The sequence below is a fragment of the Achromobacter insuavis genome, assembly GCF_902859645.1.
Classification (GTDB): domain Bacteria; phylum Pseudomonadota; class Gammaproteobacteria; order Burkholderiales; family Burkholderiaceae_B; genus Achromobacter; species Achromobacter insuavis.
Genome location: NZ_CADIJR010000011.1, coordinates 1 through 57671, shown reverse-complemented (window position 1 = coordinate 57671; position 57671 = coordinate 1). Strand labels below are relative to the sequence as shown.

Genomic DNA, 57671 nt, shown 5'->3' with positions numbered 1-57671 from the left:
GCCAGATAGGCCGCTTGAAACTCGTCGACCTCAGCATTGCGCCGTGCCATCTCGGCATCGTATGCAGTTTTTTTTTGGAGATACTGGTCACGCAGCATGGCAACCTGTGCCCGCTTATCCTCTTCCCATAACTCGAACGATTCCAACCGCTGTTGGTTCTGTATCCTGGCCTTCTCCTTGGCCAGTTGGTGCCTTTTTCCGGCCCCAGGGATCAGCCGCTTCAAACCCGAAGGAGCTGGAACCGTGATCAACGGAGGCGGCTCCGCAGGCCGGAGTTCTGCGGCGATCTCAAAAGGTGCGAATGGCTCGAAATGCCGCAGGCTATCGAAGTCAATGACGTCATCACGCCTGAGTGTGTGCGGAAGGATATCTTCCAACGCCTCGACCTGTTCGCTCAATTCGGCATTGAGGTCGTCTGTTTCGGCTTGCCGATCAAGAAGGTACTGCGCCTTCAGCGCCTTTTCGGCTTCGCGGTCTTCCCGGGCCTGCTGCGCGGCCAGTCTTCGCTCATCGCGATGACGCTGCGCCGTATCCCTGCGTTCCTCGCGCTCGACTTGTCTGGCATACGCAAGCTGCATCCGGGCAGCGCGATTACGCTCTCGCTCGGACGCAGCGGCCGCACGCGCCGCTGCTCTGATAAATGCTCCGAAACCGCTACGGCGTGCCATGCTGCCCCCAAGATCTTCTAAGCCAAGGATTGAATGGATCAGGTCCACCTCACCTCGGACGGATATATCGGCCCGAGGTTAATGTATGCAAATATTACCTGAACTAAAAATACCCCTGATCCTAGGAACAGCACGAAGCCATAGCGACGCCCGACTTCTCTGCTTTACTTTCGTTTCAGCCGAATGTGCATATCCGTGATGACGGATGGATCCCCGACTTCTTTTATCTCGATATAAGGTTGGGCACGCACGAGCCCGCCCAGCTTGGCAAAACCATAATTGCGGGAATCAAAAGACGCGTTATTTTTGACGATATACGACCCGACCGCTCCCAAAGGTGCCCATCCGTTGTCACGGGCAGTGTTTTCAATGGCCCTGGCCAGCAACACCTTCAACTCCCCGCTCTCAGCAGCTTCGGCATCGGCTTTCGGCAGGTCATGCAACACCTCGAAGAAGATGAACTTGTCGCAGGCCGCGATGAAGGCCTACGGCGTCTTTCGTTCGCCCAACCCATAAACCACCTTACCCGCCTCTCGCAGCCGGGTCGCGAGCCGCGTGAAGTCGCTGTCGGAGGACACCAATACGAACCCGTCCACGTTACCCGCGTACAGCAAGTCCATGGCGTCAATGATGAATGCGGAATCGGTGGAGTTCTTCCCGAAGGTATAAGCGAATTGCTGAATGGGCTGGACTGCGTGCCGGTGTAGCTGAGCTTTCCAGCCGGCCAGATTTGAAGTGGTCCAGTCTCCATATGCGCGCTTCACCGTCGCAGTCCCGTATTTAGAGACTTCCCCAAGCAGATCTTGAATCACCTTCGCCGAGGCATTGTCCGCATCGATGAGCACCGCCAATCTGCTCACATCACCATTGGCCATGGTCTTCTCCTCCTGTTATGGATGTCGGATTCGATCAAATGCTGCCTGCCAAAAACGCTCGCTATTGATTGCTTTACTCAGGATCGACCCGATTCTAGTGGATTGCCAATCCAGTTAGCCTTCGTGAAGGATATAGACTAGATCGCGGATGCCGGCTAATTCATCCAATCATTATCCCGCCCTCCTCACCACTGATACCCCACCTTCAAACTGACCACCCTCCCCGCCCCCGCGAAGCAGCCGTTATCCAGGTCATAGCATCCCCCGCTATACCGCTTGTCCGTCAAGTTCGACACATTCAACTGCACCTTTGTCCCTTTCAAGCTGGGCACCTGCCGCCCCAGGTCGTAATGCAGTTGCGCATCCACCAAGGTGTATCCCGGCACGCGGAAATCCTGCAGCGTCTTGTATCCGCCCCAGCTTCCGCCGTTATGCCGCACCCCGAGCGCCGCGCCCAGGCCGGAGGGCGCATCCCACGCCAGCCAGACGCCGCCAAAGCGCGTCGGCACGCGCGACGGCGTCCTGCCCACTTCGTTGGCATTGCCCTTGGTGTATTCGACGTTCTGCCAGGTATACGCCGCGATCACGCTCCACTGCGGTGACAGCCGCGCATGCGCTTCCAGTTCCAGCCCGCGCGAGCGGACTTCGCCCGACTGCACGGATAGGCGCGGGTTGGCGGGGTCGGCGCTCAGCACGTTGGTCTGGGTCAGGTGGTAGATCGCCGCGGAGAACAGGGCGTCCCAGTTCTCCGGCTGGTACTTGAGGCCGGTCTCGAACAACTCACCCCGGGTCGGCTTGAACGGCTCGCCGCTGGCGGACAGGCTGTTCACGGGTTCGAAGGACTGCGCGTAGGTCGCATACGGCGCCAGGCCATTGCCGAAGCGATACAGCGTGCCGACGCGCACGGTGGTGGCCTGGTCCTTCTGCGTGAAGCCGCTGTGCCATAGCCTGTCGATGGCGTCGATGGTCGACCAGTCCTGGCGCACGCCGACGGTGGTGTGCCAGTTGCCCAGCGCGATCTGGTCCTGCACGTAAAGGCCGGTCAGCGTCGAGCGCATGCCCTTGTCCATGACCGTGGGCGGGACGGGCTGCGGCGCGCCGTAGACGGGGTTGTAGAGGTCCAGCTTGGTGCCGTTGTAGGTCGTGCGGTAGTCGCCGTCGCCGCGCATCTGTTCCCACACCAGGCCGGCCAGCAGTTCATGGCGCGCGGCGCCGGTGGCGAAGCGCCCTTTCAGCTGGTTGTCCAGGGTGACGCTGTTGTAGCGTTCGGTGGAACCCAGCACCTGGCGGTCGATGGTGCGCAGGTCCGGCTGCAAGGCGGCCAGGACCACGGCGTCATAGTCGCTGTCGACGCGGGTGTAGCGGCCGTTCAAACTCATCGACCAGTCGTCCGCCAGCCGCTGGTCGAACTGGTAGCCGACGGCGCGGATGGTGCGCGCGAATGTGTCGTAGCCCGGCTCGCCCACGTTGAAGCGGGGTGGCAGCTGGCCGTGGGGGTTGGGCAGTACGCTGCCGATGCCCGGCACCGACGAGATCATGCCCAGGCCGGGATCGTCCTGGTAGCGCGCGTACAGCGTGAAGCGGGTGGCGGCGCTGGGTTGCCAGGTGAGCGAGGGCGCGACCGCGCGGCGGCGCAGCCAGGTGTCGTCCAGCTGGCCGTCGCTGTTCATGGCGGTGCCGACGACCCGGAACAGCAGCGTGCCGCGTTCGTCGGCCTTGCCGCCCAGGTCGAACGAACCGCGACGGTAACGGCTGGTGCCGCCTTCCAGTTCGATGAGGCGCACGGCGTCTTCGCGCGGCAGCTTGCTGGTCAGGGCGATGACGCCGCCGGGCGTGGAGGTGCCGTACAGCACCGAGGCGGGACCGCGCAGCACTTCCATGCGTTCGAGCAGGAAAGGATCGACCTGCTGGCCGCCGAAGACGATGCCGCGGCTCAGGCGCATGCCGTCCAGGAAGGTGTCGACGGGGCCGTTGTCCGTGGTGAAACCGCGGATGCTCATGTCGTCATAGGCGGTGACGGCGCCCCAGGATTCGGTGGCGACGCCGGGCGCGTAGCGGAAGGCCTCGTTGACCGAGCGCACGTTGCGCGCGTCCATCTGCTCGCGGGTGACCACCGAGAGGGACTGCGGCGTCTCGATCAGGGGCGTGTCGGTGCACGTGGCGGAACTGGAGCGGCGCGCCACCACGCCGTCGTCCTGCGGGATGCCGACGACCTCGACGGACGGCAAGGTGGGCGCGTTCCCCGCCTTGGCCGCTTCGGCCGCCAGCACCGCGCCGGGCTGGGCCCAGGCCAACAGCAGCAAATGAAATCCGACAGTAAGAACCCGGGGCGATGCGCATCTGGCGCGGGATTGGAAGATCATGAGCGTGGTCCGTTTGTTTGATGGCATGCATCCCGAGACCCGGCGCGTGTCGCCGGCGCGATGTATGGACATTGCTTTGAAGCCGCTCCATTTAATATTGCGTCTCATTCCTTTAACTACCCGGATCGGGTCGCAGCCCCCGAAACGGTTCCCCGGCACCGCTTTATGAAGACCCACCCCGACATGCCGCGCCACGCCGCCCCTTCCGCCCTGCCCGACTTGCCCACGTCCTCGATGTTCGACACGGACTTCCTGGCGCACTTCCTGCCGGGACAACGGCACCGGTTGGTCTACGTGCAAGTGGCGGAAGGCATCGAGCTGTGCCACTGGCAAAGCGCGTTCGAGCAGCCGTTCACCGTACACACGCGTGACGACGGCGGCCGTGTATTGCTGTCGTATCAACTGCGCGGCGATACCGATTGCTGGCTGGAAGGCAGCGTCGCCGGACAGGGCGAGGCCGTCAGGGAAACGTCCGGCTGCGTGTACTACACGCCGGATCGTCGCGGACGCTTTGTCCAACAGGGGGTGTGCGAGAGTCTGACCGTTGCGCTGCGGCCGGACGTGCTGCGCACGTGGATCGAGGACGAAGAGGACGCGCCGCTGCGGCGCTCACTGGACTCCGGCAGCTGCTTTCGCACCGGCTACCGCGGCGAAAAGCTGCATCAAGCCGCGCTGGCCATCAGCCGCGAGTTGAAGCACCTGCGCACGCCCGCCTGCGACACGCCCGGCGCGCGGCTGATCCGCGAAGCGCAGGCCATGATGCTCACCGGCCTGTTTCTCGAAACCGGCCACGCGGACCTGCGCCGCGCCAATACCGCCACGCCGCAACGGCAACGCCTGATGGCGGCGCGCGACTATCTGCTGGCCGACCTCGCCCACCCGCCCACGCTGGCGCAGATGGCCGCGGAGACGGGCTTGAGCGCCATGCGCATCAAACGCGGGTTCCGCGAGCTGTTTGGGCACAGCGTCTATGGCCTGTTCCAGCAGACGCGGATGCGCGAGGCGCAGCAGCGGCTGCGGGCGGGCAAGGTGACGGTGATGGAGGTGGCGTTCGACCTGGGGTATTCGAATCCCAGCCACTTCGCGGCGGCGTTCCGGAAGGAGTTTGGCGTGGGGCCGGGGGAATTCAAACGCCGGGAAGGATTTGACGGCAGGCAACGCTGCCCGTGATCCGCGCCGCGCCACCCGGGTAAACGCCCGCTTGCACGACCGCCCGCAAACAAACCATAATACGAATCATTCTTACAAAATCCTTCTCGCTCCGCTGGCCGGGGCGGCGTTCTCCTTGCCCGATGTCAGCGCCCTCCCCGCCCCACGCCACCAAGCGGACCACCCCAGCCACGACGCTGCGCGAGTTCGTCGACGAGCTGCTCAGCCACTACCGGGACCTGTATCGGCACCTGACCTATCAGCTGCGCAATTCCGATGACGCCGCGGATATCGCGCAGTCCAGCTTCGAGCGCGCCTACGCCAGCAGCCTGAGCCGCCGTCCGGACGAGAGCCCGGGCGTGGAGTCGTCGCGCGGGCTGCTGTTTCGCATTGCCCACAATCTTTGCATCGATGAAGCGCGCCGCCGCAAGGTGGCGCAGGCCTGGTTGAGCGAGCATGCGCCGCTGCAGGCGGAGCTGACGGCGCCGTCATCCGAGCTGCTGGTGTCGCAGCGCCAGATCGTGGAGCGCGTGGCCGCGGTGCTGGCGTCGCTGCCGCCGCGCCGGATGCAGGCCTTCGTGCTGTTCCGCGCCTATGGCTACAGCCGCGCCGAAATCGCGCAGCAGCTGGGCATTACCGAGGCGGCGGTGGCCAAACACCTGGTGCGCGGAACCCTCGATTGCGCTCGCGCGTTGCGCCATCTGCACCTGGACCTGGGGCCGGCCGGCGCCTGCGCACCCGCGGCATCCGAACCAGTGACGGACGATGGCAACTGAGATGATGCGGGACGGCCCCGACGAAACGCTTGTCGAGCATGCGCTAGGCCTGATTGCCACGTCCGAGATCGCCACGGCGCGCGCCGCCCGCCTGGCGGCGTCCCGGCTGACGGCCTGGCGGCAGCGGGCGCCGGTGCATGAGCTGGCCTACCTGGAGGCCCAACGGCGCTGGCAATTGCTGGCCAGGGTGGCGCCGGACATGCGCGAGCATTTCCAGGAAGACAACCCGGCCGCAAAGGCCCCCGGGCTGTCACGCCGCACGCTGCTCGGGCTGGGCGCGGCGGGCGCCTGTACGGCTCTGCTGGGCACGGGCTGGGCCTGGCGCCGGCCGTTGTATCAGGCGTCCTACGAGACCGGCCCGGGCCAACTGTCGCAGGCCCAGGTGCCCGACCAGGCCGATGGCGGCGGGCTGGGGACGCGCATCGACCTGAGTCCGCAGACGCGGCTGTCGGTCAGCCTCTACCGCCACGAACGGGTGGTGCAATTGAGCCATGGTGAAGCCCTGTTCACGGTGATGCCGGACGCTGACCGGCCGTTCCGGGTGCGCACCCGGGGCGGCGACGTGGAAGTGGTGGGCACGGTGTTCACGGTCAGCGACCGGGGCGGACCGGTGTCGGTCGCGGTGGAAGAAGGCCATGTCCGCTTTCTACCGGCGCCGCGCGATGCGCGCTGGTACACGCTGTCGCGCGGCGGTCCGACCGTGGACCTGCGCGCGCCGGCGGCCGTCAGCTGGCGCAATGGCGAGGTCGACGCCGTGCGGCGCATCGACCCGGAAAGCGTGGCGGCGTGGCGCAACGGCTGGTTGTGGTTCGACAACCAGCGACTGGACGAGGCCTTGCCCGCGATCAACGCGTTCCGGAATCACCCCCTGAAAGCGGCCGACCCGGCGGTCAGCGCCTTGCGGTTGACGGGCCGGTTCCGTAGCGCGGACGCCGGCAACGCCGCCCAGTTGCTGGAGGCCATCCTGCCGCTGCAGGCGGCAACCCGTCCCAACGGCGATGTCGAATTGCGCCTGCGCTGATTTTTTTCGCGCGGGGTGTCTCCGTTTCCGCGCCTCGTCCGTCTTCTGTATCGATAGGCCGCCCAGCAGGGCGACGATTCTCTCGATAGACGGAGTTGAAATGCACCAATTTGGTATGGGTCCGGGCGCGCGTTGCCGACAGGCCGCCCCGAGGCAGAAGGCGTCGCGGACGCAGGCCGCAAGCATGCGGCATACCCCAGGCATGGCGCCCGCATTCCTGCGCGCCGCCCTGTCCCTGGCGCTGGCCAGCGCGGCCGGCTTGCCGCTGGCCGCCCTTCCCGCCCTGGCCCTGGCCCAGGCCGCGACCGATCAACGCTACCCGATCGATCTGCCCGCGCAGCCGCTGAACACGGCGCTGACCGCACTATCGCGCCAGACCAACACGCCGATTATGGCGGCAGGCTCCGCCACGGCGGCGCACCGCGCGCCTGCGGTCACGGGCCGGATGACAGTGCAGGACGCCCTGTCGCAATTGCTGGCCGGCACGGGCCTGTCCAGCGCGGCGCTGCCCGGCGGCGGCTATGCGGTCACCGCGCCCAGCCAGGGGCCCGCCGTCACCACGCTGGCCCCGGTGCAGGTGACGGGCCGCCCGCAATTGGCCGAGCCTTACGCCGGCGGCCAGGTGGCGCGCGGCGGCCGGGTCGGGATGCTGGGGGAACGCGACCTGATGGACACGCCATTCAACCTGTCCAGCTACACGTCCGAACTGATCCGGAACCAGCAAGCCAATTCCATCGCCGACGTGCTGGCCAATGACGCCTCGGTGCGCACGGTCAACGACGGCCAGGGCTCGGTGGCCGGCACCGGCGACGAATTCCAGATCCGCGGCTTTCCGGTGCGCAACCAGGACGTGTCGTTCAACGGGCTGTACGGCATGCTGCCGCTGCGCACCATCGCGATGGACGCGGTGGAACGGGTGGAAGTGCTGAAAGGCCCCACCGCGCTGCTCAACGGCATGAGCCCGCGCGGCAGCGTCGGCGGCGGCATCAACGTGGTGCCCAAGCGCGCCGGCGACGAACCCCTGACGCGCCTGACCGCGACCTACCAGTCCGATTCGCGTTTTGGCGGCATGATCGACATGGGCCGGCGCTTTGGCGAGAACAACGAATTCGGCATCCGCTTCAACGGCTCGTACCGCGATGGCGACACCGCGGTGCAGAACCAGTCCAATCAACTGGGCACGGCCGTGGTGGCGCTGGACTACCGCGGCGACCGGCTGCGCGTTTCGCTGGACGCGGGCCACCAGACCAATGACATCGACGCGCCGGGCGATTCCGGGGTGCTGATCTTCGGCGACAACCTGCCGGTGCCGCGCGCGCCCAAGGCGTCAAAGGGCTATTCGCCTGACTGGGGCTATTCCAGGTCGCGCGACAACTACGGCGTGCTGCGCGCCGAATACGATATCACCCCGCAACTGACGGTGTTCGGCGGCGTGGGCTACCGGCGCAGCGAGAACCGCTACCTGTACGCCGATCCCATCGTGGTCGGCCAGGGCGGCGAACTGCTGATGCGGCCGTATTACTGGCCCAGCTTCGAGCAGAACACATCGTCGGTGTGGGGCGCGCGCGGCAATTTCAATACCGGGCCGGTCAAGCACGAGGTGAGCCTGAGCTATTCCACGTTCGAGCAGCGCGCCGGCTATTACGACTACTACATCTTCGGCATGTCGCCGTCCAACCTTTACGACCCGGTGGAAATTCCCAAGCCGTCCATCGACGGCCTGTCGAGTTCGCCGCCGCGCACCTCGCTGCTGAAGCTGCCCACGATCGCGCTGGCCGACACGCTGTCGTTCGCCGACGACCGCGTGCAGCTCACCGCCGGCGTGCGCCACCAGACGGTGAAGGCCACCAACTACAGCTATGTGACGGGCAAGGAGACCTCGCACTACGACAAGTCGGCGGTGACGCCGGCGTTCGGCCTGGTGGTCAAGCCGTGGGACCATGTCTCGCTGTACGCCAACTACATCGAAGGCCTGACCACCGGCCCCATCGCCCCGGCCGGCACGTCCAACGCGGGCGAGATCTTCGCGCCGATCAAGACCAAGCAGGTCGAGGCCGGCGTGAAAGTGGACTTCGGCTCGGTGACGACCACCTTGGGCCTGTTCCAGATCAAGCAGCCCGCCGGGCTGACCACGTTCAGTGGCGGCGTGACGCGCTATGACGTCAGCGGCGAGCAACGCAATCGCGGGGTGGAGCTGAATGCGTTCGGCGAACTCGCGCCGGGCGTGCGGCTACTGGGCGGCGTGACGTATATCCAGCCGAAGATGACGCGCACCGCCAGCGCCGACACCGAAGGCAACAGCGCCGTAGGCGTGCCGCGCTGGATGGCCAACATCGGCATGGAATGGGATCCGTCGTTTGCGCCCGGGGTGACGCTGAGCGCCCGCGCGCTGTCGACCAGCTGGCAATACCAGAATCTGGAAAACACCCGCCGCATCCCCGGCTGGACGCGCTGGGACCTGGGCGTGCGCTATGCGACGCGCGCGTTCGACCATCCCGTGACGCTGCGCGCCACGGTCAACAACGTGTTCGGCAAGGACTACTGGTCGTCGGCGTCCGAGGGCTATCTGCGCCTGGGATCGCCGCGCTCGGTGATGCTGTCGGCGTCGGTGGACTTCTAGACGGCTGGCGGGGCGTCGATACCCGACGGATACCGGGCCGTGGCGATGGCTCGGTATCCGTGGCTTCACGGCGCGTCGGCACGGGACGGCAAAGCCCGGCCCGGCCGGCAAACGCCCTATGCGTGCTGGCTCAACGCCTTCGCAATCCGATGCCGCCCCACCGTCGTCTTAGGCACCTTGAACGGAAACCAGCTACGCACGTCCTCGTCCAGCCCGATCCCGTGCATGTAGTTGTAGATCGCCTTCTTCAACGCCCGTCCCAGCGCATCGTGATCCACCCCGGTCGGGTCGTCGAAGCCGATGTCGTTCTTGGCGAACGTCACGTCCGGCAGCGGCCGCAGCGTCACGCCGTATTCCTCGGGGTTCAGCCCCACCGGGGAATGCACCGTACAGGCGAAGCGGTGGAAGAACCCGCTCTGGATACAGCCGTTTTCGAACAGCTGGCGCACGTATTCCAGCGCGTCGACGGTGTCCTGCACGGTCTGCGTGGGAAAGCCGTACATCAGGTAGGCGTGCACCAGGATGCCGGCGTCGGTGAAGGCGCGGGTCACGCGCGCCACCTGGTCGACCGACACGCCCTTCTTCATCAGGTTCAGCAGGCGGTCCGAGGCGACTTCCAGGCCGCCCGAGACGGCGATGCAGCCGCTGTCGGCCAGCAGTTCGCACAGCTCGGGGGTGAAGGTCTTCTCGAAGCGGATGTTGCCCCACCACGAGATGCCGGCGTTGCGCGCGATCAGTTCCGTGGCCAGGGCCTTGAGGGACTTGGGCGGCGCGGCCTCGTCGACGAAATGAAAACCGGTCTGCCCGGTTTCCTGCACGATGGCCTCGATGCGGTCGGCCAGCACGGTGGCCGAGGCGCCTTCGTAGCGGCCGATGTAGTCCAGGCTCACATCACAGAAGCTGCACTTCTTCCAGTAACAGCCGTGCGCCACGGTCAGCTTGTTCCAGCGGCCGTCGCTCCACAGGCGGTGCATGGGGTTGAGCATGTCCAGCAGCGACAGGTAGCGATCCAGCGGCAGGCCGTCCCAGGTGGGCGTGCCGACTTCGGCGAAGGCGACGTCGGGCTCGACCAGGTTGACGTAGCGCACCGCGCCGCTGTCGGCGTCGCGCAGGAAGGTGCGCACCAGGCGCTGGCGCGAGCGCTTGCCTTCGACGTGTTCCATCAGCGCCAGCAAGGGGCGCTCGCCGGCGTCGAGGCTGACGAAGTCGAAATAGTCGAAGACGCGCGGATCTTTCAGTTCGCGCAGCTCGGTGTTGACGAAGCCGCCGCCCAGCACGGTGATGATCCTGGGGTCTTGCGCCTTGATGGCCTGGGCGATGCGGAAGGCGGCGTAGACGGCGCCGGGGAATGGCACCGACAGCAGCACCATGGTGGGCTGGTGGCGCGCCAACGCTTCCAGGGTCAGGTCGCGCAGGGTGTCGTCGACCAGGTTCAGCGGCGCGGCCAGCGCTTCGGCCAACGGGTCGAAGGTCGGCTGGCTGCCGGCCAGCGATTCGGCGTAGCGCACGAATTCAAAACGCGGGTCGATGGCGTCGCGCAGCACGTCGGCCAGGTCGTTCAGGTACAGCGTGGCCAGGTGCTTGGCGCGGTCCTGCAAGCCCAGGGCGCCGAAGGCCCAGCCCAACGGGTCGCCGCCCTCGTCGTCCATGTACACATCCAGCGAAGCGAAGCGCGGGCCTTCAGGCAGGAAGTTACGGCCAACGATGCGGTGGGCCAGCGTCGAGTCGCGCCCTTGCAGGAAGGCGATCACCGGGGCGATGGTGGCCAGGTAGCGCGGCTGCATGGCGACGAAGGCCTGGATCGCGGGAGTGTGCTTGTCCAGCGGCAACGCATCCACCCTGGCCGCCACGGCGCGCAGGCCGTCGGGCGACAGCAGGCGCAAGACCAGCGCCAACGCCAGGTCTTCCTGCGTGGCCGTGACGCCGCGGGAGCGCAGGAAGCCGGTCAGGTAGGCGGTGGACGGGTATGGCGTATTGAGCTGCGTCATCGGCGGGATGACGGACAGCACGCGTAGGGGCGTGGCAGACATGAGACACGGCGGGAAATGCCGTCAAAGCGAGGATCGAGGGGGGATTATAGTTACCGGCGGATCCGCGCCGGCGCAACGCGGGAACACAAGGGGCATCGCGTGCTGAATGGAGCCGGTGGTGATTCGGTATTGCGTGATGCCTGCCGATCAGCGCCCGGATACTGATCCGGTATATTCGTTTCACTATCAGCGGGCGCTGCCACCGCCTGCGATGGAACCGCCGAAACCAAGTCGATAGAGGATCCCCCGATAACAATGCCCAATCCGAAACCCGCCCTGTCTGCCCCCCGGCTGCGCCGTTCCGCCCTGGTTCTTCCCCTCGTCCTGCTGGCCGCCTGCGCCGCCCCGACCACGTATCGGCAAGACGTCAGGGGCATTCCGGTCAAGGGAGAACCGCTCACCACCGATCCCCCCTACGTGCTGGAAAAGCTGGTGCCCTTGCTGTCCATCACCAGCGGCTGCAAGGAGACGCCGAAATCCGTGGCTGTCGCGCTGGTCAGCAAGTCCGACGACATCCGCGCCAACGCCGCCGGCACCGCGCTGATCTCGGGATCGGCGCGGGAGGCATGGAATTTCGAGGCCTGCGCCCGGACGATTCCGATGTACGTCACGTATACGTTCACGCCGGATGGGCGGACGGCGTATAAATTCTCGGCGAAATGATTCGGCAGACGGCCCGCTGAACGGCGTCGGGCGGGAAACGGCCTCCCGACGCCACAATGCCGTGAAGGCTCCACGCGGCCACCGCGCCAAATGTCTCATCATTTGCGGCGATTCGTCTCACCGGGCCAGGTCATGCGCTCAGGGCGGAAGACCTCGGGGTAAATTCGGCCGGGAATTCCCTCTCAAGCCGGCCATTCCTGTTCCGTGTCCGAACCCGCACCGCCCTACGCGCCATCCATCAAGCTGCGCAGTTTCCTGCAGATGGCCCCTTACCTCGCCAGTCGAGGCGTGTCCCCGCTCGAGTTCTTCAAGCGTCTGGGCATCTCGCCGAACATTTTCCAGAACCCCGATATCTGGCTGCCCCGACAGGCCTGCTTCCACATCGCGAATGAAATGGCCCGCATTACGCAGGACCCGTTCGGCGGCGCCCATGTGGGGCAGTTGACCGAACTGCGTTCGCTCGGGGCATGGGGCCACCTGGTCTTGCGTTCGGCCAATATCGCGCAAGCGTGCGCCATGGCCGCCAACAATGCGGAAATGCTGCACCAGGGCGGCAGGGTCCGCATCGTCACGGAGGGCCGCAGCACCCGGCTGGTTCACAGCTTCACCGGCCGGCTCGACGCGGATCCGCGGCAGTTCATTCTCGGCAGCCTGGCCGTGCTGCGGAAGATTCCCCTCATGGCCGGCAACGCCTCGGCCATACGGGTGCATCTGAAAACGCCCCGGACACGGGGCGACGACGCCCTGGAGACGAGCCTGGGGCCGAACATCGTGACCGGCGCCGAGCATGACATGATCGAATTCGATCGCGATCTGCTCGACAGCCCCCTGCGCACATTGAAGGACGATGCCAGCAAGATCACCGCGGCGCTGGAATGCGCGATCAATACGGCGAGCCTGCTCGCCACGCATATGTCCGATCAGGACAAGGCCAGACTCGCCTGGATCGCCAGGACCATCGGCCTGTCGCCGCGCACGCTGCAACGACGCCTCAAATCCAGCGGCGTCGATTTCGACGCCTTGCACGACGAGACGCGCCGATGCGAGGCGCTGCGGCTCATGGGGCAACACCGCTATTCCGCCACGGAAATCGCCTACATGATCGGCTACAGCGATCCCTCGCATTTCACGCGCGCGTTCAAACGATGGACCGGGCAGAACCCCGCGCGCTTCCGGGCGGCGCTGCGCCATCGCGCCTGACCCGAAGCCTCGGTGGCGGGACGGGCCGGCGCGCATGCGCTTTTTTGGCACCAAATGGCAAGCCCGCCGCGGACCGTTCTTGTACAGTCCGCCTCGACCCTCCCGCAGCCCAGGCAAGCCACGCGCGAGCAGCGCGTAAGCGCTTTGGAATGCGGCATCAAGCCCCTATGATCGAAGGACCTCAATGTCACGCACCTCCGCCTCCCGCCTCGTTGTCCTGACGATGGCCATTGCCGGCGCCGCCCACGCGCAGTCCTCTCCCGATGCCGCCATCCCGGTGGGCGTCGACAATTTCGTGCGGGCCGAGACCGACCTGTACATGGCGAAAATCGTGGCCGATGGCAGCTTCGGGCGGTTCGTCCATAGCCGCGAGCCGGTTTCGATCGACGCGCAGAATGTCATCCGCATGAACCGGGACACGCTGTATTCAAGCGCCGTGTTCGACCTGGATGCCGGCCCGGTGACCATCACCCTGCCCAAGACCGGCAAGCGCTTCATGTCGATGCAGGTGGTCGACCAGAACCATTACGTGCCGGCTGTCTTCTACGGCGCCGGCCGCCATACCCTGAGCAAGGAGGCGATTGGCACCCGCTATGTCTTCGTGGCGATCCGCACGCTGGTCGATCCCGCCTCGCCCGAGGATATCCGCCAGGTGCATGCGCTGCAGGACGCCATCGCCGTCGACCAGGTCCGCACGGGCGAATTCGTGGTGCCGAAGTGGGACGCGGCCAGCCAGAAGACCGTTCGCGATGCGCTGCTGGTGCTGGGTTCGACGGTGCCCAACTACAACCGCGCGTTCGGCACTAAGGACAGCGTCGACCCCATCCAGCACTTGATCGGCACCGCCACGGGCTGGGGCGGAAACCCCGCCAAGGACGCCACCTATCTCGGCGGGGCCGTGCCCGACAATGATGGCAAGACCATCTATCGGCTCACGGTCGGCCAGGTGCCCGTCGACAGCTTCTGGTCGGTCAGCGTCTACAACGCGCAAGGCTACTTCGAAAAGAACCCGTATGGCGCCTACTCGTTGAACAACCTGACCGCCAAGAAAAGCGCCGATGGCTCGATCGCCATCCAGTTCGGCGGCTGCGACGGCAAGATCCCGAACTGCCTGCCCACGATGGCGGGCTGGAACTACACCGTCAGGCTGTATCAGCCGGGCCAGGCGATCCTGGACGGCCGCTGGCGCTTTCCGGAGCCGCAACGCGTCTCGCCCTAGGCTTCGACGCGCCCGATTTGGAGTAAAACGTCACCATGACCTGCCTGGAAGCGTTCATTTCCACCGATGGCATTGCCCCCTCGCTTCGTAATGATTACTGGCGCGAGGTGACGCGCCCGTTCTGCGACACGACCGTGGTCTCCAGCGACAAGGGGGCCACGCTCGAGGGCACCATGCGCATCCGCCACCTGGGTGGGTTGACGCTGGGCGCCACGACCTTCAATGCGCAGCGCTACAAGCGCGACCGGCCGACGATCGCCCGCAGCGGGCTGGACCATTATCTGGTGCATGTCGTGGTCGCGGGCTCCATACATGGGGATTTCGACGGCCGCGATGTGGTGGCGGGCCCGGGAGGCATCTGCTTCATCGACCTGGCGCGCGCCTACCACTGCCAGGTGGACGCCGGGCAACGCCTGGCGATGACGGTTCCCCGGGCCGGTATCAACCAGGCGCTGGGCGCGCGCGACCTTCACGGACTGGTGCTGCAGGCGGGCAATCCCATGACGCGCCTGCTCAAGGATTACCTTTGCGGCTTCCACGCGGTCTCGGGCCAGCTCTCCGCGAGCGAAGACGCCGCGGCGCTGGAGGCGCTGGGCACGCTGCTTTCCGCGGGCCTGGTCACCGCGGCGCCTGTCGAGCATTCGCCGACCTCGGTGCTGGGCCAGGCATTGCGCATGCGCGTGCTGGACTATATCGACCATCAATTGACGCAGCCCGATCTCGGCCCGGAGCGGCTGATGCAACGGTTCCGGGTGTCGCGCGCGCATCTCTACCGCGTCTTTGCCGACCTGGGCGGCGTTGCCCACGTCATCAAGCGCAAGCGGCTGGATGCGGCCTATGCCCGCCTGGTCGATCCGCGCCACGCCGCGCAACCGGCGAGCCAGATCGCGGCGCATTTCGGTTTTCGGGACATGGCGCGATTTCGCAAGTCATTCATTGCGCGCTTTGGTCTGGCGCCAGACGAGGCCAGCGACAGCGGCCGGCGGGGTTGTCCGCCCGCCACCGACGGCGACAACGCGCTGTCCAGCCATTTTTCCGCGCACAGCCGGCCGTGAGCCGCTCAAACGCCGCGCGGACTCAAAACCGGTAGGACAGCCCCAGGATAGGCCCCTGCTGGATGACGTTGTAGACAAAGCCATTCCGATTGAAGTTGACGCCCAGCGCGCGGTATCCCAGCACCGCCGCCAGGTCTGACTTGAACTGATAGGCCACCGCGGCCGTCGCGTCCCAGTCGAGCTTGGCCTGCCCCGCGCCCACCACGCCCCAGCCGGTCAGGTACCAGTGGTCGCTCAGGGCATACTGCCCCCGCAGGCCGGCGACCGCGTCGATCCAGGTGGCGCTGTCGCGTTCGCCACGGCCATCCAGCAGGCCGCCTTTCACGGAGAGCCTGGTGCTCGCGTACCAGAGCCGTCCGCCGCCGATGACGTCAAGGTGCCCCTGATCGCCCCCGAGCACTTCGTACCCCGCCCCGAAGAAGCCGGAGAAGGACTTGGACGTGACATCGACGCGCCTGCCGAGCACGCCGCGCCCGATGCTGCCGCCGGCGGAGAGCTGCGCGTACATGACATCCGCGACCAACGAGAAGCGCTGATAGCGCGCCTCCATCGCCCCCATGAAAGCCAGGTCCAGCTCGCTCATCACGTCGCTGAAGCTGGAGTCCAGGCGGGTCGCTGGCTGGCCGAACTGGCCCACCGTCCCGCGGATGCCTGACGCCCAGGCGTAGGGGCTGGCGTTGAATTGCCACTGCGCGGACGAGCGCGATGACTTGTCCATCAATGGGCTGATCGGCAGGGCGCCATCGGCGAACGCGGCCTGGCATAGGCCCAGCGCCAGACTCGGGGCAATCAGGGCGGCGAAAAAGGATTTCATGGTGTCTCGATGCGGCAGCGTGATAAGGGGAGAACGCGTCATCGCGGTTGCGACAGCGCCGCTTCCTCCGCCGCACAATCCAGGCCCGGCGCCGACCCGGCGACCTGCATCGCCCGCACCTCCTGGCGCGCGCCATTCAGGTCCGCCACGAACTCGGCGTTGTCACGCAGCAGCGCCACCGTGGCCGCGCCCATCGTGCGGCCGGCGTCCACGTCGCTTTGCCAATGCGCGTTGCAGATGACCCGGCTTTGCCCGAACTCCAGGCCGCGTCGCAGCAGGCGATTGGCGCGCTCGGGATTGACTTCGGCCAGCACCAGCGCCCAGGCCCAGCCCGCCGCCGTGTGCCCCGACGGGTATGAACCATCCTTGCGCAACAGCGGTTCCTGTTCCGGAAAGCACGTGCCTTCATCGTGGACCACGAACGGCCGCGCGCGGTTGTAGGTGTTCTTGACGCCGTAAGTGGACAGTCCGGCATCGGTAAGCACTTTCTGCATCAGCCGGTACAGGTGCGGGGTCTGCACTTCGGTGATGGCAAAGCCCATGGCGCACGAGAAACTGCGGGCCGGTTGCGGAAACTGCAGATCCGCATCCAGGCGGGCCAGCGTGGCGCGCGCGGAATTGCGCAGGGGCACGGTCGCCGCCCTGGCCTCTTCATCGCGCGCCAGCGCCGCGCTGGCCGCGGCGGGCGGCGGCCCGAGCAGTTCCAGGCTGTCGGGCAGCCGCTCTTTTGGCAGATAGCCCGGCGCCAGCTGAAAATGCGGGTCCGTGATCGCGGGATCCGGCTCGTTCCCCGCCCCGCTTGCGAGCGCGGCGCCGATGCCGAGGGAGAGAAAGAGAGCGCAGCCTGCCTTGCGACGTAGTTTTGCGAGCATGGATGATCTTGAGCATCAGTCGAATTGCGGAACGCTTCATCGCGGCCGGTCGCGCCGTGGCGACCGTCTGGAGCGTGAAAGCGTGGGCGAATTTACACGGATGATCGAGATAAGAAACGCAAATACCGCGCGCTGAGACAGAACGGCGCGATTAATGGGACATTGTGCGTCGTGGGGGCCGTCCGCGCGGGACGCAGGCCCCTTTTCTCCGGTCATTGCAGGCGTCACCGATGCGCCCGCCATGCCAGGCTCACTTGCCGCCGTCTCCAAACAGATCCGCCTGCCGCGCCTGCGCCGGCGCCAGCACATACCCGATCTCCTCCGCCACCTCGCGCAGAATTCCCTGCGCCAGGTTGAACGCGGTATTCGCCGCCGGCACGCCCGCGTAGATCGCGTTCTGCAGCAGCACTTCCTTCAGTTCATCCGGACTCAGCCGCGATTCGTCCTTCGCCGTCAGGGCGGCGCGCACGTGCAGCTCGAATTCCTCCCAGCGGCCCAGCGACAGGGTCACCGCCAGCACCATCATGCGCCGCGCCTTGTGCGGCAGGCCAGGACGGCTCCAGATGTCGTGCCAGGCGTAGCGGGTGATCAGGTTCTGGTAGTCGGCGGTGAAGGTGGTGGCGCGGTCCAGCGAGCGCTGCACCCATTCTTCTCCCAGCACGGCGCGGCGGTTGGCCAGGCCGCGCTCGAAATCGTCTTCCCGGCTCATTGCGGCATCTCCTTGGGGGCTTGCATCGGCGGGGCGGGCAACGGCGCTGCCCGCCCCTTCCGATCAGTTCACGGTGATGTTATTGGTTTTCACGACCTCGGCCCAGCGGACCTGCTCGGCGTCGACGAACTTGGCGAAGTCCGCCGCGCTGCTGCCGACCGGGGTCAGGCCGAGCTTGGCGAGCTTGTCGCGGGTTTCGGGGCGGGCCAGCGCCTTCTGCACCAGGTCCTGCAACTTGGCGACGACTTGCGGGTCGGCGCCCGCGGGCAGGAAGAAGCCGTTCCATTCGACGACATCGAAGGCCTTGACGCCGCCTTCGCTGACCGTGGGCACGTTGGGCAGGTCGGGCATGCGCGCGGCCGACGAGACGGCCAGCGCCTTGAGCTTGCCGGTGCTGACGTAGTTCAGGCTGGACGCGGCGTTGGCGAAGTAGACGTCGACCTGCCCGCCCATGACGTCGACGATGGCCGGCGCGCCGCCCTTGTACGGGACGTGCACGACGTCGATCTGGGCATCCTTCTTGAGCAGTTCGGCGGCCATCTGCGCCAGGCTGCCCGGGCCATACGAGGCATACGTGTAGCGGCCGGGATTGGCGCGCGCGGCCTTGATGAAGTCCGGCAGGCTGTTGAAGGCCGAGCCGGTGGCGGCGACCAGGATGTTGGGCACGCTGACGGCCTGCGAGACGGGAATGAAGTCCTTCTTGGCGTCGTAGGGCAGCTTGCGCAGCACGGGGTTGATGGAGAACGCGGAGGCGTCGTACAGCACGGTGTAGCCGTCGGGTTTGGCGCGGGCCACGTAGGCGGCGCCGATGGAGCCGCTGGCGCCGCCCTTGTTCTCGATGACGACGCTTTGGCCGGCGACTTCACCCATGCCTTGCGCGATGATGCGGGCGGCGTTGTCGGCGCCGCCGCCGGCCGAGTACGGCACCACCACGGTGATGGGCTGGTCGGGGTAGCCGGCGGCCTGGGCCGCGCCCAGGGTGCAGGCCAGGCCCAACGCGGCGGCCACGGGACGCAATGCGGCCAGGGCCGCGTGACGGGTTTTCTTCATGTGTGCTCCTCACGTCTCCCCTGCGGGGATGTTGAATCGATCAAGGATCGTGGCGCGATCCGCCCGAGGTCAGACGGTCGCGATGGGGTTGACCGGCGCGCCCACCAGGCCGGGCACGTACATCGGTGCGGCGGTCAGGAAGAAGGCGTGGCGGCCATGCTGGCGCAGCCAGTGCGCCAGCGGGGTCAGGTGCCAGAGTTCGCCGAGCGGCAGGCCCAGCTTGAACAGGCATTGTTCGTGCAGCGGCAAGAGCGGCCCGCTGCCCGATTCCAGGTGATGGTTGCGCAGTTCCACCGCGTGATTGTCGGCGGCGATGGCGGCGATGCGGCTGTCCTTGATCCAGGCGAGCAATTGCGCGTCGGCGCCGTCCAGCACGCAGCAGCTGGTCTTGAGCCGTTCCTGTTCGTCGTCGCCCAGGGTGAGCGCCAGGTCGGCCAGGCCGGTGTGCAGGCACAGGATGTCGCCGGGACGCGCCTGCACGCCGTCGGCCTGCATCACGTCCATCAGGTCCTGGTACGAGACCTTGCGATGCGCGTCGCCGAAGCGGGCGCGCAGGTCGACCATGACGCCGCGGCCCTGGATGCCGTGCCGCGCCATGGGCGCGATGGACAGGTCCTGCGTGCCGGTGAAGCCGTCGGCGCGCGGTTCGCTGACGGTAAACCCGTTGTAGCCGGTGGGCTGCGGCTGGCCGGTGCCGTGGGCGTCGTACATCGCGCCGACGTGGCCCAGGGCGTCCCATTGCGTGGAGTACTGCGGCGACAGCGTGACGCGGTCGTCGCTGACGACGTCGGTGGCGCCCGGCACGTCGCGTGCCAGGGGATAGCGGTAGACCGGCACGCCGTTCTTCTCGGCGGGCTGGATTACCGGGCCCTTGCGCCGCGGGTTGAGCACGGGCGCGCGCGGCACCGTCAATGGCAGGCTCAGGGAAAAAGACAGCCCTTCCCGGATTTCCGCGACGGCGGCCAGGCGCGCCTGGCGGTCCAGGTGGTTCAGGGTGCCGAGCTGGTCGTCGTCGCCGAAATCACCCCAGTTGGAGCCTTCGGGACGCTGCTGGTAGCGTGGACGCATTTTTTGTCTCCTCGTTCTGTCTCGGACGAGTCTTGTGATCGTTTTGCTGGCTATTGCACCACCGAGGATTGCCGCAGTCGGTCGATTTCGGACGCGGTGTATCCCAGGGTGGACAGAATTTTTTCGCTGTGTTCGCCCAGGCCGGGCGCGCCGCGCCGCGTCCCAGACTCGCCGCGTCCCGCTCCGGAGTCGCCGTGCCCTGCCCCGGGCTCGCCGACGGGCGTTTGCGCGGCGTCGCCGAAATGGGCCCATTGCGCCAGGCCGAGGTAATCGCCGGCCTGCGGGTTGTGGTACGGACGCATGAGTCCCATGGCCTCGACCTGGGGATGGTCGAACATGTCCTCGACCGGGCGCACTTCGGCGCAAGGCACGCTCTGCCCAAAGCGCTCGGCCCATTCGCGCGCCGATGCGCGCGACAGCGCCTGGCGCACCCGCGGCACCAGCACGGCGGCCTGCGCCGCGCGCTTCTTGACGGAGTCGTAGTCGGGGTGTTCGGCCAACTCAGGCAGGTCGAGGTGGCCGCACAGCGCGCGCCAGAAATGCGGCGTATTGGCCGACAGGTACAGGTGGCCGTCGCGGGTGGGATGGATGCCGGTGATGCCGCCCGAGCGCATGTCGCGCTCGATGTGACGCGATTCGCCGTCGGCCCACACCAGGCGGGCCGACTGCATCGCCAGCGCGCTGCCCAGCAACGAGACTTCGATCGCCTGGCCGCGTCCGGTCTTCTCGCGGCGGTAGAGGGCCGCCGCCACGCTGTTCGAGATCAGCGCGGCGCCGTAGTAATCGACCACCGAGCCGTACAGCACCTCGGGCGGACCGTCGGCCTTGGCCTGGGCCGCGCACATGCCGGTCATGGACTGCAGCACCTGGTCGTAGCCGGCGTGGCGCGCCATCGGGCCGACCGCGCCATAACCAGTCATGGCGCAATAGACCAGGCGCGGGTTGACCGCCGACAGCGTGGCGAAGTCGATGCGCAGGCGCTCGGGCACGCCGGGCCGGAAGTTGTGGACCAGCACGTCGGCCTCGCGCACCAGGCGCAGCAGGATCTCGTGGCCGGCGGCTTCCTTCAGGTTCAGGCACAGGCCGCGCTTGTTGCGGTTGATGCCCAGGAAGGCGCGGCTTTCGCTGGCCAGCGTCGACGGGTATTTGCGCAGGTTGTCGCCTTCGGGCGGCTCGACCTTGATGACGTCGGCGCCCATGTCGCCCAGCAGGGCGCAACCATAGGGGCCGGCGATATAGGCGCTCAGGTCCAGGACCTTGATGCCGGCCAGCGGCAGGTCGGCGGGGGATGCTTGTTGCATGGGGAATTCACTCATTGTCGGTGTCGGGACCGGCCTCACGCTACCCGGCCGGCGGCCAGCAGCACGTCCTGGGCGCGGCGCACGAACGGGGCGTCGATCATCTTGCCGTCGAGCAGGAAGGCGCCGACGCCGTCATGCTCGCGGCTGGCGGACACGATGCGCTCGGCCTGCGCGACCTCTTCGGCGTTGAAACCGAACACCTCGTTGGCGATGGCGATCTGGCTGGGATGCACGCACGACTTGCCCAGGAACCCGAGCGAGCGCGCCAGTTGCGCCTCGGCCCGAAAGCCGTCGGCGTCGCGCACGCGGGCATAGGCCGCGTCCATGGCGTACTTGCCGGCGCACCCCGCGGCCAGGCGCAGCGACAGCATCACCATGCGCAGCGTGTCGGGCTGGTAGCGCTCGATGCCGAGCGGCTCGAACAGGTCGGCCAGGCCCAACTGCAAGCCGGCAACGCGGGGATGGGCCGCGGCCAGTTGCGCGGCGTCGGCCAGCGCCCGCGGGGTTTCGACGGTGACCAGGAATTCACCGGCGAAGCCCGCTTCCATGGCCTCGTCGATCGCGGCGCGCAACGCGGCGGCGCTTTCGACCTTGGGCAGGTTCAGCACGTCGATGGGCAGGCCGCGCAGCGCAGCCAGGTCGGCGGGATAGTCGGGGGTGTCCGCGGCGTTGACGCGGACGATAATTTTCTTGGGATGTTGCGCATTGGCCGTGGCGAACGCGGACGCGCCCAGCCAGGCGGCCAAAGCGGCGCGGGCTTCCTGCTTGCGGGGCGGCGCGACCGCGTCCTCCAGGTCGAAGGACAGCGCATCGGCCGCGCTGACCAGGGCCTTGTCGAACAGTTCCGGACGCGAGGCCGGGACGAAAAGCTTGCTTCTCATTGATGTCTCCTGGGGGCATTGTGGCGCTGGAGACACCCGGCCGGGGACAGCCAAATTACGATAAGACGATAGAATATCTATCATCATGAACACCGACTTCCTGCACACGCTGGCCGCCGTGGCGCGCCATGGCTCCATGGCCGAGGCCGCCCGCCGCCTGGGGCTGACCCACGGCGCGGTAGCGCAGCAGATCCGCAAGCTGGAGCAGGAGCTGGGCGTGGCGCTGGTGGCGCGCGCCGGCCGCACCGTACACCTGACTGCCAAGGCCACCGAGCTGATCGGCCCGATGCGCGAGGTGCTGGAGCGGATCGAGAAGATCCGCTACCTGGCGCGCTCCGACGAGATGATGGGCGAGCTGCGGCTGGGCGCCGGCAACACGGCGCTGAATTCGATGGTGCCGGCCATCCTGGAACACCTGGTGCGGCGCCATCCTTTGATCAACGTCGAGATCCAGCCTGGCCATTCGGCGCGCTTCTACCCCGCCATCGAAAGCGGTGAACTGGACGCCGCCATCGCGCTGGAAGCGCCCTACCCGCTGTCCAAGAGCCTGGGCTGGCAGTTGCTGCGCGAAGAACCTTACGTGCTGGCGGCGGCGCCGCGCCATGCCGGGCGCCACCCGCACAGCCTGCTGACGGCGGAGCCGTTCATCCGCTACCAGCGCAGCGACTGGGGCGGCCAACACATCGACGATTACCTGCGGCGCGTCGGCATCACACCGCGCGAACGGTTCGAGCTGAACGCCATCGAATCGATCGCGGTGATGGTCAGCCGCGACCTGGGCGTGGCGATCCTGCCGCGTTCCACCAACGGCGCGATCGAACGGCTCGGCCTGCTCGCCCTGCCGCTACCCGAGCCCTGCGAGCCGCGCCGCTTCGGCCTGATCTGGTCGCGCGGATCGCCGCGGCTGGCGCTGGTTCGTGCATTCTGTAATATCGCCGTGGTCGAGTATGGCAACGCGCAACACTGATGCCCGTAGCATTCAATACCGATAGCGCATCATCAGAATCGCGCAACGCTCCGTGCGCCCATCGCCCGGGAGAAGCGCGGCGGAGTAGCCGCATTCAACCATTTTCAATCGACACGGCTCAATTCTCCAACGAAACGCTTATGCTCAGCGTGAGATGGGAAGAATGCTCTGCAAATAATGCAATTGGGAAGCCGCATCTTCAATCGCTCGTTCCAAGCCAAGATCTTTTCGACGACGCAACGCTACAAACGATTGCTCATCATGAACCCTCCGGTTTATCCCGTTCTCTAAGCGCGCTTCGGCCGCGATTTTCAATACCCCCTCACGCAGATCGACGCGCACATCATTCAATTGAATGAAAGTGATCACCTTGAATGATTCCCCTGTTCGCCAGACAGTAACGCCCGCGGGAAGGTAACGTGCATCCATCTCCACCAACGGTTGCCATTTTCGCAAAGAAACCGATATTCTCACGCGCTTGGTATTAACAATGAGATCGGCGTGTTCTGCTCGCATGGCATGAATGAACGGAGCGAACTGCATCTCGCGAATGCAATCATCCCATACTGAAGTACGCCGCCAGTAAAGTTGAAAGAGACGAAGCCGGGCCTTCCCGTGCAGAGTATCAGCATCCTTGATCAATTGCGAGAGCATGTACGCTCTAGCCCCCTTTCTAGAATCTGCAGCCCAATCCGCCATCAGCCCGATTACATCTGTGTGCGTGCTAGCGACTTCGGTTACCAGTCGACCATAAGCCGTCTCAGCCACAGCCTCGTCCGCCTCCTCCTCAATCACGCTGCGAAACTGCGACAGTGCAACGCGCACATGATCAGCTGTCGCTTCTCTGGCCTCTGCTTCATGCAAAAATTCCGCTAACCAATCATATCCGATGGGAATCCACTGATCATCCTTAGGGTTAGCTTCATTTGAGTCAAGAAAAATGTATACCCCGCGATATTTCGGGAATAATTTTTCCAAAGCTCTACGGTAGTCTTTCAACTGCCCCACGGATTGGTGTGCACCGAATTTATTTTCAATTGCTACGTAACGGTTGCGCCCTGGATCAACCACAAGGATATCTAGATATCGACCTGCGAGTTCTACCTCGGTAGTCACCATGGAAGCCGAAAACCCTTCGGTCTGTATGTTGGCCGGAGATAGGAACCGACGGGTCGGTAGATCTAGATTTGCTTGATCGCTCTGCACCCATGCTCGGACCAAAAGCGACTGGATAGCCAAGTCGCCAAGTCCGTGCCCCTCAGTCGGATCCAGTAACCACGCGATAAAGCGCGAGACATTTACTTCCTTTGGATAGCAAATCCGAAGCGGCTCCCAAGTAGCTGTGGATGCCGTTAAGCGCTGTACGTTGGAATCACTAAAAAATCGATCTACCAATTGGTCCATTTACTTGCTCTCGAATGCCATGCAAATGCGGGACTGTGGCTTTAGCCCGCCGCCAATAAGAATCAAAGTTATTCCGCGACTCTGGTGTCGTACAACGGTTGCGCACCTCCCGCCGTAGGCGAGACCCATACCCCAAAAGCCACGACCCGGCACTGAGAAGTAAATGAACGAAACCGACCGCTCCGAAAATAAAAACCGGCATTTGAACCCGTGAATATCACGAACACCAATGACATCGAAATTCGGTGCCTGATTTCTCATCAACATCGTCACTCTAAACGATTACTTCTGTCGACTGGACACTCGACACGCCACCGACGATGCCCCAGGCTCGCCATGCCAAATCAGCCAGAAGACATTGTCGTCTTTCTATTGCGTCTGCATTCCAACTATCAAAAGGGCTCAGCGCCGCGACGGTGCGGTCAATCCTCGTGTTCGATCCGATTTTTGGCCTTTCAGGCAGCACTCGCGTTAGCAACAGTTGCGATTGCAGGTACACATGGCGCTTTTTTGAATACGGTCGATTGCCCAAAGAAGCGTTGATAGATTTCTCTGCCAAAACGAGATTACCCAACCGCTGGGCCAATTCATCCAAATCCCCGCCCCCAAACTCGGACACTGCCTCACTACTGGGGTTCTCCGGAAGAATATGTTCTATTTCGAAGCCGCCATTAATATATCGATTGAGCCAACGGGTGCCCTCACTTTCCCCATACGCTTCTAGCTCAACGAATTGAGTCAATTTTGCTAGAATATAGCGCAAGCGGTATTTTTGGACAGATTTAGAAGTAAGGCGACGCATAGCGTCAAGAAACCTGGAGGACAACGCAATCCGTGCGCTAGTGAATCTCTCCGCGACAAATTTTTCGAACTGATCAGAAGTTTTCACCTGCCTAAGTTCAGCTGCCCAGCGTACAAAGTCTCGCTCAAAGTCACGTGTAGGCTCACGCGTGATCACATAGCAGAAAAAGAGGTTCTCAACTTCCGAACAAAGACGGTCAAACAGCTCCCCAGTGAGATGACGCCCCCCAAGTAATAGGATCAAATGCTGGCGGGCAGCCTTGCCCCCTAGGTACTGCATGTTTTCCAGAAAGCGATTAGCGTTACCATTTTGATCTTTGCCCGAGAAGAAATTACGGTAAGCAGATGCCGATGCCACCAATTCCTTCGCAAAAGCCAGGGGATTATTCGCATATCCGCAAAGTGCTTCGTGTTTGGTCAACCACCCATATATCTCATCCTCCCGCAAAACATCGACGTCATAATTGCTGAATATGAAATAACGTAGAAATCGCAATGGCTTCTCACCCATCGCAAATATTGTGTCCTGAAGCTCCTTCCAGGTGACCTTGAGTTTCTCGAAATTATCTCGACTGGCCTTCATGAACAAAAGGTTCTTCAGCAGATCCATCGAATCCAGGCCTACCCCTCGGTCGTTAATCGTTTCAAATACCTTTAACGCCTTGGCTACATCCTGGGTCTGGATACGTATGAGTTTTACCCGGTTAGTCAGATAACCGTAAAAAGCGCGCGTCGCCTCACTATTGAGCCCAAATTCCCGCTGCAAGAAGCTACGCGCGGTCAAATACGCATTGTGAATATTGGCCATCGACCGGGTCAGTTTTTCAACAGGATAATTATCGCTATCTTGTGCGGCCAACCGTTGCAGCATGCCGCCGCTGTCTTCGTACTGAAGATCCATCCGAAGCCGATAATGATCCTGGCCATTGACATCAGTGGACGTCGCGGCGATCTGCGCCCCTAGAGCTCCTGGAGGGGTCTGTCTCAGCTCTACCAAATGGTCACGAATTGCACACAAAGCGACGTAGATCGTCGTCATCCGCTGCTGCCCGTCAATCAGTTCCAGAACACCACTCGGCCCAGGACAGACTACGATGCTGCCGATGAAATATTCCGGCACCGCACCCTCAGCACGACTGCCCAACTCCCCAAAGATATCTCCAAGTAGCTGTTCTACTTGATCAGTCTCCCAGACATATTCTCGCTGGTAGTCGGGAACTACGTAAAAACTCTGCAGAACCCCGGCGATCGTCAGGTCCTGACTCTCGATGGTCGTCATGGCCAATTGGTTACCTCGATGTAATGAGCCTGGGAGGACAGGCTGTGCGTCACAATTCTGTTGGTAACATATTTTATCTATTTTTATATTCCTGTGGCAGCAAAGAAGAACCGCTACCCTCAAACCGCCCCTCGACTATGGCGCGGACCAATCAACGGGAAAAGTGATCCCGAACTGCCAATGGACTAGCCTACGGATTGAACTCCAGTCGCTGGCACATCGGAGTCTCGTCAGGCATGGGTGTCTATTCTGACGATGCCACCTAATGCCAATCACGAGCGCTCACCCACCCACGCTCAGCTTGGGTACGTAGGCCCTTCGTTGAAGGATGGGCAAGCGCGTCAGTTTCGGGCGATTATTCAGACTGACGCTATACCTCCGTCACCTCAATACTGATACCGCATCGTCAACGTCGCGCTGCGCCCCGCCGCCCACGCGCCCTGGCTGTAGAAGCCGATCTGCGAGTAGTACTTGCGGTCCATCAGGTTGTTGACGTTCAGCTGCGCCGACAGGCTCTTGTCGAACTTGTAGCGCGCCATCAGGTTGACCAGCGCATAGCTGCCCTGCCCCACGCGTTCTTCGCCATTGGGACCGTTGGCGATCGTGTAGACGTGGCTCTGCCAGTTGACGCCGCCGCCCACCGTCAGCCGGTTCCAATCGCCCGGCAACTGATAGGTCGTGAACAAGCGCACCAGGCTGCGCGGCTGGTCGGTCTGGATCGGGCTGCCCTCGCCGTCGCGCGCGGTCCAGTGCGACCAACCGGCCGCCACGTTCCAGCCCGGCGAGACCTCGCCCGACAGTTCCAGGTCGAAGCCGCGGCTGCGGGTGCCCTTGGTGGCGCGGTAGGCCTGGTTGATGGTGCCGGGAATCAGATAGCCGGTGTCTTCCTGCGCGAGGTTGTCCTGGTTGACCTGGAACACGGATGCCGACGCATTCAGGCGGCCATCGAGGAACTCACCCTTGACCCCCGCCTCGTAGGCCTTGCCTTCCAGCGGATCGAGCCAGCTGCCGTTGCGATCCTGAAAGCTCTGCGGGTTGAAGATGCCCGTGTAGCTGACATAGGCCGTGTAGTTCTCGTTGATGTCGTACAGCAGGCCCGCGTAGGGCACGAACGCGTCCTTGTCGAACGCCTGCCGGCTGCCGCCGCCAAAACCAACCGAGTCCGTCTTCCACGTGCTGTAGCGGCCGCCGACGATCAGCTTGAGCGGATCGGCCAGGCTGAAGCGCAGCGCGCCGTACCAGCCGGCCTGCTTGGTGGTGTAGCGGCTGGCCAGGGTGGCAGTGTCGCTCCACTGCGGTTCAGGGTAGGAGCCGTCCCATTCCAGGAAGTTGCCGATCGGCGCCGGCGAGACGGCGCCGCGGTTGAAGAATTCGGCGTACTGGCGGGTGAAGCTGGCGCCGACCACCGCTTCGTGCTGGCGGCCGAACAACGAGAAGGGGCCGGAGGCCTTGATATCCAGGCTGTTCTGCTTGCGGTCGCCGTAGTAGCGCTGGGCCGAGGCGCCCATGCCCAGGCCGGTGCCGCGGTCGGGCCAGCCATACAGGTAGAGCAGCTTGCCATCCATTTCGTGCTTGGAATGCGAGACGCTGGCCTGCACGCGCCAATCGTTGTCGAAGCGGTGCTCCAGGCTGGCGAAGGCGCCTTCGGTGGTGCTGGCCCACTTGGTCCAGTCGGCGCCGGTGTTGAGCGAGCGTTTCCAGTCGGTGCGGCCGCCGTCGGCGTACCACAACGGGAAGCCGCCCCAGCTGCTGCGCCGCGGCTGGTTGTCCTGGTAGTTGAAGCCGACGCTCAACGTCGTGCGAGCGGTCAGGTCGGCGTCGACGACGCCGTAGAAGACCTTCTTGCGGTTCTGGTAGCCGTCCAGGTACGAGTGGTTGTCCTGGTAGGCCGAGACGATGCGGCCGCGCACGCTGCCGCTGGCGTTCAGCGGCGAGGACAGGTCGGCGCTGGCGCGATAGGCGTCCGAGGTGCCGGCGCTGACGCTCAGGTCAGCCTTGAATTCGCGGCTGGTGGCGTGCTTGCGGACCAGGTTGACCGAGGCGGACGGGTTGCCGGCGCCGGTCAGCAGGCCGGTGGCGCCGCGCACCACTTCGACGCGGTCATAGATGATGGAGTCCAGCGACGACTCACCGCCGGCATAGCCGATATCAAAGCTGGTGGGCACGCCGTCGTACAGGTAGTTGCTGATGGCGAAGCCGCGCGAGCTGAAGGTGTAGCGCTCGCTGTCGTAGTTCTGCACCGAGATGCCGGGGGTGTTGCCGAGGATGTCGGTGATCGAGCGCATGTCCTGGTCTTCGATGCGCTGGCGCGTGACCACGGTGACCGACTGCGGGGTTTCGCGCAGCGACAGCGGCAGGCCGGTGCTGGCGGACGTGGCGCGCGGGGTATAGGAACCGGTGCCCTCGGTGGTGGTCGGGTCGCCATCGGCCTGGACCTGCACGGCGGGCAAGGTGGCGACACCACTCTCCTGCGCCAGGACGGCGCCGCTGGCTAACGCCATCAATACCAGGCTGGTGGCGCGCCGCAGGGTGGCGCGTGGACGACGGGAGAGGTGAAGGCCGACGGGCCGCGGGTCTTGCATGATGGCTTCCTTTCGCAGAGCGGGTGAAACAAGGCGAAAGGAAGTTTAATGCGAACTATTCTCATGTGCATTAGTGTTGCTAATAAGCATCGCATGAGTCGGAAGGCTTCCCGCAGGGTTGCGCTGAGGGAGAGCGCGTGGCACGCGTGTGATTGGTGCCGGCTCCCAGATGGAAGCCCCCCCCCGCGATAAACGGGGAAATTTATTGACTTACCGATCCACCGACTTCATATCGCATTTCTTCTGCCACACATCGCAAAGCCCGCCGAACCTCGCGCGCCCGGCCAGTTGCTCGCTCCTGCGCGCTCGACGATCTCATTCCTGGGTAAACGCTTGCGATGCATGAGGCAATCGGGCAGCAACCAGGCCCGATGTTCAGCATTTATCGTGCCATCTTGGGTACGGCTACGCATTCATTAGAGACGCAAACCCAAGCATCGAATTCTCCGGATGCCTTTTTCGACCATCGCGTGCCGTCAAAAACGTAAAACCCGTTCCAGAAAAAACGCGCTGCGTTAGGGTCCTTGCCCGCGCCGGGCACAGGGTTAACGAAACTTCCAGCCAATGGTTGTGGCACACCAGTCGCCGATGGGCTGGTCAACTGAATCTGTCGAAGGCCCTCAATTAGAGTAATCGTTCCGTCAACCCATACTTTGAGGACTGCACCTGCATTGGGGTCATAAGCACTATCAACGCCAGAGTACAGGTCCTGATAACCGTCTTTGTAATGAGTGAATGTCGCAGTTCTACCACCTAGCCTTGTGCCGGTCACTCCCTTTATCACATAGGCCAGACCTTCCACATTTCCGGAAAATGACGTTCCAACAATGGTATTGCCGAAAATATCCGTATACGTCAAGCCGTTGAGCCGATCCAGCATGCCCGCTACCCAAGCAGTGAGGCTCTTTATTTTTTCCCAAAGCGCCTCAACACCCGCCCGAGGCCAGTCGATAATCATCAGCTTGTGATAGAAAGCAAACGCCATGAACGTCGCATATCCGCTCTCCTGCTCGGGAAGAGATTTGAAGTCCACCTCTCGCAATGCTTCAAGCAAGGCTCTATCTGCCTCAGCGATCAAATATGCCTCGTTGGGTTGTCCCGCTGCCTTCGCATAAGCGATGTCGTGCGCCTTGCATATTGTGTCGATAACACTCGCCTGGCCTCCCGGAAGCATCAGTACAGGACTGTCCAGCATTTGCTGGATTGTTATATTTGGATTTCTCTGCCCAGCAGACCATCCAGGACCGCACCACTCGCCATAAACAGGCATCCAAGCTGACGCATCAAAAACAGTAAACCCATCAACACCAGTTGATTGTTGTTCTGCAGCCATTTAGCCACCTCATCGAAGTCATGAACAGAAGTGGTAGCGCATTATCAATCAACTCCAATATTGAATTGGCCGAACCGGGCAACGGAGAAGCACTTCAAAGAGAAACCACGCCGAGCTTGTATAGCTGAGCCTCGCAGTTTTAGAGATCTGCAGCAGACACTTGGATCAATGTCGCTTGCTCCACAGAGGGTACGCGCACGTTCTCCCAGGACTGGGTTTCAAGGCTGAATTTGGCAAACCCCACCCGCTTTTCACCTCGACTCATGGGAAGATCCCAGAATATTGCCGCCACAAAACGACCCGCCGGGTCCGCCGCGAGTTCTTTGGGGTAGCTGCGCGTACGTGCTCTCCAAATGGTTTGACGCTGATCGGGAGAAACACGCATCAGGCCCTGAGATGGATCTTGAATCGTGCCAGCCCACACAAAGACATTTCCCTGGTCATCAGCAGTCCTAAAACTGGCATTGATGACATTGGGATATTGAACAGGCACTGGATCTTCAAGCTGCCCCCGACTTAGCGTAAAAATTTCATTGCCATAATATTTCTTTCCATAACCCGGATTTCTTAACCGGGAGCTCGGGCCATAAGAACCAAGAAAGATTTCATTGCCATTGCGATAGAACAACTCTCTGCCACTCAGAAAATCGAACTTCTTGCCAGTAAATAATCTCTCAGACTTAGACGAAAGATCGTATTCCCAAATATTCAAATCCAATAACGAAACCCTGCCGGGAGGCAAAACTCGATCACTTCTCCAGAACGCGATTTTCCTTTCGTCCGGAGACATTCCCGGCGAAAGGTTCACGCCAGGGGAAACTGGCAAAATTCGAAGATCCGTGCCATCACTTCGCATCATCAAAATCTGAGACGCGCTCACCCCTCGTTGAGCGTCTGCGTAGGTCCTACCATAGAGAGGGTTGCGACTCATCAAGATATATGTGCCGCGAGGCGAATAATGCGCGTAAGAATACGAATAACCTTCAGGCAACACAAAACGGGAGAGTATTCCCGACCCTAAGTTGTAGCGCATGACAAAACAACTATCTTCCTGATCGAGGCATTCCAAAAACAGCCAATCCTGACCGTTGGGATGCACACTTAGAGACCGCAGATCCCGGCCCCCGTTTTGCTGTTGGAAAGCGGTTTCGTACTCGGAGATAGTCTCGAACGCTCGCGCCGCGCGCATTGGTTCCACGGTTGATATACATACCGCGGCCATGACCAACGCGAGAACCTTAACCGCCATCTTCACCAACTTTCCAACAATGATCATCGTTCCCTCTTCAGGGGGGGGACAAGGGCCGCCAAGCGTTTATCGGCTAGGCGCATCAGCATCGCAAAGAAAATAATGAGATACGATCTCATTCAATTGGTAGTGTCAAGTGGGGAGCTGAATACTTAGGACGTACCGACAACGCCCTGAGAGCGCTATCCTGACTCGCGCTCCTGATGTCGTGAACTGCGGGTTCGGCACGACGAGCCCCGAAACGTTACCGATCCACCGACTTCATATCGCAAGCCGTCTGCTCCACATCGCCGACCCCGCCGAACCGCGCACACCCGGCGTGTTACCTGCCCTCGGCGCGTTCGACAATCGTGCAATAGCATCGCGAAGAAGTATCAGGCGGCGCTAGCACCCTTCGGAACAAATAGGGCATGTGCTCCATTGGCCAGATAGGCGCCGTTCAGGCCATCAAATTTCCGTGCCGCGTCTGGCCACGCAATGAATTTCCGATCAACCCGTGCTCCGCGCTGACCCGTCGCAGCGTCAATTGACACCACCTTCTGTCCGCGCGCCCTTGCCTCATGCAGCACGATCGCCACGAATGCCTCGGTATGCTCGTCACCCGCGGGAATGGACGCTCGCAGCTCGCCGTTGAGCATCGAATCCGGAAGAAAGTCCGCGGTTCTTGACCGCAAAAGGCTGACCAGCCCCGATCCCACCAGCGCGTAGATCCACCCCTTTCCCGAGGGATGACGTTTCACATAGCGATTGTGAAAATCCGCTTCGGAGATGATGGATGAATCCACGATCGTCACGTGAACCCCGCCACACGCATCGATTCGATTCCTGTATCCCGGCCGCTCGACGTCCGGCTGCTCCCGCATGTCGACGAAGCGGATCGAGGGACGTGCTTTCAATAGCGCGGCAGCGAAGTCAGCCTCATCCACTGAAGTCATGAATAGGCACTGCTGAATCATCCTGGAGTCGGCCACGGGTCGCCCTATTCCGGTTCCGCAATGGATGCCCGCGCCAGGATCACCGGCATGAAGCCTGCCATTACCGGTCCACCGACTTCATGTCGCAGCTCGTCTCCTGCACGTCGCACAGCCCCCGGAACCAGGCGCGCCCGGCCAGTTGCTCGCCCTTGGGGCGTTCGACGATCTCATCCTTGGGCGAGCGCTTGCGGTCCACCAGGTAATCCAGCAGCACCCAGCTTTCATGGCAGGCGCGGATGCCCTGGATCTTGCCCATTTCGGTCAGCCAGTCGCTGCCCAGGTCCACCAGGCGCTGGCTGGCGGCGTCGGGCTTGGCATAGCCGCGCGCGGACTGGATGCCGACCCGGGCATCGTCGGCGCGGATCCAGCCTTCGCCCTTGTAGAGCTTGCGCGGCGCACGCTCCGGATATTCTTCCTCGTTGTAGGCATCGCTGGCGTTGGCGATCCTGAGCCAGCCGTCCCTGGCTTCCTTCACGTCGAAGGTGACGCTGTACGAATACTCCGGCTCGCCGGCGGCGGGCTTGGCGGGGATCTGGCCCAGGGCCTTGGCGCTGGCGGACGGCGCGTCGCGCACGGTGATCGACGGCTTGTCGTAGTTGGCCCAGGCGCTGAAGGCGCAGGTGGTCGCGCCCGCGGGGGCTTCGGCTTGGGCAGAGGCGGCGATGACCGGCGGCGCGGCCAGCAGCGCCAGCGTCAGCGCGGCGATCGAAGCGGTCAGACGGGGACGAATATGCATGAAAACTCCAAAGCGTCGACGATCCGGGCCCGGCCGGTCCTCGACATCCCGCAAGCCGGATTGCTATCCAACTGACGGGCGGCGGGCCACCGGCAGGGTGTTTCTGTTTATCGGGCAGTTCCGCGACTGTATCAAACCCGCCGCCGGCGGCCGCTTCAACGGAACCGCAGATGCCGCCGCTGCAGCTCCGCCACCGTCCGGCAGCCCATCAGCTTCATCGCGCGCTCGATCTCCACGCGCATCTGCTCCAGCGCCCGTTCCACGCCGGGCCGCCCGGCGGCGGCCAGCGGGAACAGGTAGTAGCGGCCCAGCCCCACCGCCTTGGCGCCCAGCGCCAGCGCCTTGAGCACGTGCGTGCCGCGCTGCACGCCGCCGTCCATCATCACGTCGATGCGGTCGCCCACGGCGTCGACGATCTCGGCCAACTGGTCGAAGGCGCTGCGCGAGCCGTCGAGCTGGCGGCCGCCGTGGTTGGACAGGACGATGCCGGTGCAGCCGATGTCGACGGCGCGTTTGGCGTCCTCGACCGACATGATGCCCTTCAGGCAAAACTGGCCGCCCCACTCGCGCACCATGGCGGCGACGTCGTCCCAGGTCATGGCGGGGTCGAGCATCTCGGTGAAATAGCGGCTGATGGACATGGCGCCGCCGCCCATGTCGACGTGGCCGTCCAGCTGCGGCAGGCGGAAGCGTTCGTGGGTGGCGTAATTGATGGCCCAGGCCGGCTTGATGGCGAACTGGGCGATGCCGGCCAGGTTCAGGCGGAACGGGATGGCAAAGCCGGTGCGCTTGTCGCGCTCGCGGTTGCCGCCGGTGATGCTGTCGACCGTCAGCATCATGACCTGCACCCCGGCGGCCTTGGCGCGCGCCATCATGTCGCGGTTCAGGCCGCGGTCCTTGTGGAAGTAGAACTGGTAGACCTGCGGGCCGCCGCTGATCTGGCGCGCCTCTTCCAGGCTGACGGTGCCCAGCGAGGACACCCCGAACATGGTGCCGAACTTGCCGGCGGCGGCGGCCACGGCGCGTTCGCCGTCGTGGTGGAACAGGCGTTGCAGCGCGGTGGGCGAGCAGTAGACCGGCAAGGCCAGCTTCTGGCCCATGACGGTGACGGACATGTCGACGTCGGCCACGCCGCGCAGCACGTCGGGCACCAGGTCGCAGGCCTCGAAGGCCTCGGTGTTGCGGCGGTAGGTGGTCTCATCGTCGGCGGCGCCGTCGATGTAGTTGAAGATCGGGCCGGGCAGCCGCTGGCGCGCCATGCGGCGGAAGTCGTGGAAATTCTGGCACTGGTTCAGGCGCATCGGGGGACCTTTGTCTACGCTGCACGGACTACCGGAATGCCCCTTGCGACCCGGGCATGCTGGGCCGAATTGTACCGGGGACGGCGTCCCATCACGCATAACAGCTTTGCCATCCGAGTGGAGCCTGCCGCGACGCGGAAATCCTAGACTGGCCGCACTTCACAGCAGTCAAGGAGAAGGCGTTGCAGCCGCTGTTATCAAACCTGAAAGTGCTCGACCTGAGCCGCGTGCTGGCCGGCCCCTGGGCCAGCCAGATCCTGGCCGACCTGGGCGCCGATGTCATCAAGGTCGAGCGGCCCGGCCAGGGCGACGACACCCGGTCCTGGGGGCCGCCCTTCCTGAAGGACGAGCAGGGCCAGGACACGGCGGACGGCGCCTACTTCGTGGCCACCAACCGGGGCAAGCGCTCGATCACGCTGGACCTGCAGACGGCCGAGGGCCAGGCGCTGGTCAAGCAGCTGTGCCGCGACGCGGACGTGGTGCTGGAGAACTACAAGGTCGGCACGCTGGCGCGGCTGGGGCTGGACTATGCGTCGCTGTCGGCGATCAACCCGCGCCTGGTGTATTGCTCGGTCACGGGGTTCGGCCAGACCGGGCCGCGCGCGGCCGAGCCGGCCTACGACTTCCTGATCCAGGCCATGGGCGGGCTGATGAGCGTGACCGGCGAGCGCGACGACCGGCCGGGCGGCGGGCCGCAGAAGGTGGGCGTGCCGATCGTCGACCTGACCACCGGCGTGTACGCGGCGCTGGGCATCGTGGCCGCCCTGCTGCGGCGCGCGCAGACCGGCCAGGGCGAGTACATCGACGTGGCCATGCTGGACGTGCAGGTGGGTCTCTTGGCCAACCAGGCCATGAACTTCCTGCTGGGCGGGCGGGTGCCGCGCCGCACCGGCACCGCGCACCCGAATATCCAGCCGCAGCGCACCTTTGCCTGCGCCGATGGCGACATCGTCATCGTGGTGGGCAACGACGCGCAGTTCGCCACCCTGTGCGAGGCGCTGGGTCAGCCCGGCCTGGCGCGCGATCCGCGCTATGTCAGCAACAGCCAGCGCGTGAAGAACCTGGACACGCTCGATCCGCTGCTGGACGCCATTTTCATCCGCGAGCCGCGCGCCCACTGGCTGGACCTGCTCAAGCGGGCCGGGGTGCCGGCCGGCTCGATCAACACGGTGCCCGAGGTGTTCGAGGACCCGCAAGTGCTGCACCGCGGCATGCTGCGGCGCCTGCCCCACCCCGCCGCCGGCGAGGTGCCGCAGGTGATGAACCCGCTGCGCTTCGGCCAATCGGCGCTGCGGGTGGACCGCGCGCCGGCGCTGCTGGGCCAGCACACCGACGAGGTGCTGGCCGAACTGGGACTGAGCGCGGCGCAGATCCAGGACTACCGCGACCGCAAGATCATCTGACCGGCCCATCCGGCCAAAGAACAAGGAGACACACCATGACCATGCCGGAAAACCTGGCCGGGCCCTACACCGCGCTGGACGTCAGCCTCGACGGCGGCGTCGCCACCATCCTGCTGGCCAATCCCCCCGTCAACGCGCTCAGCACCGAGATGATGAACGAGCTGTCGTGGGTGCTGGACCGCATTTCCGAGACGCCCGAGGTGCGGGCGGTGGTGCTGTCGGGCCAGGGCAAGACCTTCTGCGCCGGCGCCGACCTGAAGAACCGCGCCGCCACCATCAAGGGGCCGGGCGACCTGCCGCAGCATTCGCGCCGCACGCGCGAGTGCTTCCATGCGATCCGCGAATGCGCCAAGCCGGTGGTGGGCGCCATCAACGGCGCGGCGCTGGGCGCGGGGCTGGCGATCGTGGCTTCGTGCGACATCCTGCTGGCGGCGTCCGACGCGGTGGTGGGCCTGCCGGAGATCAACGTCGGGCTGCTGGGCGGCGGCCGCCATGGCATGCGGCTGTTCGGCCATTCGCGGCTGCGGCGCATGATGCTGACCGGGCTGCGGGTGGACGGCAACGAGCTGTACCGGCTCGGCGTGGTCGAGGAAGCGCTGCCGGCGGACGCGCTGATGCCGCGCGCGCTGGAACTGGCGCGCGAGCTGGCCGCCAAGAGCCCGCTGGCGACGATCCTGGCCAAGCAGACGCTCAACGCCATCGAGGACATGAGCCTGCGCGACGGCTATCGCTACGAGCAGGACATGACGGCGGCCATCGCCAGGACCGAGGACGCCATGGAGGCGCGCCGCGCCTTCCTGGAAAAGCGCGCGCCGGTGTTCCAGGGCCGCTAGCGGCACGGCCCCACGCATAACAGCTATTGCGGCGGCGCCGTAGGAGCAAGGCCCGGCGCTGCCTACACTTCGCAAAAATACCAAGGAGACGACATGACGAGCGCGTTGGACGGCGTGAAGGTGCTGGACCTGAGCCGGGTGTTTTCGGGACCGTGGGCGGCGCAGATGCTGGCCGACTTCGGCGCCGACGTGATCAAGGTCGAGCGCCCCGGGCGCGGCGACGACGTGCGCCACCAGGGCTATCCGCTGCCTGGCCGCGACGGCGCGCCGAGCCCGCAGACCTCGTCGTTCGTGGCCATGAACCGCGGCAAGAAGTCGCTGACCATCGACATCTCGCGGCCCGAGGGCCAGGCGCTGGTGCGGCGGCTGGCGCGGCAGGCGGACATCGTCATCGAGAACTTCAAGGCCGGCGACCTGCGCCGCTACGGGCTGGACTATGCCGCGCTGGCGGAGGTCAATCCGCGCCTGGTGTATTGCTCGATCACCGGCTTCGGCCAGAGCGGCCCGTACAGCCACCTGCCGGGCTATGACCCGATCTTCCAGTCCATGAGCGGGCTGATGAGCGTGACCGGCGTGCCCGACGGCGAGCCGGGCGCGGGGCCGGTCAAGGCGGGCTACTCGGTGTCGGACCTGACGGCGGGCTTCTATGCGGTATGCGCCATCCTGGCGGCGCTGCGGCACCGCGACCAGGTGTCGGGCGCGGGCCAGCACATCGACCTGGCGCTGCTGGACGCGCAGATCGCAGCGCTGTCGCACATCGGCATGAACTATCTGGCCAGCGGCCAGTTGCCGGCGCGCATGGGTTCGGCCTCGCAGATCACCGCGCCGTTCCGCGCCTTCGAATGCCGGGACGGCCACCTGATGGTGGCGGTGGGCAACGACTCGCAGTTCCGAGCCTTCTGCGAGGTGATCGGGCTACCCGAGCTGGGGCGCGATGCGCGCTTCGATACCAACCCCAAGCGCGCCGCCGCGCAGCCGACACTGTCGCGGCTGATCGAGCCGGCGCTGCGCGCCCGCAGCGTGCAGGACTGGAATCAGGCGCTGGCGGCGGCCAACGTGCCTTGCGGGCCCATCTACACCATGGACCAGGTGTTCGAGGACCCGCAGGTGCGCCACCGCGAGATGCTGGGCAGCGTCGAGCACCCGCAATTGGGCGCCCTGCCGGTCATCCGCAACCCGATCCATTTTTCCGGCACGCCGATCGCGGGCGGCCTGCCGCCGCCCCTGCTGGGCGAGCACACGGCCGAGATCCTGCGCGCCGAACTGGGGCTGTCCGATGACGAGATCGCCCGGCTGCAGGCGGAGGGCATCGTATGAGCGGCGTGGACCATGACCTGATCGAAGAGATCCGCGACAGCGCGCGCGACTTCCTGCAACGGCGCGACCAGCGCCAGCGCAAGCGCGCCGAGACGCCGCCGGACCGCGACTATTGGCGCGAGATCGCCGAGGTTGGCTGGCTCGGCATGAGCGTGCCCGAGACGCTGGGCGGCCTGGGCCTGGGCTGGCGGGCGATGGCGGCGGTGCTGGAGGAAGCCGGCCGCGCGCAGCTGCCGGAGCCGCTGGTCGGCGCCGGCGTGCTGCCGGCGGCGCTGCTGGCGCGGATCGAGCCGGTCGATGCGGCGCGGCGCGACGCGCTGTTGCAGGCCGTGTGCGGCGGCGAAACGCTGCTCGGGCTGGCCTGGCAGGAAACCGAGGGCCAGCTGGAGGCCGGCGAGGCCGCCACGGCCTTCGGCGTCAGCGTGATCGAACGCGAGGGCGCGTATGTGCTCAATGGCGAGAAACGCCACGTGATGCCGGGCGCCGGTGTCGATGGCTGGCTGGTCACGGCCGATGGCGAGCGCGGCACCGCCCTCTTCTTCGTCGCGGCCGGCACGCCGGGCGTGACCGCGCAGGTCCACGCGCGCGCCGACGGCGGCGCCGCCTGCCACCTGGCGATCGAGTCGGCCGTGGTGCCGGCGGACGCGCTGCTGGCGCGCGACGGCGTGCTGGACGCGGTCGACGAGGCGCTGGACCTGGGCCGCCTGATGCAGTCGGCGGAGCTGGCCGGCGTGGCGCGGCAGGCGCTGGCCGATTCGGTGGCCTACCTGAACACGCGCCAGCAGTTCGGCCGGCCGCTGGCGTCGTTCCAGGCCCTGCAGCACCGGCTGGTGGATGCCGCCATGCAGGTCGAGCTGGCGGCCAACAGCCTGCTGGACGCGCTCGATACGCTGGATGCGCGGCCAGGCGACGCCACCCTGCGCAAGACCGTCGCCAGCCGCGCCAAGGCCCGCGCCGCGCGCGCCGGCCTGGAGGCGACGCGGCTGGCGATCCAGTTGCACGGCGCCATCGGCTACACCGAGGAATGCGACGTCAGCCTGTATTTCCGCAGCGCGCTGCACCTGGCGGCCTGGCTGGGCAATGCCACCGCCCATCGCCAGCGCTACGGCGCGCTGGCGGCGCTGCCCGCGCCCGGCGCCGATGACGACGATGCCGTGCCCATCACCGACTTCCCGCGCGAAGCCGACTGGAACGGCATGCCGGAAGCCGACTTCCGCCGGCTGGTGCGCGGCTTCTTCCGCGCCCACTACCCCGAACACCTGCGCCATGTGCCCTGGCGGCTGCACTGGGACGAGATCAAGGACTGGTATTTCACGCTGGCGCGCCAGGGCTGGATCGCGCCGTCGTGGCCGCGCGAGCACGGCGGCATGGCGCTGTCGCCGGCGCGCCAGATCGCCTTCATCGAAGAGGCCGAGCGCCACGGCGTGGCGCGCGCGCCCGACCAGGGGCTGGTGATGCTGGGGCCGATCCTGATCCGCCACGGCACCGAGGAACAGCGCGCGCGCTTCCTGCCGGGCATCCTGTCGGGCGAGGCGGTGTGGGCGCAGGGCTATTCGGAGCCGAACGCCGGCTCGGACCTGGCCTCGCTGCGCTGCGAGGCGCTGGTGGACGGCGACGACCTGATCGTGAGCGGCCAGAAGACCTGGTCGACGCTGGCGCAGGACGCGACCCACATGTTCATGCTGGTGCGCACCGACAAGACGGTCAAGAAGCAGGCCGGCATCAGTTTCCTGCTGGTGGACCTGGCCAGTCCGGGCGTGAGCCGCCGCCCCATCCGCACGCTCTCGGGCCACGAGGAATTCTGCGAGGTGTTCTTCGACCAGGTGCGCGTGCCGCGCGCCAACCTGGTGGGCGAGCTGAACGCCGGCTGGGGCATCGCCAAGGCGCTGCTGGGCTTCGAGCGCCTGTTCAGCGGCAGCCCCAAGCACGCCAACCATGCCCTGCAGCAGATCTTCAGCATCGCGCGCCAGCGCGGCCTGCTGGCCGACCCGGCGTTCGCCGACCGGCTGGCCGAGCTGCGGCTGGACGCGGCCGACCTGACCGCGATGTACAGCGTCTTCGCCGAGCTGGCCAAGGCCGGCCGGCCGCTGCCGCCGGAGCTGTCGCTGCTGAAGGTCTGGGCCACCGAGACGCACGAGCGGCTGGGCGCCCTGCTGATCCAGATCGCCGAGGAATACGGCGGCGCGGCGATGCGGCTGGGCTATGGCAACGGCCAGGTGCATGCGCTGGCGCCGTACGTCAACGCGCTGGCGGCGACCATTTTCAGCGGCACCAACGAGATCCAGCGCAATATCTACGCCAAGCAGTTGGGGCTGGAAGGCGCATGACAACGACGCGCCGGCCGCGAGCCGGCGCCACAGGAGAGAGACAGATGAAACACGCTACCGCACTGACGGCGGCCGCCCTGCTGCTGGGCGCCGCCTTTGCCGCCCCGGGCCACGCCGCCGCGCCCTGGCCGAGCCAGCCGATCCGGCTGATCGTGCCCTACCCGCCCGGCGGCTCGGTCGACAACCTGGCGCGACTGCTGGCGCCGGCGCTGGGCCAGCGGCTGGGCCAGACCATCGTGATCGAGAACAAGGCCGGCGCCAGCGGCACCATCGGCGTGGACGCCACGGTGCGCGCCACGCCCGACGGCAACACCTTCGGCTTCGGCGTGCCCGGCGCCATCACCGGCCTGCCGCACGTCATGAAGGTGCCGTACGACGTGTCCAAGATCCAGTACGTGTCGCTGGTGGCGCGCATTCCGCTGGTGCTGGTGGTCAACCCGTCCCTGCCCGACGCCACGCTGGCCGACTTCGTCGCCAGCGCCAAGCGCCAGCCCGGCAAGTACAACTATGGCTCGGCCGGCAACGTCACCACGCCGCACCTGGGCGGCGAGCTGCTCAAGCAGCAGACCGGCATCGACATCATGCACGTGCCGTACAAGGGCGCCTCGCCCGCGGTCACGGCGATGCTGTCCAACGAGGTGCAGATGTTCCCGGGCGACGCCTCGGCGGTGCTGGGCTTCATCAAGGCCGGCAAGCTGCGCACGCTGGCGGTGGCCAGCCCGACGCGCTTCGAGGGCCTGCCGGACGTGCCGACCACCCAGGAAGCGGGTTTTCCCGGTGTGATCGTGGAATCGAACTACGGCATCATCGCCCCGACCGGGACGCCGCCGGAGATCGTGCAGAAGATGTCGCAGGCCATCGCCCAGACCCTGGCCGAGCCGGCCCTGCGGCAGAAGATGATCGACCAGGGCGCCATCCCCACGGCCACCACGCCCGAGGCCTACCAGGCGCTGATGCAGGCCGAGTCGAAGAAATGGGGCGAGGTGATCCGGCGCGGCAAGCTGGGGCTGGAATAGTCCCATGCCGGCCCGCTTTTGCCGTACCCTTATGCCGTCTCTTTCGTTGCCGCCTTATCGATCATGCCGCCTGCCAAAGCCACGGGCCTGAGCCTGGACGTCACCGCCGACCTGCACAAGTGGCGGGCCTTCCTGGCGATCGCGGAACTGGGCAGCATCTCGCGCGCCGCCCTCTACCTGGACCAGGACCAGTCGGTGCTGAGCCGCCGCATCAACGCGCTGGAACGCGAGTGCAACGCGCGGCTGTTCAACCGCACCGGCCGCGGCGTGCACCTGTCGGAAGTGGGCGAGCGCCTGTTTCCGCTGGTGCGCACGCTGCTGGGCGACGCCGAGCGGCTGGAACTGGAACTGAACGGCGAGGCGCGCGAGCCGGCCGGCGAGGTCACGCTGGGGCTGCTGCCGTCCACCGCGCATCCGCTGATCCGGCGGCTGTTCTCGCGGCTGCGCAAGCAATTTCCCAAGGTGCACCTGAAGATCCTGGAAGGCTCCAGCGGCCAGATCGAGGAATGGCTGACCGACAGCCGCGTCGACATCGCCATCCTGTACCGCTACGGCGACAAGTGCCCGCCGGGCGAACAGGCGCTGGCCTCGGTCGATTCGTACCTGGTGGGCGCGGCGGGCGACCCGCTGACGCGCGGCGGCGAGGTCGCGTTCGAACAGCTGGACGGCCTGCCCTTCATCCTGCCCGGCGCGCCCAACGGCCTGCGCAATGCGCTGGACGGGCTGGCGCGGGCGCGCAAGATCAGCATCGCGCCGCTGATCGAGGCCGATTCGCTGCCACTGATGAAGTCCATCGTCGAGCACGAACACATGTACACGGTGCTGCCGCTGCACGCGGTCTGGCAGGAGGTGCAGGAAGGCCGCCTGGGCATCGCCGCGCTGCGCGATCCGGCCATGGGCCGCATCATCTCGATGGCGTTCGCCCGCGCCAAGGGGCCGGGCCGCACCGTCACCGAAGTGGCCGCGCAGATCCAGAGCCTGGTGCGCGAGATCGGCGGCGAAGGCGTGTGGCACGCCAGCCCCTGACGGGGCCGGCGCTTCAATCGAAGCCGTAGAGCCGCGCCGGGTTGTCGACCCAGACCTTGCGGCGCATGGCGTCATCGCCCAGCCAGCGCTGCGCCACCGCCACCAGGGCGTCGGCGGACGGCGCCGACTCGCCCATGCGCACGAACGGCCAGTCCGAGCCCCACAGCACCTGGTCGGGGTTGGCGGCAACGAAGGCGTCGTGGAGGAAGCGCGCATTCTCGTAGTCCGGCGCGCTGCCGACGCGGCACAGCGTCAGCTTCATCCACAGGCGGCCATCGGCCAGCAGGCCGCGCAGCAGCTGGAACGCCGGATCCTGGTCGCCACGCGCCGGGACCAGGCTGCCCAGGTGGTCGATCACCAGCGGCAGGTCCAGCTTCGCCAGCGCCGGCAGGTGGCGCAGATAGGTGTCGCACGGCGCCCACAGCTGCGCGTGCAGGCCGTGGTGTTTCATGCGCGGGGCCAGCGCGGCGACCTGGTCGAACCCCACGCTGCCCGGAAACAGGTTGCCGGCGGGGTCGCGCGCCTCGACGAAGCGCAGCCCGCGCACGCCGCCGTCGCACAGGGCCCGCAGTTGCGCGTCGCTGACCGACGGGTCGGCCACCGCGATGCCGCGTAGGCGGTCGCCGCCCTGCGCCAGCGCGTCCAGCAAGGCATCGGGGTGCGTGCCGTAGGGCGCCGGCTGCACCAGCACGCCGCGCGCGGCGCCCAGGGTGTCCAGCATGCGCAGATAGCGCGTCGCCGGCGCGTCGGGCGCGGCATAGGACGACGGGTGCCAGAGCGGGAAGCGGTCGTAGGGGCCGAACACGTGGCAATGCGTGTCGCAGGCCCGCGGCGGCAGGGGCTGCGCGGGCGCGGCAGGCATGCGCGGCGTCTCGACGCGGTCGGGCACGTAGGCGCGGGCGGCGGTCATGGCTGGCTCTCCCCGGCCAGCGGCGCCAGCCGGCTCAGCGCCGGATGGCCGTCCTGTTGCGGCAGGTCCAGCGGCGCGGGCGCGTCGTCCGGCATCGGGATCTCGTGCGCGTTCAGCGTCATCGACACCATGGTGTAGTAGCCGATGACGGCGGTCAGCTCGACCACGCCGACGGCGGCCCAGCGCTGCACCGCCTCGGCATACAGGGCGGGCTCGACCTGGCCGGTCTCCTGCAGCTGGCGGGCGTAGGCGTAGACGATCTCGTCGTCGCGGTTGTCGAAGGCCGGCTCGCGCCGCGCCTGGATGGCGTCCAGCACCGCGTCCGCAATGCCGGCGGCGCGGGCGGCCTGGGCGTGGATGTGCCATTCGATCTGGCTGTTCCACCGGCGCGCGGTGACCACGATGGCCAGCTCGCTGACGCGCGGCGGCAGGCTGGTGCCAAAGCGCAGCAAGGCGCCCAGCGCCTGCCAGCGCTCGGCCAGCTCGGGGTTGTGCAGCGCGGCGCGCAAGGGGCCGACCAGCCGGCCGCGCGGGCCGGAGACGATGCGCTCGTAGACGCGCTTCTGGTCGTCGCTCATGCTGTCGGGCGTGGGCAGGGGAATGCGGCTCATCATCGTCCTTCGCTCAAGGCGTTTCGTCGGGTTGGCTGCGCGCTACCGAGGGCCGCGCGCTGAAGTCCTGGTGCCAGGCGGCCAGCGCCGGATGGCCGTCGCGCCAGGCCAGGTCCGGGAAACGATAGTCCAGATACGACAACGCGCAACCGATGGCGATCAGGCCCAGGTCGAAGCGGCTGGCGCGCAGGGCCGGCGCCTCGGCTTCCAGCACGGCCAGCACGGCGCCGGTCTTCAGCGCGAAGGCGTCGAGCCAGGCCTGGGTCTGCTTCTCGACCGGCTTGTTGCGTTCCTGCCGGTACAGCAGCAGCGCGTCCAGGAAACCGTCGCCCAGCGCCTGGCGGCGCTCGGCCAGCAGGCGCGCGGCCGGGTCCGCCGGCAGCAGGCCGGCGCCGGCCAGGCCGTCCAGATAGGCGCAGATGACGCGCGAGTCGTAGACCGGCGTGCCGTCGTCCAGCACCAGCGTCGGCAGCTTGATCAGCGGATTGTCGGCCACCAGGTCGAGGTTGGGCTTGTCCATGGCGACCGGCGTGCGCACCAGCGTCACGCGGTCGGCAATGCCGGCTTCGTACAGGACGATCATCACCTTGCGCACGAAGGGCGAGCGCGGCGACCAATGCAGTTTCATCAAGAGGCTCCCGGGAGATTCGATATCGTGATGCGGTTCAATGGCCCTGCGCAGGCCGCACCGCCGGATCGTTGGCGGCGTCCGGCGCGCGCATCTGGAACAGGTCGCTGGTGTGCGCGTACCAGCCGGCGCCGTGCATACGGCCCAGCAGGCGCAGCGCGGGGGTGTCCACATGGAAGCGCTGCGCGTCCAGCAGCGCGTCGTCGCGCAGGTACAGCGCCACCACCCGCGCCAGCACGATGACGCGCTGCGGCGCGGCATCCAGCACCTGCCACACGCGGCATTCCAGCGCCGCCGGGCTGAGCGCGATGCGCGGCGGCGCGACCACCAGCGAGGGTTCGGTCGCCAGCCCGGCGCGCGTCAGCTCATCGACGTCGGCCACGTAGTCCAGGCTGGTGTGGTTCATCTGCGCGGCCAGTTCGGCCGACACCAGGTTGATGACGAACTCGCCCGTCTCCAGGATGTTGCGCGAGGTGTCCTTCAACTGCCCGCCGCGCGGGCCGATGCCCAGCGCCACGATCGGCGGATCGCTGCTGACCACGTTGAAGAACGAGAACGGCGCGGCGTTGCGTTGCCCCTGCGCCGACTGGCTCACCACCCAGGCGATGGGGCGCGGCACCACCACGCTGGAGAGCAGCTTGAAGGCATTGGTGGTGCTCAGTTGGCTGAAATCGAAATTCATGGATGCGTTCCTCGCGTCCTCATTTGGCCAGCAGCCCCAGCGCGCCCAGCAGCCGGCGCATGTCGGCCTGGTCCTTGGCGACGTAGGCGTCCGCTTCCTGTGGCGACAATGCCATCAACTCTATCGCCTGCTCCCGCATGACGCGGCGGTAGTCGGGATCGTCGTTCACGGCCCGGACGGTGTCGCTCAGCGTGCGCACGATGTCGGCGGGCGTGCCGGCCGGCGCCGCCAGGCTGTACCAGGTGGCCGCGTCCGCTCCCGCCACGCCGGCCTCGGCCAGCGTCGGCACGTCCGGCAGCAGCGGCGAACGCTTGTCCGACGCATAGGCCAGCGCCAGCAAGCGCCCCTGGCGGATGAACGGCAGGCTGGCCGACAGGTTCAGCATGGCCAGGTCGGTCTGGCCGCCGACCACGTCGTTGATGGCGGGCGAGGCGCCGGCATAGGGAATATGGTTCAGCTGCACCCCGGCGACCTGCTGGAACAGCTCGGCGCCCAGGTGCGTGGCGCCGCCCACGCCGGCCGAGCCGTAGCTCCACTTGCCGGGTTCGGCCTTGGCGCGGGCGATCAGCTCGGGCACCGAGCGGATGCCGCGCGACGGATTGACCACCAGCATGATGGGCTGCACCGCCACCACCGAGCAGAAGGCGAAGCCCTTGACGCCGTCGTACGCGGTCTTCTGCATCAGCGGCGTGACCACATGGCCGGCCGAGGTGCCCAGCAGCAGCGTGTAGCCGTCCGGCTTGGCGCGCGCCACGAAGCCGGTGCCGATGGAGGCGCCGCCGCCGGCCTTGTTCTCCACCACCACCGGCTGGCCCAGGCGCTTTTCCAGCGCCCGCGCCAGGCTGCGCGCCACCACGTCGGCGGGGCCGCCGGCGGCATAGGGATTGACCAGGATGACGGGTCGGTCGGGATAGGCCGCCGCCGCGGACGCGGCGCCGACGGACAGGGCCACCGTCGCCAACAGGGATCGAAGCATCAATCGCATGGGATTTCCTTCCAGGGGCCCGGCCGCCGGGCGGGCCGCGAGCCGGGCCGTGGCCTCAATCGGCGCGCGCGCCGGACTGTTCGATGATGCGCGCCCATTTCGCCGTATCGACGCGGATGCGTTCGGCGAAGGCTTCGGGCGTGCTGTGGGTGGTCTGGATGCCGTAGCCGGCCATGCGCTCGACCATCTGCGGCGCGGTCATCACCGCCTCGATATCGGCGTTCAGCCGATCGATGATCGCACGCGGCGTGCCCGCCGGCGCCAGCACGCCGGACCACAGGCTGACTTCGTAGTCCTCGAACCCCGGCGTCTCCGACATCGATGGCACATCGGGCAGCGCCGCCAGCCGCTGGCGGCTGGTCACGGCCAGCGCCCGCACCTTGCCCTGCCTGACCTGCTCGATGAAGTTGGACGAGGTGTCGATCATCATCGAGATGCGGCCGGCCAGGAAGTCGTTGATGGCGCCCGAGGTGCCCTTGTAGGGAATGTGGCGGATGTCGGCATGCGCCGCCGTCTTGAACATCTCGCCCGCCAGGTGGCTGGTGGTGCCGTTGCCCGAGGAGCTGAAGGTCAGCTCGCCCGGCCGCTGCCGCGCCAGTTCGGCCAGCGCGGCCACCGAATCGACCTTCAGCGCGGGGTTGACCACCAGCAGATTGGAAGTCAGGTTGGTCAGCGACACCGGCGCGAAGCTGCGCTGCGGGTCGTAGCGCAGCTTGGGGTACAGCGACGGGTTGATGGTCAGCACGCCCATGGTCGAGTACAGCAGCGTGTAGCCGTCGGGCGCGGCGGTGGCCACGGCCTCGGCGCCAATCGCGCCGCCGGCCCCGCCGCGGTTCTCCACCACGACGGTCTGGCCGAGCTTTTCGCCCAGGCCCTGCGCCAGCGAGCGCGCCATCAGGTCGGTGGCCCCGCCGGCCGGGAACGGCACGATCAGTTTGACCGGCCGGTCGGGATAGGCCCCGGCCGCCACGGCCGCCGATATCAGGCCCGCACCGAGCCACAGGCTGACCGCGGTCAGCGCACTTGCCATTCTCATGCTGTCTCCACCCTGGGGGTTTTTGTGTTTGCAGCATGGTAGGCGCGGGCCGGCGGCGGCGCTATGCGCGGGATCGCATATCTGCTTTGTGCGGACGCGGGGCGGCCGTCCCGAGGATCGGCTATCGTCTGACCCAGCCCCTGTGTTCACGCATCACGCCTTCGCCATGTCCCGCAGCCCCGACCCGTTCCAGCCCCCCGCCCGGCGCCGCGCCGCCCGCGTCAATTCGCTGCTGTGGATCCTCGACCCCATCGAGCGCGATGCCGGCTACCTGCACCGCAAGATGTTCGGCTGCGACGCCGCCTACCTGGACGGCGCCTTGTACCTGGTGGTGGCCGACCGCGAGGAACCCTTCAGCGGCGTGCTGGTGTGTTCCTCGCAGGACCGCCATGCGGCGCTGCTGGCCGAGCTGCCAAGCCTGCTGCCGCATCCGGTGCTGGGCAAGTGGCTGTATCTGCCGCAGACCGACGAGGCTTTCGAAAGCGTCGCGGCCCGGCTGGTGGAGCTGGCGTTGGCGCGCGACCCGCGCATCGGCGTGGTCCCCAAGCCGCGGGCGCGGCGGCGCAAGTCGTGGCGCGCGCAGGAATGACCGTGGCGCCATGAAGGCGGGCGCGGGACGCCTGAAGGCAGACAAGGGACGCGCGCCCGTCGCCTTGCGGGGCCGCTTTCCCTAGTTATAGAATTGCGGATCATTCTCATTTCCGGGTTGCCCGTTCACGCGCGCCCCGCCTCCCATTGGAACGACCATGCCCCCGCCCAGCATCGAGATGCTCTATGTCGACCATCACAGCTGGCTCAAGGGCTGGCTGCGCCGGCGGCTGGGCAATTCGTTCGACGCGGCCGACCTGGCGCACGACACCTTCATCCGCCTGATCGCCCGCGACGAGCCGCCGCTGGTGCGCGAGCCGCGCGCGCTGCTGACCACGGTGGCGCAGGGGGTGCTGTCCAATTTCATGCGGCGGCGGCGCATCGAGGAAGCCTATCTGGCGACGCTGGCCGCCCTGCCCGAGCAGACGACGCCCAGCCCCGAAAGCCGCGCCATCCTGATCGAGACCCTGGTCGAACTGGATCGCCGCCTCGACACCCTGCCGGCGCCGGTGGTGAAGGCCTTCCTGCTGTCGCAACTGGACGGCATGAAGCAGGCCGACATCGCCGCCGAACTGAAGCTGTCGCTGGCCACGGTGCAACGCCATATCGCCAAAGCGGCGCATTGCTGCTTCTTCGGCGCCTGACGCCGAGCCCGCCGTCGCATGCCCGCGCCCCCTTCCGCCCTGCCCGTCCTGGACGGCCCGCCGCTGCCCGAACGCGCCAGCCGGGACGCGGTCGACTGGCTGGTGCGGCTGCAGGCGCCCGACGCCAATGACGCCACGCGCCAGGCCTGGGCGCGCTGGCTGCAGGCGGACCCGGACCATGCCCGCGCCTGGCGCCATATCGAATCGTTCGGCGCGCACCTGCGCGGCCTGGATGCGCCGCTGACCCACGGCACGCTGAGGCGGGGCGGCGCACGACGCAACCGGCGCGGCGCGCTGAAGCTGTTGGCGCTGGGGGCCGTGGCCGGCACCGGCGCCTGGCTGGCGCGCGACGGCCTGCGCTGGCAATGGCAGGACCTGCACGCCGACTACCGCACCGGCACCGGCGAACGGCGCGCCCTGACGCTGGCGGACGGCACCCGGGTCGACCTGGACACCCGCAGCGCCATCACGATCCGCTACGACGACAACCAGCGCCGCATCGAGCTGTTGCATGGCCGCATCCTGGTCGCCACGGCGCCGGATCCGGTCCGGCCTGGCTGGCCGGCCCGCCCGCTGTTCGTGGATACCGCCCGCGGCCGGCTGCGGCCGCTCGGGACGCGATTCGTCGCGCGGCATCTGGCCGACGCCGACCTGGTGGCGGTGCTGGAGGGCGCGGTGCAAATCCAGCCCATGGATGCCCCCGCGGCGGGCCGTGTGGTGCAAGCCGGCGAGCAAAGCCGCTACGACCGGCTGGGCGCCGAGGCGCCGGCCCGCACCGAACAGCAGGCGGACGCCCAGGCCGGCGCCTGGGCCGCCGGCATGCTGGTGGCGCGCGACATGCGGCTGGACGACTTCATCGCCGAACTGGCCCGCTACCGGCCCGGCCGGCTGGCCTGTGCGCCGGAAGTCGCCGCGCTGCGCGTCTCGGGCATCTATCCGCTGGCCGATCCGGACAAGGTGCTGGACATGCTCGAACGCACGCATCCCGTGGAAATCCGCGGCGTGACGCGCTACTGGACGACCGTGGCGCGGCGCGAACCGTGACGCCGCCGGCGATTCCGCAAGTCGGATCCCGGATTTTTTTCGGCCCGCCGTGAGGGGTTTTTCGTTCTCGCGTGGCAATCCCTATGGAAGCCACTTTTTTCTCGGGAAATGAAGACCGCCATGCACGACCGCCTCTCGCGCCGCGCCGCCCGCCTCATCGGCCGCGCCGCCCCCCTGCTCTCGCCCGGCCGCCAGGCCGTCCTGTCCTTGTCGGCCACGTTGCTGTCGGCCGCCGCGCTGGCGCAGCCGGCCGCGCGGACCTACGCGATTCCCGCCGGCTCGCTCGAAAGCGTGCTGACCCGCTATGCCCTGGAAAGCCAGCTGATGCTGTCCTACAGCGCCGCCGACGTCGCCGGCAGGCGCAGCGGCGGACTGACCGGCAGCCACGACGCCGCGTCGGCGCTGCGCCAGATCCTGGCGGGCACGGGCATGCGCGCCAGCCTGCAGCCCAACGGCGGCTACCTGCTGCGGGTGGCGGCCGGCGCGGACGATGCACAGACGCTGCCCTCGGTGACCGTCACCGGCGACGGCGCCGAAACCGCCTGGGGCCCGGTGGCCGGCTTCGTCGCCAAGCACAGCGCCACGGCCACCAAGACCGACACGCCGTTGCACGAAACGCCGCAGTCGGTCTCGGTGGTGCCGCGCGCCCAGGTGGTGGCGCAGGCCGCCGATTCGCTCGACCAGGCGCTGGCCTACACCGCCGGCGTGATGCCGCTGGACGGCGGCGCGCTGCGCAACATCAGCACCGGCTTCACGGTGCGCGGCTTCAACATCACCGGGTCGGCGCCGCTGTACCTGAACGGCACGAAGCTCCCGATGAACTCGATGAGCGGCGCCATGGAGCCGTACAACTACGAACGCATCGAGGTGCTGAAGGGGCCGGCGTCGATCCTGTACGGCCAGGCCGCGCCGGGGGGCATCATCAACCTGGTCAGCAAACGCCCCACCGCCGAGCCGCTGCGCGAGATGGAGGTGAAATACGGCGCCTGGAACACCAAGCAGCTGGCCATGGACTTCGGCGGGCCGCTCACCGAGGACGGCAATGTGGGCTACCGACTGACCGGGCTGGCGCGCGATGCGGACACCATGGTGCGGCACATCAACAACGACCGCCAGTCGCTGTCGGGCTCGCTCGAATGGCAGCTGAGCGGCGCCACGCGGCTGACGCTGCTGGGCGGCTGGAGCCGCACCGACAATCCCTACGACGTGGGCAAGCCGCGTGAAGGCACGCTGCTGCCCAACCCCAACGGCGCCATCTCGCGCAAGGTATTCCTGGGCGAACCGGGCTTCGACCGTTTCGTGGTGCAGGGCGGCCACCTGGGTTACCTGCTGGAGCACAAGATCAACGACGACTGGCAGGTGCGGCAGAACCTGCTGGGCTACAACCACCGCGCCAATAGCAACAACCTGTACATGATGACAAGCTCGGTCGACGCCGCCAACCCGGCGCGGGTCGAGCGCCTGGCCGTGTCGCGCGACGACACGGACAAGGGCATCGCCCTGGACAACCAGCTGCTGGGCAAGCTGCGCCACGGCCGCTTCGAGCACACCCTGCTGTTCGGCGTGGACGCCAGCCGCAGCAGCCTGACACGCGATCAAGCGGTGGGCTTGAATGCCGTCCCGATCGATGTGTATGACCCGGTCTACGGCAGCACGCCGACGCTGGACCCCGCCAGGCGCAGCATCAGCCGCGCGCGCCAGGTGGGTTTCTATGCCCAGGACCAGATCAAATTCGATGGCCGCTGGATCGGCTTGTTCGGCGGCCGCTACGACCGCGCGCGCACCGAGGAAGCGCCCGACGACGGCAGGCAGGATTCGCACGCGTTCTCGCCCCGCGCCGGCCTGATGTATCTGTTCGACAACGGCCTGGCGCCCTACTACAGTTTCACCAAGTCATTCCAGCCGACCTCTGGCATGGATTTCGGCGGCACGCCGTTCAAGCCCACCACCGGCACGCAGCACGAGATCGGCCTGAAGTACGAGCCGCCTGGCGTCGACGCGGCGATCACGCTGGCGCTGTACGACATCACCCAGCGCAACGTGGTCACGTCGGATCTGGCCAATCCCGGGTTCTCGGTGCAGACGGGCGAAGTGCGCTCGCGCGGCGCCGAGCTGGAAGGCCGCGCCAGCCTCAACCACAATCTGGACGTGGTGGCCGCCTTCACGCTGACCAACGCCAGGACCACCAAGAGCACCCGGGGCGACGAAGGCGCGCGGCCGGCGTCGGTGCCGCGCAGCATGGCGTCGCTGTGGCTGGACTACAAGCTGGCGGCGCTGCCCGGCCTGAGCACCGCGGCCGGCGTGCGCTACGTGGGACGGCAGGAAAGCGACGGCGTCACGGTGCCCAGCTACACCGTGCTGGACGCGGCGTTGCGGTACCGCCTGCAGAACTGGGAATTCGCGCTCAACGTCAAGAACCTGACGAACAAGCGCTACATCGCCGCGTGCCCGTATGCCTGCTACTACGGCGACGAACGCAATGTGATGCTGACGGCGCGGGTGAACTGGTAGGAGGTCGGGCTGGCACGGGGTCGGGTTGCCAAGGGATCGGGCGGGTACGGATCGGACTGGCAAGGAGCCCGCCCCGGCTCAGCCCGGCTCGCCGAACACGCCGCGCCAGGGCCGCGCCAGGACCTCGACATCGTCCGCCGACAGGTATTGCGGCGCCCCCCGCGCCATGGCGGCGAACAGCAAGGCATCGGAAGCCCCATCCCACGGCGGCGCCAGCGACTCGTCCACCTCGCCGTCTTCATCCACTTCCCGGATGAAGGCGGCCTCGCCATCGACGGCTTCGGCGCGTTGCCGCAGCAGCTTGTGGACCTGCATGAAACCGGCATGGACCGGCGAATGCGCGCCGCCGCGGCGGCGCGAGGCGGCCAGCACGCCATACCATTCGGAGGGCGGCGACGCCTCGGCGACGGCGCCGGACGGCGCAGTGGCGCCGCCCTCTTCCTCCGACGACCAGCGCGCCCACGCCCGGCCGTAACGGTCCCAGCCGTCGTCCGGCAAGTGTTCGCCCAGCGCTCGCGCCTGCTCGCGCGACAGATCGGGAATGCGGGCCAGGACATCCAGCACGCCCTCGCCGTGCGGGCCGAACAGCAGGGCCAGCGGCAGCGGCTGCAACAGCTCGATGGCGGCGGCGCGCCAATAACCGGGTTGCGCCACCAGCCCGGACATGTCGCCCAGCTGCGTCACGCGCACGCGCCACAACTGTCCGGGCCAGTGGCGGCCCAGGGTCAGGGAGGCGATGGATTGGTCGACCACGATCCAGGGCGGCTCGGCGCGCGCCAGCCGGACGTGGCTGCCGGCGCGTTCGAGCGCCAGGGAAGGATCGGCGGCGTCGAACCAGAAACCGTCGCGCTCGGCCGGGGAAGCATGTGTAGGCGTGGTCATGGCGGTCATTATCGGCGCAAATGGTCGCCGCCTTGTCGACAGAAGCCGCCTGTCGCCTTGTCGACCGGGGCGGCGGCCGCCTTGTCGACCGGGACGTCGGCCGCATTGGCTACCGGGACGCCGGCCGCATTGCCGACGCAGACGACGCCGTTCAGTCCGCCGCGACGCGCTCCGGCGCCAGCGCCGCTTCCAGCCGGTTGCCGCCCAGCGACTTGGCGCGATACAGGGCCATGTCGGCGCGCGCCAGCCCATCGGCCAGCGCCGGCGCGTCGTCCTCGAAATACGCCAGGCCGATGCTGACCGTGGCGGCGATGCCCAGGCCGTCGGCCTGGTTGGCGATGGCCTCGGCAAAGCGCGTGGCGGCGGCCGCGCCCAGCTCGTGCGCGCGGCGGGCGTCGTCGCCCGAGAGCAGCGCGGCGAACTCCTCGCCGCCGATGCGGGCCAGGATCGCCCGCGGTCCGAGCGCGACGCGGGCGATGCCGGCGAACGACTTCAGCACCAGGTCGCCGGTATGGTGGCCGTAGCGGTCGTTGATGCTTTTGAATTGGTCCAGGTCGAACGCCAGCACGGCGATCGGCTCGCGGCCCGATTGGGTCTCGATCAGGCGCGCGCCCTGCTCGAAGAACCAGCGCCGGTTGCCCAGGCGGGTCAGGTAGTCGGTCTGCGATTCCAGCACCAGCTGGACGTGGGTTTCCTCGCGGATCAGCTTGACCAGCGTCATCGGCAGCAGCACCGAGTACAGCACGCCCTCGTACATGGTGATGTTGCTGGCCAGCAGCTGCACCGACGGCCCCCCGGCGGCGACCCACCACGGCAGCAGGAAGGCCCGGCCGAAATAGATCAGCGCGTGCACGCCCGCGACCGCCACGGCAAAGTTGCGGGTCTTGAGCATCTTCATGGAATCGCAACGCAGCAGTTCCCAGGCGGTCAGCGCGCTGACCAGCCCGATGGGAAAGGCGCTGACGTATTTCCAGACCACGTCCTGGCCATCCCGGCCGGCGCCCAGCCAGACCAGCGCCATGACGGCCAGCAGCGCCAGCGAGCGGCCGCGGTAGCTGCGCCCGCTGAGCGAGGCGACGCTGTTCAGCACCAGCAGATAGCCGCCGAGGATGATGAGATTGCTGACCGGCGAGCCCAGCCCGGCGGGCAGGTCGGCGCGGAACAGGACGCTGCTACAGCCGACCGCCAACGTCGCGAAGCCGGCCGCCAGGATGCCCAGCGAACGGCTGCGGTTGGGATGGGTCCGATGTTCCCAGAACGTCAGGCCGGCACTGGCCAGCAGCGTTCCAATGGTGATGAAGTACAGGGTAAGGAGATCGACGTGCATCTCTTATCGGGAAATGAGGCACGCCAGGGAATTGCGGCGGCAGTCGCAATTCTAGGGGAAATCGGTCGCGAAACTGTGACGAACGCGACGGTTCCGGAATGATAAGTCCCTATTTACAAAGATCAAAAACGATAGGTCACGCTGCCGACCACGCTGCGGCGGGTGCCGAAGAAGCAGTCGCCGCGGGCGATGCAGCTGCCGACATACTGCTTGTCGAACAGGTTGGTGACGTTCAGCGCCACGCGCATCGGCCCCGCGTCGTAGGCCAGCATCGCGTCGTACACCGTGACGGCGGGCACATTGTTGTGGCCGGTGCCATCGTCGCTGCCGCCGGTGTAGCGCACCCCCGCGCCCGCCAGGAATCCCGGCGCGCCCAGGAGGCGGAAGCGATGGTTGGCCCAGAGCGACGCCATATGGCGGGGCATCCTGGCCAGTTGCCGGCCTTGTTCGGCGGGAACGCCCCGGGCGACCCTGGCGTTCAGCAGCGTCCAGGTGGCGACGACGTCGAAGCCGGCCACCGAAGCCAGCGCCTCCAGTTCGGCGCCGCGCGTGCGCGCCTGGCCCACCTGGACCGTGTCGGCCACGCCGTTCACCACGCCCGCCACCTTGCGGTTCGTTTCGGTCATGTCGAACAGGCTCGCCGTAATGGTCAGGTTGTCGCCGAGCGGCTGGACCTTGACGCCGGTCTCCCACTGCTTGCCGCGTAGCGGCTTGAAGGCCTGGTTGGCGCGATTGAAACCGGCCTGCCCCTGGAACGACTCGGCATAGCTGAGGTAAGGGTTGAAACCGGCGGCCGAGCGGTACATCAGGCCGAAACGGCGGGTCAGTTCGCTGTCGTCACGGCTGCCCGACGGCGTGTCGTCCACCGCGCTGCGCGAACGGTCGTAGCGCAGCCCCAGCATCACCAGCCATCTTTCCCATTCGAGCTGGTCCTGCGCGTAGAAGCCGATCTGGTTCTCGTGCGAGGTCGGCATGTGGCGCAGGCTGGTGGGTGGCGTGAAGTTGCCGTATACGGGGTTATACACGTCGATCGGCGCCGCCAGCCCGCCGATGCCTTTGTGGGCCTCGAGGGTGGAGCGCTGATAGTCGATGCCGGCCAGCGCCAGGTGGCGGACCGCGCCGGTCTGGAGTTTGAACTGGAGCTGATTGTCGATCGCCAGTTGCTTCAAGGTGGGCTGGTTCATGTAGACCACCCGGCGCAGCAACGTGTCGCTGCCGGGCACCCATCCGTGTCCCGCGCCGTTGAAGCCGGTGGTGTAGATACTGCGGTAATCGGCGTCACTGTGCGAATAGCGCAGGTTTTGCCGCAAGGTGACCCGGTCGTTGAATGCATGCTCGAACTGATATCCCACGGCCTGCTGCCGGGTGCGATATCTGTCGAAATCCGGCTCGCTGACGAAGAAGTCCTGCGGGATGCGCCCGCCGGGCTTGTCGGTGCGCGTGCCGCGCCAGGGGAAAAAGCCGACCATGGTGCCGCTGTTGTCGCGCTGGAAGTTGGCCAGCAGCGTCAACGAGGTGGCGCCACTGGGCCGCCAGGTGAGCGATGGCGCCACGAAATAACGGTCGTCGGGCACGTGCCGGACCGCGCTGCCGCTGTCGCGTCCCAGCGCCACCAGGCGGTACAGCCATGTGCCGTCGGCATTGAGCGGACCCGTGAGATCCGCCTGGATCTGCTTGCGGTCGTGGCTGCCGACGCTGACACCGATCTCGCGCGCCGCATCGGGTTGCGGCCGCTTGCTGACCAGGTTCACGATGCCGCTGCTGGACGCCTGGCCGTACAGCATGCCCGAGGGCCCGCGCAGGATTTCGATGCGTTCGAGCGCATAAGGATCGGGCCGCGTGTTGTTGTAGAACCCCACCGCGTTGAGCAGGCCATCCAGGTACTGGGTGGACTCGGCGCCTCGGATCTTGATCCAGTCGCTGCGGTTGTCGGCGCCGAAAGAGTCGGCGGTGCTCACGCCCGCGGTGTAGCCGGCGGCCTGCTGCACCGACTGCGCGCCCTGCAGCGTGATGCGATCCTGGGTGATGACGGTGATCGACTGCGGCGTGTCGAGCACGGCCGTGTCGGTCTTGGTGGCCGTGGCCGCGCGCCTGGCCACGAAACCATGCACGGGACCGGTCGCCGTTTCCTCGGCGTCGGCGCCCTTCACCGTCACCGCGGGCAGCTGCCGCACCGACGCGGCCGATTGCGCCCCGGCGGCCGTGGACAGGCCCAGCCCCAACAGGATCCAGGGCAGATGCGATGCGCGGCAAAAAGGAAAGGCGGGACTGGGGTTCATCAGGCTTCATCCATCAATGCAAAGTGCGAACAGGAATCGATCTCACTATTATGGAAAGCCTGAGCGCCGAATCCCGCCCTTGCCTCGCGATGGATAAGCCCGGGTATTGCCTGCCGCCACGCAGCGTTGCGGCAGACCCGCCGGTTCAGAACCGATGCGCCCAGCGGCACTTCCAACACGCGGGCCGTGGAAATACTTCGTGGCAAAAGGTGTCAGCCTGCAATGGCGCGCGCCCCCGGCTGCGGTTCAATACCGCACGTTGTCGCTGTGCCTGTCGTTGCCGGCCGCCTGGCGGCTCGCGCCGGCATTCCACTCCCCTTTCCGAGGCCCCGATCGCCATGGCAAATCGTTCCTACCTCTACAGCCTGAGCAACCGCCCCACCCACTTCACCGACCGCCCGGAGACGATTTCCGGCTTGTCCGAATGGCCCTACGCGGTGCCGTTCATGTACCGGCTATTGATGTCGGGCGATCCACAGCTGTGCGCCTCGCTGATCTCGGATGGACTGGAGGACGAAGAACCGGACCAGCGCACCCGGCTGCCCGCCATCAGCAGCACGTTCGAGCCGGGCCTGGCGCGGGTGAAACGCTTTGCCGAGATCGTGCGGACCGCCCTGGCCACGCCCGCCGCCGCGCCGGCGGCCGCGCCCGCGACGCCGGCG

Annotated in this window: 49 protein-coding genes (1 of these 49 running past the window's edge); 20 read left to right on the top strand and 29 right to left on the bottom strand. The window is 66.4% G+C overall.

Annotated features, from left to right (window positions below; translation table 11 throughout):
• The 4 genes from H0523_RS08695 to H0523_RS08685 form a co-directional block, all read right to left on the bottom strand.
• Positions 1–716 carry the 5' end (the start) of a restriction endonuclease gene (locus H0523_RS08695; protein ID WP_231689743.1) on the bottom strand. The gene continues 973 nt to the left of window position 1, outside the view, so only the first 716 of its 1689 coding nucleotides appear in the window; the start codon lies at positions 714–716; its stop codon lies beyond the left edge, outside the window.
• Between the two features lie 116 nt (positions 717–832).
• Positions 833–1114: an OST-HTH/LOTUS domain-containing protein gene (locus tag H0523_RS32235; protein ID WP_231689744.1), complete on the bottom strand. Its 282-nt coding sequence runs from the start codon at positions 1112–1114 to the stop codon at positions 833–835.
• A 39-nt stretch (positions 1115–1153) separates the two neighbouring features.
• Complete coding sequence (locus H0523_RS32230) at positions 1154–1543, bottom strand: NYN domain-containing protein (protein ID WP_231689745.1); 390 nt, start codon at positions 1541–1543, stop codon at positions 1154–1156.
• A gap of 185 nt (positions 1544–1728) precedes the next feature.
• Entirely contained in the window at positions 1729–3846 is a 2118-nt protein-coding gene (locus H0523_RS08685; RefSeq protein ID WP_054429745.1) for a TonB-dependent siderophore receptor, read from the bottom strand.
• 243 nt (positions 3847–4089) lie between these two features.
• On the opposite strand from H0523_RS08685, the gene H0523_RS08680 reads away from it, so the two are divergent.
• From H0523_RS08680 to H0523_RS08665, 4 genes are all read left to right on the top strand, one after another.
• A complete protein-coding gene (locus H0523_RS08680) occupies positions 4090–5076 on the top strand; it encodes a helix-turn-helix transcriptional regulator (RefSeq protein ID WP_180180049.1) in 987 nt (328 codons plus the stop codon).
• Between the two features lie 122 nt (positions 5077–5198).
• The gene (locus H0523_RS08675) at positions 5199–5831 is read left to right on the top strand and encodes an RNA polymerase sigma factor (RefSeq protein ID WP_082404375.1); all 633 of its coding nucleotides are present in this window, start codon (positions 5199–5201) and stop codon (positions 5829–5831) included.
• Entirely contained in the window at positions 5821–6852 is a 1032-nt protein-coding gene (locus H0523_RS08670) for a FecR family protein (protein ID WP_082404377.1), read from the top strand. The genes H0523_RS08675 and H0523_RS08670 overlap by 11 nt, the downstream gene beginning before the upstream one ends.
• A gap of 202 nt (positions 6853–7054) precedes the next feature.
• A complete protein-coding gene (locus H0523_RS08665; protein WP_054429748.1) occupies positions 7055–9472 on the top strand; it encodes a TonB-dependent receptor in 2418 nt (805 codons plus the stop codon).
• Positions 9473–9588: 116 nt separating this feature from the next.
• On the opposite strand, the gene H0523_RS08660 is transcribed toward H0523_RS08665, so the two are convergent.
• Complete coding sequence (locus H0523_RS08660) at positions 9589–11502, bottom strand: B12-binding domain-containing radical SAM protein (protein ID WP_054429749.1); 1914 nt, start codon at positions 11500–11502, stop codon at positions 9589–9591.
• A gap of 255 nt (positions 11503–11757) precedes the next feature.
• Here H0523_RS08660 and H0523_RS08655 point away from each other — a divergent pair, with 255 nt between their 5' ends.
• From H0523_RS08655 to H0523_RS08640, 4 genes are all read left to right on the top strand, one after another.
• Positions 11758–12165: a hypothetical protein gene (locus tag H0523_RS08655; protein WP_054429750.1), complete on the top strand. Its 408-nt coding sequence runs from the start codon at positions 11758–11760 to the stop codon at positions 12163–12165.
• Positions 12166–12369: 204 nt separating this feature from the next.
• Positions 12370–13365: an AraC family transcriptional regulator gene (locus H0523_RS08650; protein WP_231689746.1), complete on the top strand. Its 996-nt coding sequence runs from the start codon at positions 12370–12372 to the stop codon at positions 13363–13365.
• Positions 13366–13549: 184 nt separating this feature from the next.
• Positions 13550–14584 carry a DUF1254 domain-containing protein gene (locus H0523_RS08645; protein ID WP_054429751.1) on the top strand — a complete coding sequence of 345 codons (1035 nt, stop codon included), beginning with the start codon at positions 13550–13552 and terminating at the stop codon, positions 14582–14584.
• A gap of 35 nt (positions 14585–14619) precedes the next feature.
• A complete protein-coding gene (locus tag H0523_RS08640; RefSeq protein ID WP_054460460.1) occupies positions 14620–15639 on the top strand; it encodes an AraC-like ligand-binding domain-containing protein in 1020 nt (339 codons plus the stop codon).
• Between the two features lie 22 nt (positions 15640–15661).
• On the opposite strand, the gene H0523_RS08635 is transcribed toward H0523_RS08640, so the two are convergent.
• From H0523_RS08635 to H0523_RS08605, 7 genes are all read right to left on the bottom strand, one after another.
• Positions 15662–16453, bottom strand: a complete 792-nt coding sequence (locus tag H0523_RS08635) for a hypothetical protein (RefSeq protein WP_054460463.1) — start codon at positions 16451–16453, stop codon at positions 15662–15664.
• Between the two features lie 38 nt (positions 16454–16491).
• Positions 16492–17325, bottom strand: coding sequence for an acid phosphatase (locus H0523_RS08630; protein WP_054429754.1), 834 nt, complete (start codon positions 17323–17325; stop codon positions 16492–16494).
• A gap of 250 nt (positions 17326–17575) precedes the next feature.
• Complete coding sequence (locus H0523_RS08625) at positions 17576–18034, bottom strand: carboxymuconolactone decarboxylase family protein (protein WP_054429755.1); 459 nt, start codon at positions 18032–18034, stop codon at positions 17576–17578.
• Positions 18035–18097: 63 nt separating this feature from the next.
• Positions 18098–19084, bottom strand: a complete 987-nt coding sequence (locus H0523_RS08620) for a Bug family tripartite tricarboxylate transporter substrate binding protein (RefSeq protein WP_054429756.1) — start codon at positions 19082–19084, stop codon at positions 18098–18100.
• 69 nt (positions 19085–19153) lie between these two features.
• Complete coding sequence (locus H0523_RS08615) at positions 19154–20152, bottom strand: cyclase family protein (protein WP_054429757.1); 999 nt, start codon at positions 20150–20152, stop codon at positions 19154–19156.
• Between the two features lie 50 nt (positions 20153–20202).
• Entirely contained in the window at positions 20203–21453 is a 1251-nt protein-coding gene (locus tag H0523_RS08610; protein WP_054429758.1) for a CaiB/BaiF CoA transferase family protein, read from the bottom strand.
• A 35-nt stretch (positions 21454–21488) separates the two neighbouring features.
• On the bottom strand, positions 21489–22334 hold the full coding sequence (locus tag H0523_RS08605; RefSeq protein ID WP_054429759.1) for an HpcH/HpaI aldolase/citrate lyase family protein: 846 nt from the start codon (positions 22332–22334) through the stop codon (positions 21489–21491).
• Positions 22335–22419: 85 nt separating this feature from the next.
• On the opposite strand from H0523_RS08605, the gene H0523_RS08600 reads away from it, so the two are divergent.
• Positions 22420–23301 carry a LysR family transcriptional regulator gene (locus tag H0523_RS08600; RefSeq protein ID WP_054429760.1) on the top strand — a complete coding sequence of 294 codons (882 nt, stop codon included), beginning with the start codon at positions 22420–22422 and terminating at the stop codon, positions 23299–23301.
• Positions 23302–23445: 144 nt separating this feature from the next.
• Here the strand turns inward: H0523_RS08600 and H0523_RS08595 are convergent, their stop codons facing one another.
• The 8 genes from H0523_RS08595 to H0523_RS08560 form a co-directional block, all read right to left on the bottom strand.
• Positions 23446–24705 carry a PDDEXK-like family protein gene (locus H0523_RS08595; RefSeq protein WP_082385508.1) on the bottom strand — a complete coding sequence of 420 codons (1260 nt, stop codon included), beginning with the start codon at positions 24703–24705 and terminating at the stop codon, positions 23446–23448.
• Between the two features lie 274 nt (positions 24706–24979).
• Positions 24980–26785: a DUF262 domain-containing protein gene (locus tag H0523_RS08590; protein ID WP_231689747.1), complete on the bottom strand. Its 1806-nt coding sequence runs from the start codon at positions 26783–26785 to the stop codon at positions 24980–24982.
• Positions 26786–27171: 386 nt separating this feature from the next.
• Positions 27172–29367, bottom strand: a complete 2196-nt coding sequence (fhuE, locus tag H0523_RS08585; protein ID WP_054429761.1) for a ferric-rhodotorulic acid/ferric-coprogen receptor FhuE — start codon at positions 29365–29367, stop codon at positions 27172–27174.
• Between the two features lie 382 nt (positions 29368–29749).
• The gene (locus H0523_RS08580) at positions 29750–30700 is read right to left on the bottom strand and encodes a hypothetical protein (RefSeq protein ID WP_156349990.1); all 951 of its coding nucleotides are present in this window, start codon (positions 30698–30700) and stop codon (positions 29750–29752) included.
• Between the two features lie 139 nt (positions 30701–30839).
• Positions 30840–31976, bottom strand: a complete 1137-nt coding sequence (locus tag H0523_RS08575) for a TolB family protein (RefSeq protein WP_156349991.1) — start codon at positions 31974–31976, stop codon at positions 30840–30842.
• Positions 31977–32323: 347 nt separating this feature from the next.
• Positions 32324–32905: a DUF8467 domain-containing protein gene (locus tag H0523_RS08570; RefSeq protein WP_502711662.1), complete on the bottom strand. Its 582-nt coding sequence runs from the start codon at positions 32903–32905 to the stop codon at positions 32324–32326.
• 79 nt (positions 32906–32984) lie between these two features.
• Entirely contained in the window at positions 32985–33659 is a 675-nt protein-coding gene (locus H0523_RS08565) for a hypothetical protein (protein WP_054429763.1), read from the bottom strand.
• Positions 33660–33814: 155 nt separating this feature from the next.
• Entirely contained in the window at positions 33815–34960 is a 1146-nt protein-coding gene (locus H0523_RS08560; RefSeq protein WP_054429764.1) for an alpha-hydroxy acid oxidase, read from the bottom strand.
• 182 nt (positions 34961–35142) lie between these two features.
• Between H0523_RS08560 and H0523_RS08555 the strand changes: the two genes are divergently transcribed.
• From H0523_RS08555 to H0523_RS08530, 6 genes are all read left to right on the top strand, one after another.
• Positions 35143–36363 (top strand): CaiB/BaiF CoA transferase family protein, encoded by a 1221-nt coding sequence (locus H0523_RS08555; RefSeq protein WP_054429765.1) that lies wholly within the window; start codon positions 35143–35145, stop codon positions 36361–36363.
• A gap of 35 nt (positions 36364–36398) precedes the next feature.
• On the top strand, positions 36399–37196 hold the full coding sequence (locus H0523_RS08550) for an enoyl-CoA hydratase/isomerase family protein (protein WP_156349992.1): 798 nt from the start codon (positions 36399–36401) through the stop codon (positions 37194–37196).
• 93 nt (positions 37197–37289) lie between these two features.
• Complete coding sequence (locus H0523_RS08545) at positions 37290–38513, top strand: CaiB/BaiF CoA transferase family protein (protein ID WP_054429766.1); 1224 nt, start codon at positions 37290–37292, stop codon at positions 38511–38513.
• Positions 38510–40840: an acyl-CoA dehydrogenase family protein gene (locus tag H0523_RS08540; RefSeq protein ID WP_082404382.1), complete on the top strand. Its 2331-nt coding sequence runs from the start codon at positions 38510–38512 to the stop codon at positions 40838–40840. The genes H0523_RS08545 and H0523_RS08540 overlap by 4 nt, the downstream gene beginning before the upstream one ends.
• 44 nt (positions 40841–40884) lie before the next feature.
• Entirely contained in the window at positions 40885–41856 is a 972-nt protein-coding gene (locus H0523_RS08535) for a Bug family tripartite tricarboxylate transporter substrate binding protein (protein WP_054429767.1), read from the top strand.
• 63 nt (positions 41857–41919) lie between these two features.
• On the top strand, positions 41920–42882 hold the full coding sequence (locus H0523_RS08530; protein ID WP_049073298.1) for a LysR family transcriptional regulator: 963 nt from the start codon (positions 41920–41922) through the stop codon (positions 42880–42882).
• A gap of 13 nt (positions 42883–42895) precedes the next feature.
• Here H0523_RS08530 and H0523_RS08525 read toward each other — a convergent pair whose 3' ends face one another.
• The 6 genes from H0523_RS08525 to H0523_RS08500 form a co-directional block, all read right to left on the bottom strand.
• Positions 42896–43792, bottom strand: a complete 897-nt coding sequence (locus H0523_RS08525) for an amidohydrolase family protein (protein ID WP_054429768.1) — start codon at positions 43790–43792, stop codon at positions 42896–42898.
• Positions 43789–44403: a carboxymuconolactone decarboxylase family protein gene (locus H0523_RS08520; RefSeq protein ID WP_054430313.1), complete on the bottom strand. Its 615-nt coding sequence runs from the start codon at positions 44401–44403 to the stop codon at positions 43789–43791. Before H0523_RS08520 ends, H0523_RS08525 begins: the two co-directional genes overlap by 4 nt.
• A gap of 13 nt (positions 44404–44416) precedes the next feature.
• A complete protein-coding gene (locus H0523_RS08515; RefSeq protein WP_054429769.1) occupies positions 44417–45031 on the bottom strand; it encodes a glutathione S-transferase family protein in 615 nt (204 codons plus the stop codon).
• 37 nt (positions 45032–45068) lie between these two features.
• Entirely contained in the window at positions 45069–45713 is a 645-nt protein-coding gene (locus H0523_RS08510) for a flavin reductase family protein (protein ID WP_054429770.1), read from the bottom strand.
• Positions 45714–45732: 19 nt separating this feature from the next.
• Positions 45733–46689, bottom strand: a complete 957-nt coding sequence (locus H0523_RS08505) for a tripartite tricarboxylate transporter substrate binding protein (protein ID WP_082404383.1) — start codon at positions 46687–46689, stop codon at positions 45733–45735.
• Positions 46690–46753: 64 nt separating this feature from the next.
• Positions 46754–47734, bottom strand: coding sequence for a Bug family tripartite tricarboxylate transporter substrate binding protein (locus H0523_RS08500; RefSeq protein WP_054429772.1), 981 nt, complete (start codon positions 47732–47734; stop codon positions 46754–46756).
• A gap of 166 nt (positions 47735–47900) precedes the next feature.
• Here H0523_RS08500 and H0523_RS08495 point away from each other — a divergent pair, with 166 nt between their 5' ends.
• The 4 genes from H0523_RS08495 (at position 47901) to H0523_RS08480 (ending at position 52521) form a co-directional block, all read left to right on the top strand.
• Positions 47901–48323 carry a hypothetical protein gene (locus H0523_RS08495; RefSeq protein ID WP_054430314.1) on the top strand — a complete coding sequence of 141 codons (423 nt, stop codon included), beginning with the start codon at positions 47901–47903 and terminating at the stop codon, positions 48321–48323.
• Positions 48324–48480: 157 nt separating this feature from the next.
• Complete coding sequence (locus H0523_RS08490; RefSeq protein WP_054460466.1) at positions 48481–48966, top strand: sigma-70 family RNA polymerase sigma factor; 486 nt, start codon at positions 48481–48483, stop codon at positions 48964–48966.
• 18 nt (positions 48967–48984) lie between these two features.
• Complete coding sequence (locus tag H0523_RS08485) at positions 48985–50010, top strand: FecR domain-containing protein (protein WP_054460468.1); 1026 nt, start codon at positions 48985–48987, stop codon at positions 50008–50010.
• A gap of 120 nt (positions 50011–50130) precedes the next feature.
• Complete coding sequence (locus H0523_RS08480) at positions 50131–52521, top strand: TonB-dependent siderophore receptor (protein ID WP_054430315.1); 2391 nt, start codon at positions 50131–50133, stop codon at positions 52519–52521.
• Between the two features lie 78 nt (positions 52522–52599).
• Here the strand turns inward: H0523_RS08480 and H0523_RS08475 are convergent, their stop codons facing one another.
• The 3 genes from H0523_RS08475 to H0523_RS08465 all read right to left on the bottom strand — a co-directional run bounded on the left by H0523_RS08475 (position 52600) and on the right by H0523_RS08465 (position 57009).
• The gene (locus tag H0523_RS08475) at positions 52600–53403 is read right to left on the bottom strand and encodes a hypothetical protein (RefSeq protein ID WP_231689749.1); all 804 of its coding nucleotides are present in this window, start codon (positions 53401–53403) and stop codon (positions 52600–52602) included.
• A 151-nt stretch (positions 53404–53554) separates the two neighbouring features.
• Positions 53555–54730: a GGDEF domain-containing protein gene (locus H0523_RS08470; RefSeq protein ID WP_054429775.1), complete on the bottom strand. Its 1176-nt coding sequence runs from the start codon at positions 54728–54730 to the stop codon at positions 53555–53557.
• Positions 54731–54852: 122 nt separating this feature from the next.
• Positions 54853–57009: a TonB-dependent siderophore receptor gene (locus tag H0523_RS08465; RefSeq protein ID WP_231689750.1), complete on the bottom strand. Its 2157-nt coding sequence runs from the start codon at positions 57007–57009 to the stop codon at positions 54853–54855.
• A gap of 338 nt (positions 57010–57347) precedes the next feature.
• On the opposite strand from H0523_RS08465, the gene H0523_RS08460 reads away from it, so the two are divergent.
• A partial coding sequence (locus tag H0523_RS08460; protein WP_442778911.1) for a DUF7822 domain-containing protein occupies positions 57348–57671 on the top strand: 324 nt, incomplete at its 3' end.

Coding starts and splice junctions, on each gene's coding strand:
- H0523_RS32230 (WP_231689745.1), bottom strand. CDS start 1,543: ATGGCCAATGGTGATGTGAGCAGATTGGCGGTGCTCATCGATGCGGAC.
- H0523_RS08680 (WP_180180049.1), top strand. CDS start 4,090: ATGCCGCGCCACGCCGCCCCTTCCGCCCTGCCCGACTTGCCCACGTCC.
- H0523_RS08675 (WP_082404375.1), top strand. CDS start 5,199: ATGTCAGCGCCCTCCCCGCCCCACGCCACCAAGCGGACCACCCCAGCC.
- H0523_RS08670 (WP_082404377.1), top strand. CDS start 5,821: ATGGCAACTGAGATGATGCGGGACGGCCCCGACGAAACGCTTGTCGAG.
- H0523_RS08665 (WP_054429748.1), top strand. CDS start 7,055: ATGGCGCCCGCATTCCTGCGCGCCGCCCTGTCCCTGGCGCTGGCCAGC.
- H0523_RS08660 (WP_054429749.1), bottom strand. CDS start 11,502: ATGTCTGCCACGCCCCTACGCGTGCTGTCCGTCATCCCGCCGATGACG.
- H0523_RS08655 (WP_054429750.1), top strand. CDS start 11,758: ATGCCCAATCCGAAACCCGCCCTGTCTGCCCCCCGGCTGCGCCGTTCC.
- H0523_RS08645 (WP_054429751.1), top strand. CDS start 13,550: ATGTCACGCACCTCCGCCTCCCGCCTCGTTGTCCTGACGATGGCCATT.
- H0523_RS08640 (WP_054460460.1), top strand. CDS start 14,620: ATGACCTGCCTGGAAGCGTTCATTTCCACCGATGGCATTGCCCCCTCG.
- H0523_RS08635 (WP_054460463.1), bottom strand. CDS start 16,453: ATGAAATCCTTTTTCGCCGCCCTGATTGCCCCGAGTCTGGCGCTGGGC.
- H0523_RS08630 (WP_054429754.1), bottom strand. CDS start 17,325: ATGCTCGCAAAACTACGTCGCAAGGCAGGCTGCGCTCTCTTTCTCTCC.
- H0523_RS08625 (WP_054429755.1), bottom strand. CDS start 18,034: ATGAGCCGGGAAGACGATTTCGAGCGCGGCCTGGCCAACCGCCGCGCC.
- H0523_RS08620 (WP_054429756.1), bottom strand. CDS start 19,084: ATGAAGAAAACCCGTCACGCGGCCCTGGCCGCATTGCGTCCCGTGGCC.
- H0523_RS08615 (WP_054429757.1), bottom strand. CDS start 20,152: ATGCGTCCACGCTACCAGCAGCGTCCCGAAGGCTCCAACTGGGGTGAT.
- H0523_RS08610 (WP_054429758.1), bottom strand. CDS start 21,453: ATGCAACAAGCATCCCCCGCCGACCTGCCGCTGGCCGGCATCAAGGTC.
- H0523_RS08605 (WP_054429759.1), bottom strand. CDS start 22,334: ATGAGAAGCAAGCTTTTCGTCCCGGCCTCGCGTCCGGAACTGTTCGAC.
- H0523_RS08600 (WP_054429760.1), top strand. CDS start 22,420: ATGAACACCGACTTCCTGCACACGCTGGCCGCCGTGGCGCGCCATGGC.
- H0523_RS08595 (WP_082385508.1), bottom strand. CDS start 24,705: ATGGACCAATTGGTAGATCGATTTTTTAGTGATTCCAACGTACAGCGC.
- H0523_RS08590 (WP_231689747.1), bottom strand. CDS start 26,785: ATGACGACCATCGAGAGTCAGGACCTGACGATCGCCGGGGTTCTGCAG.
- fhuE (WP_054429761.1), bottom strand. CDS start 29,367: ATGCAAGACCCGCGGCCCGTCGGCCTTCACCTCTCCCGTCGTCCACGC.
- H0523_RS08580 (WP_156349990.1), bottom strand. CDS start 30,700: ATGGCTGCAGAACAACAATCAACTGGTGTTGATGGGTTTACTGTTTTT.
- H0523_RS08575 (WP_156349991.1), bottom strand. CDS start 31,976: ATGATCATTGTTGGAAAGTTGGTGAAGATGGCGGTTAAGGTTCTCGCG.
- H0523_RS08570 (WP_502711662.1), bottom strand. CDS start 32,905: ATGATTCAGCAGTGCCTATTCATGACTTCAGTGGATGAGGCTGACTTC.
- H0523_RS08565 (WP_054429763.1), bottom strand. CDS start 33,659: ATGCATATTCGTCCCCGTCTGACCGCTTCGATCGCCGCGCTGACGCTG.
- H0523_RS08560 (WP_054429764.1), bottom strand. CDS start 34,960: ATGCGCCTGAACCAGTGCCAGAATTTCCACGACTTCCGCCGCATGGCG.
- H0523_RS08550 (WP_156349992.1), top strand. CDS start 36,399: ATGACCATGCCGGAAAACCTGGCCGGGCCCTACACCGCGCTGGACGTC.
- H0523_RS08545 (WP_054429766.1), top strand. CDS start 37,290: ATGACGAGCGCGTTGGACGGCGTGAAGGTGCTGGACCTGAGCCGGGTG.
- H0523_RS08540 (WP_082404382.1), top strand. CDS start 38,510: ATGAGCGGCGTGGACCATGACCTGATCGAAGAGATCCGCGACAGCGCG.
- H0523_RS08535 (WP_054429767.1), top strand. CDS start 40,885: ATGAAACACGCTACCGCACTGACGGCGGCCGCCCTGCTGCTGGGCGCC.
- H0523_RS08530 (WP_049073298.1), top strand. CDS start 41,920: ATGCCGCCTGCCAAAGCCACGGGCCTGAGCCTGGACGTCACCGCCGAC.
- H0523_RS08525 (WP_054429768.1), bottom strand. CDS start 43,792: ATGACCGCCGCCCGCGCCTACGTGCCCGACCGCGTCGAGACGCCGCGC.
- H0523_RS08520 (WP_054430313.1), bottom strand. CDS start 44,403: ATGAGCCGCATTCCCCTGCCCACGCCCGACAGCATGAGCGACGACCAG.
- H0523_RS08515 (WP_054429769.1), bottom strand. CDS start 45,031: ATGAAACTGCATTGGTCGCCGCGCTCGCCCTTCGTGCGCAAGGTGATG.
- H0523_RS08510 (WP_054429770.1), bottom strand. CDS start 45,713: ATGAATTTCGATTTCAGCCAACTGAGCACCACCAATGCCTTCAAGCTG.
- H0523_RS08505 (WP_082404383.1), bottom strand. CDS start 46,689: ATGCTTCGATCCCTGTTGGCGACGGTGGCCCTGTCCGTCGGCGCCGCG.
- H0523_RS08500 (WP_054429772.1), bottom strand. CDS start 47,734: ATGAGAATGGCAAGTGCGCTGACCGCGGTCAGCCTGTGGCTCGGTGCG.
- H0523_RS08495 (WP_054430314.1), top strand. CDS start 47,901: ATGTCCCGCAGCCCCGACCCGTTCCAGCCCCCCGCCCGGCGCCGCGCC.
- H0523_RS08490 (WP_054460466.1), top strand. CDS start 48,481: ATGCCCCCGCCCAGCATCGAGATGCTCTATGTCGACCATCACAGCTGG.
- H0523_RS08485 (WP_054460468.1), top strand. CDS start 48,985: ATGCCCGCGCCCCCTTCCGCCCTGCCCGTCCTGGACGGCCCGCCGCTG.
- H0523_RS08480 (WP_054430315.1), top strand. CDS start 50,131: ATGCACGACCGCCTCTCGCGCCGCGCCGCCCGCCTCATCGGCCGCGCC.
- H0523_RS08475 (WP_231689749.1), bottom strand. CDS start 53,403: ATGACCACGCCTACACATGCTTCCCCGGCCGAGCGCGACGGTTTCTGG.
- H0523_RS08470 (WP_054429775.1), bottom strand. CDS start 54,730: ATGCACGTCGATCTCCTTACCCTGTACTTCATCACCATTGGAACGCTG.
- H0523_RS08465 (WP_231689750.1), bottom strand. CDS start 57,009: ATGAACCCCAGTCCCGCCTTTCCTTTTTGCCGCGCATCGCATCTGCCC.